We start from the raw sequence: 57,671 nt of genomic DNA, 5'->3' as shown, positions 1-57,671 counted from the left end.
ACTCTAGCTTAACCGCTTTAAATAGGCCTTGTCCGCAGCTTGAGTTGGGGCAGCTATTGAAAGACTATGCCTCTGCAGCGATTGATGTTTCGGACGGTTTATTGGCCGATATGGGCCACATACTTGAAAGATCGTCGGCTAAAAAAGGGAGTCCGGTGGGGGCTGAAATTTTCCTGGATCAGTTGCCAATGTCTGAGGCGGTGCAGGAGTGGATTGCTAAAACCGACGATTGGAGCTTGCCCTTATCGGCGGGCGATGATTACCAGTTATGTTTTACGATCAGTCAACGGAAATGGCTTGAGTTGTCGGAAAAGTGTGCGTCTGAGGGGTTAAATGTTCAGTCGATCGGTAGGGTGACGGAGTATCCGGGGGTGAAGATTAAGGCGTCGAGTTCGGATGAGATGCAGGCGGAACAAGCTGAACGGTTGCTTTCGGCACAAGGTTATCAGCACTTCTAAAGAGAATGGACTGTAGATAAAGGATTTTAGTTCGTTAACACAACCTGTACGGAGTTGATCCGAATGCAGGTTGTGTAACGATAGAGGTTTGAATCAGTTCTGTTTGAACTGGCGGCGAGTTTGAACGCCTTGGGCTAGGATATCCAGAATTCTTTCGCTGTCTTCCCAACCGATACATGCATCGGTAATGCTTTGGCCGTAAGTTAAAGGCTGACCGGGATTAACATCTTGTCGACCTTCGATAATGTGGCTTTCGATCATGGCGCCCATGATGCTGTATGAGCCTTTAGAGAGCTGTTCAGCGATTGATTCGGCGACAACTAGTTGACGTTCGTGTTGTTTGCTACTGTTTGCGTGGCTGCAATCCACCATCAACTTGTCCTCAACTCCGGCTGCTTTCAGCATTTTCACCGCTTCGCTAACATGAGCTTCATCGTAGTTAGGTCCGCTGTTACCGCCACGCAGGATAACGTGACAGTCCGGGTTTCCGGTGGTTTCGAAGATCGCCGAATGGCCGGCTTTGGTTAATGACATAAAGATGTGCGGGTTGTTGGCTGCACGAATTGCATCAACTGCAATTTGGAAACCGCCATCGGTACTGTTCTTGAAACCGACCGGGCAGGATAGACCGGATGCCAATTCACGGTGGCCCTGGCTTTCGGTGGTTCTCGCTCCGATCGCACCCCATGCAATCAAATCGGCAATATATTGCGGAGAGATCAGATCAAGGAATTCAGTTGCAGCAGGCACGCCCATGTCGTTGATATCGACCAGTAAGGAGCGAGCCAATTCTAAGCCGCGGTTGATTTCAAAAGATTCGTTCAGTCCCGGATCGTTAATTAACCCTTTCCAGCCGACCGTAGTGCGAGGCTTTTCGAAGTAGACGCGCATAACGATTAGCAAGTCTTCTTTATGTTTGGCGATTTCAGCTTTCAATTTTTCGGCATATTCTCTGGCTGCATCGGGATCATGGATGGAGCAAGGGCCGATAATGACCAACATACGGTCGTCACGACCGGAAAGGATGTTGTGAATTTGTTGACGCGTATCGTAAACCGTCTGTGCGGCCATTCCGGTGATTGGGAATTGCTCATGCAACTCGCAAGGAGGACGGACTTCTGTAATGTTTTTGATACGTAGATCATCGGTCTGATACTGCGTCATAATCAACCCTGTTTTTATGTAAGACTCAAATGGTGAGTGAGTGATATTTTTAGAGCGAATTATTATGCCATTTTATTAGTCGAAATGCTTCAGGATTTTGTGAATAAGTGCGTTTTGTTCGGGAAAGGTGATGTAAATTGCCGTTTATCGGAAATTGGCAAGTTCGTTTGCGATTAAATTGCCGTAAAAATCGATTAAAACGGCTAAACAAAAGGGCGATGGGGATGGCTATTAATTGGTTTTGTGCTAGAATTATTGGGTTTAAATTTTAATTGCTTTTATTTGATTACCTCTAGGCAGAACGACGTGCATTGTAAATATATAATTCAAGGCTATACAGAAGAAGGCCGCAAATTCAGACCAAGTGATTGGATTGACCGTATCGCCTCTATGATGGCGAGTTATGGTAGCTCCCATCGCCTAGTGTTTTCTGACTTGTTGCATCCGGAATTATATGACGGTGAAAAGTGTCTGATCATCGATACGGAATTGGAAATTAAGAACCCGATCATGTTCCAGTATGTGATGAATTTTGTGAAAAGCAATAAGCTTAAAATGACTCGCGTCTGTGATGCAACCGAAGCGAAGTTAGGTAGTTAGTCGAATTAAAGTCCGGATTGTTTGCTTTTGGCATCGATCCGGTTGATCATCTCTTTTCCGCATATCCAGATATTCATCTCCCTCGTACCGTCTTTCAATCACTTGATTCATCGCCATTAACGGTTTGCGGCGTAATGATTTTAAGTTGACGCTCAGGCCGCTATCTACGTAGCAGCCAGAAAGTAAGGGTTAGATGATGTTGATTCCTGCAATCAATGTTACCCAGCCACCGATTGCCAAGAAAGGGCCGAATGCCAACGGGCTGCTGTAATCACGTAACTTCAATAGTACGCCGCCAACCCCGATGATTAGGCTGGTAACGGAGGCGATCAAAATAATCTGCGGGATTGCCGCTAGTCCGAACCATGCGCCTAAGGCCGCCAACAGCTTAAAGTCGCCGTATCCCATTCCTTCTTTTCCTGTCAAAAACTTGAAGCTGTGGAATAGCACCCATAAAAGCAGGTAGCCTATCGCGGCTCCCCAGATTGCATCACTGGTAGAGGTAAAGAAACCTTGGGTATTAAAGAGTAGGCCGATCCATAGGAGGGGCAGGCTTAAATTGTCTAGAATGAGTTGGTGTTCAATATCGATGACGCTGATAGTGATTAGAATCCAGGTGAATATTAAAGCGGCAAAGCCTAGTGTCGTTGCGCCGAAATGCCACATGACCAAGGTTGTTGCCAGTGCCGTCGAAACTTCAATCAACGGATAGCGTGCCGAAATGTTGGCTTTGCAATTATGGCAACGGCCCTTGGTCCATAACCAACTGAATAGCGGGATTAGTCGGAACCAAGGAAGGCGGACGTCGCAATTCGGGCATTTTGATCCGCCGAGACTGATCGATTTCAGTTGCTCACTTTCGTCCATCATGAGTATGCGCGGCATTCGCCAACTCAGCATGGAGATAAAGCTGCCGATGATCAATCCGAATAGTGCGCTGAAAATGAGAAGTTGAGTGAGACTGAGTTGTTCCATGTCAATCCTGTTGGTGTGTAAATAAACAGATTTTAGCAGGCTTGGATTGAATGGCGTGTGTTTTTTGTGGTTTTGTCCGGCGCTACTCGGTACCTGGCGAAGCGGCCGATGTTTACCGTAGTAGCCTTCGAGGTAGGATTATTCCGAGTAGGTGACGCAGTTACGGTCGTTTTCCCAGACGGTGATGCTATGCATTTTCACTTCCGGCGTTGCGATGCGTTCCTGAATGGCTCGGAATAGATATACGGCAATGTTTTCAGCAGTCGGATTCGTTTCTTGGAAGTGTGGATGATCGTTCAGAAAGGTATGATCCAGTTCTTTGACCACTTCTTTTGCGTGACGTTTGATCTCTTTAAAATCGATGACCATACCGATTTCATTCAGTTTGTTGCCTTCTACCTGAACTTCAATTTTCCAGTTGTGACCGTGTAATTTGGCACAATCGCCCGGATAGCCGCGAAGACTGTGGGCCGAAGCAAAATCTAATAATGTTTTTAAAACAAATGTCTGTGCCATATCCAACCGAAATATCTACTTAAATTCAAAGAGGAGGGAATTATATCTAAAAGGCTAGCTTATTGAAAGCAAACCTTTTTTTGAAATTCAACGATCGTGTTTAATGATTGCGTTGAGCAATGTAGGCGATCAGTTTTTCTAAAAACAGGCTGGTTATGTTCAGCTCGCTAAGAATCGATTGCGCTTGGTGAATCAATTGATCACGATACTGTTTGGATTTTTCAAGTCCGAGTAGGCGGGGATAGGTGGATTTGTTGGCTTCCTGGTCGCTGCCCTGAGGTTTACCCAAGGTTTCCGTATCACTTTCGATGTCCAAAATGTCATCCTGAACTTGGAATGCCAAGCCGATACAGTTTCCTAAGTTTTCCAAATTTGAGCGAATGCTTTCGTAATGAGGACTTTGCACGGCCCCCATTAACAGAGCAGCTCTAATTAAGGCGCCTGTTTTCATGAGGTGCATGGTTTTTAAGCTTTCCAGATCGAGTTCTATGTTTTCTGACTGAATGTCGATCATCTGTCCGCCGATCATTCCTGCAATACCGCTAGCATCGGATAGAAGGCGAATCAATTCCAACTTGTGCGTGTCTTCGACGTGTGGATCCGAACTGAGTGTTTTGAATGCGAGCGTTTGCTGTGCGTCGCCTACCAATATTGCGGTCGCTTCGTCAAATTGAATGTGGCAAGTGGGAACCCCGCGGCGCAAGTCGTCGTCGTCCATTGCCGGTAGATCGTCGTGAACCAAAGAGTAGCTGTGAATGAGTTCAATGGCACAAGCCGCACTATCAAGTTGTGGCAGGGGAATGTCGAGCGATTCGCCGACGGCATAAATTAAAGCCGGGCGTAACCGTTTACCGTTGTTAAGCGTTGCATAGTGCATCGCCTGTTTGATGGTTTCGGGAATGGCCGGGTTGAGCGTTGCTTCCGAAAGTAAATCCGATAACTTCGAGTGAATTCGTTCTTGGTAAAAAGTAAGTTGTATTTGCAAAACGCTGCTCCATAAAAAAAGGCCGTCAATTTGACAGCCTTTTCAGGGTTCCATTGAATGGTGTTATTTTAATCTTAGAAAGTCTTTAAATAAACACCATTTCAAATGTTGTCCGGTTTTTGCTTAAAGCTCATCACCGTGCTTACCTAGGTATTCGGCAACACCTTCAGGTGAATCTTTCATACCTTCATCACCTTTGTTCCAGCCGGCAGGACAAACTTCACCAACTTCTTCATGGAACTGAAGCGCTTCAACCATGCGTACCATTTCGTCAACGTTACGGCCTAGTGGTAGATCGTTAACAACCTGGTGACGAACGACACCTTCTTTGTCGATCAAGAAAGCACCACGTAGAGCAACGTTGCCTGGGTGAACGATTCCGTATGCTTCCATGATTGATCCGCCAAGGTCAGCAACCAACGGGAACTTAACCGGACCAAGACCACCTTGATTGACCGGAGTGTTACGCCATGCGTTGTGTGTGAATTGAGAATCTACAGAGATACCGATAACTTCAGTACCTAGTTCTTTGAACTTATCAACACGGTGGTCGAAAGCCAAGATTTCAGAAGGGCATACGAAAGTGAAGTCTAGCGGGTAGAAGAAAACAACTGCGTATTTACCGTCAATGTGGCTTTTTAGGTTGAAGTCATCAACGATAGAACCATCTGCTAGCACCGCTGCAGCTGTGAAATCTGGCGCTTGTTTAGTGACAAGTACTGACATGTTAAATCCTTTATCTAAGTAAATTAAATGTTCAAATTAAATACCGGAATAGTATAGTAGATTTGTAGGGTATATGCTACATATCGGAGTGTATTCTTAGAGCCGTTTATTGGGTTGGAAAATTTCTGTAAAAGGGTGATGTTAATATTCTTTAACAATATTAAAATGCTTGTTTTTATATATCTTAATGTTTTTTTTACTTATGCCGATAACCAAACAATAGGACTATGTAAGCGAGGGTTTGCAAATGTTTGTAGTCTACAGTCCGGAAGGCCAAAGCTTTATCGGCGCCGCTCAAAATCTGCCCGCTCTAAAGGTGGATCCGGCCAAGCGTGTCACTCAGCCCAAGAAAGCCGGGTTGGAGGATATGAGTTTGGAGCCCGACCACTCGAATCCCTACTTCCAGAAAGAAGAGGCGCTGAGGAAATATCAGAATATCCAGAGTTCCGGAGGCGATCGGCGTCGTTCGGTCAAAGTGTCGGAGCTCATGTCGAGTCCGGTTGTAACCATTCGGAGTGATGTTTTGATTGAGGATGCGTGGAATTTAATAGTGGCTAGGAAAATTCATCATCTTCCGGTCGTTTCTGATGGAAAGTTGGTCGGTATTTGTTCAAAATCGGATGTTTTGCAACGAATCATCTTGGATGAAGCCGGTAATGTCGAAGAGGCTCGTGTTGATGTTGTGGAAAGAATCATGAATCCGCAAGTGATTACAACGAGGCCGGGAACGGAAATCCAGGAAATAGCAATGGCGTTGACCCGGTATCATATCGGAGCTTTACCGGTGATGGATCAGCAGGAGAATTTGGTTGGAATTGTGACCTTGACGGATCTGGCTAAACATCTGTCGCAACGTTCTCCGGTCGGTCTTTATGTGTAGGATTAAGTTGCAAGAAGGTGAGTGGTTCAGAGCAGGCTTGGCAGCTTTAAAGCGCCAGGCCTGTGAGTGAGGATTTATTGTTGTTGCTGTTGTTGGGCTTCAGCTAAGTCTTTATGAACCTGTTCCATGTCTAGATCCAATAGTTGCTGAATACCTTCTTCTAATGCACTACCCGGAATGGCACCCGGATTTGAGAAAACCACGATTTTCTCACGCATGAAAACCAGTGTCGGAATGGAGCGCACTTGGAACATGCCTGCAAGTTCCTGTTCTTCTTCAACGTTCACTTTGGCAAATACGATTTCAGGATGTTTGTCCGAAACTTCTTCAAAAATAGGTCCGAATTGTTTACAGGGACCGCACCATTCAGCCCAAAAGTCGAAAATTACAATTTCATTGTTGTTAATAGTTTCTTCGAATTCCGCCGTGGTTAGGTTGACTACAGCCATGCTGGGCTCCTTTTGATTTTGAATAATTTGTTGTGTGCATCCGATTAGACGCTTGGGTTTCCACCTTGGGTTAACAGTACAGGATTTAGATACTGTTTTAAAGTGCCTTCGTCTAAATCGGTCATCTCCAGAGCAACCTCTAGAACCGGGCGGCCGCTTTTATAAGCTTCTTTGGCAATAGCCGCGCCTTTTTCATAACCAACCACGGTGTTGAGCGCGGTGACAAGAATCGGGTTGACGTCCAGCGCTTTTTGGATGTGATCGGTATTAACGGTAAAACCTTTGATTGCCAAATCAGCCAGTTGAACCGCCGCATTCGATGCGATTTCAATGCTTTGAAGCAGGTTGAAAGCAATCATCGGCAAGGCGACGTTCAATTGGAAATTACCCGATTGGCCGCCGACGGTAATGGCGGTGTGGTTCCCCATGATCTGAGCCGCAACCATACAGACGGCTTCGGGAATGACCGGGTTGACTTTTCCGGGCATAATCGAACTTCCCGGTTGTAGCGCAGGCAGTTGAATCTCCCCAAGTCCGGCTAGCGGGCCCGAGTTCATCCATCTTAAATCGTTGGCGATTTTCATAAAGCTGGTGGCCAATACATTGAGCTGCCCGCTTAATTCAACCGACGTGTCTTGACTGCTGAGACCGACGTAAAGGTTATCCATTTGTTCGAACGGCACGGCGGTAATGGTCGACAGGTTGGCTGCGACAAGACGGCCGAATTCAGGGTCAGCGTTAATGCCGGTGCCTACGGCGGTTCCGCCTTGCGGTAATTTGTGTAATCGTTTTTGAGTATCTTTCAGACGGGCAATATTGTCGGTGATCTGAGCTCGCCAACCGGAAAGTTCCTGACTCATTTTTACAGGCGTAGCGTCCATTAAATGGGTGCGCCCGGTTTTTACCACGTCAGCTAATGATTGCTCTTTGTCTTCGATGGTTTGCGCAAGGTGGCTCAAAGCGGGGAGTAGTTGTTCTTCGATTGCCATCGCCGCGGCAACGTGAATGGTGGTCGGAATGACATCATTCGAACTTTGGCTCATGTTGACGTCATCGTTAGGGTGCACTTCAATCCCGGTCAGGTTTTTTGCAAGCTGGGCGATGACTTCGTTCGCGTTCATGTTGGTGCTTGTGCCGGAACCGGTTTGAAAAACGTCGATCGGAAATTGATCCAGATATTGACCTTTGATGATGCTGTCGGCAGCGGTTTGAATCGCGTGCGCTTTTTCTTGGCTCATTAAACCAAGTTCATGATTGCTGTCTGAGCAGGCAAATTTTACATAGCATAGGGCCTTAATAAAATTTGTCGGCATTGGGGTGCCGCTAATCGGAAAGTTATTGATTGCCCTTTGAGTTTGAGCGCCATAAAGAGCTTCTTGAGGAACTTCTAGGGTTCCCATGCTGTCTTTTTCGATTCTATATTGCTTGTCTGACATGGTTTTTGATTTTGATTTTAAGTTTAAATGATAACCGGGAAAAGATGGTTTCGAATCCGGTTAAGTCGGGTTGAATTGAGAATATTTTAGTCGATTTTCTTATCGGTTTGACAGCTTAATCGATAAAACTTACTTCTAATATGATGCCGGTTTTGAGTTAATATACTTATTTGTCGGTTAATGAACTACTGCATTAATGGCGATGCTTAAAAGCGAAGTATCATTCGCTCAACCTTTGTGTACGCTCTAAAAGAGCGGAATGTTTGGCTATTTATGAGTATTGAAAATCTTTCTGTTAACCATTGGATGTTGAACGAATTCCTTTGGTGGAGCTATGAAGTCAAAGAATCCAGTTCGGAAATAGTATGTTCCGAGGGATTGCAGCGGTTGTTTGATCGTCCCGTTAAAACATTGTCGGACCTGACCGGTAAATATGATACGCCGTTGATGAATCTGAAAGTTCAAGAAATATTGGAAGATTCTGAACGGGATTTGCGATTTGTCTGTAGTTTCGATACTAAAAACGGCAAGCTTTCGTATCAGCATCGTTTGCAGATTTACGAAAGTGAAGGGAAGCGCATTGTATTTGCGGAATGCGTCGATGTCACAGAAATGGTATTGCTCGAGCGTGAGATCGTTGATGCCCAGGGGCGAATGTCTTTAACGCAGGTTTATGAAAAGCAAGCGTTACTGGAAGAGCAGAACCGTCTTATTCAGGAATCCTATTCGAAACAGTCTCGATTTTTGGCCTTGTTGAGTCACGAGTTGCGTTCTCCTTTGTTGGGAATAAACAGCATGGTGACGCAACTTAAAAAGTATTGCGAGAAGGACGAATATCTATCGGAAAGGTTAAGAGTCATCAATCTGACTTCCGAACAGATGATGTTCTTGGTGAACGATATCTTGACGTATTCCCAAACTGAATACGATGCGATAAGTCTTCACCCGAGACGCTTTTCTCTCAAACAGTCGTTTGACTACGTCAAGCAGTTGACCAAATCGATTGCCGCCGACAAGGGGGTGTTTGTTTCGATGGTCTATCTCGGTAAAAGCGATTGGGTTTATGGAGACAGTATTCGTCTGTCTCAGATTTTGATTAATTTAATTGTTAATGCGATCAAATTTACCAAGCTGGGTGGTGTTTCGGTTGAAGTGCGACAGGAGTCCGACGATCACTTTTCATTTATGGTGATGGATTCGGGGGAAGGTATCTCTGCCGATAAGTTGGAATATATATTCGACCCGTTCGTTCAGTTCAAGACGGAAGGGGCGACACGGACTTTAGGTTCAGGGCTGGGGTTGTCGGTCGTTAAGCAGCTAATCGATTTAATGGGGGGCGAGATTTCGGTCACTTCTACGGTCGGTGTCGGTACCACATTTAATTTCAGTTTAACCCTTCCGGTGGCCGAGCCGATGGAAGAGATTGAAATGTCTGTGCCGGAAACAAGAGAACAGCCTGAGGCTCCCAAGCAGTTAGAAGCATTACAAAGCCATGCCTATAAGATACTTGTCGTGGATGATTCTAAAATCAACCGAATGGTTTTGTCCGGATATCTGAAAGAACTGGACTGTTCCGTTGTAGAGGCTAAAGATGGTTTTGATGCTTGGACTCGCTTTCAGGAAGGCGGTTTTGATTTTGTGTTTTTGGATATTCAAATGCCGATTATGGATGGCTTTGAAGTAATGGAAAAAATTCAAGAATTAAAGCGGTCGGGTGGTGCAAAAGAGTTGAAAGGGGTGTTTGCGGTGACGGCCGGCGGCGGTGAGGAGCTTATTCCTCAAGGACACAGTCTGGATTCGTTAGGATTTGAAGAGTGGCTTGTTAAGCCAATAGAGAAGTCTCAAGTTGTAGCGTTGCTTCTGAACAGGCATTCAATGGAGCAAAACTTTCAAGCTGAGCCGGATTCGGAACCGGAGCGGGTTGAGGTGTTAAATGAGTCGGAGCAAACAGAGGAAGTGACGGAGTCTGATCTCTCCTTTGAGCAGCATGAACTTTTAGAAGAGTCAAAATTAGCCGACGAAATTGCAAATATTCCTGAAGGTTTTTATAACTTACTGGGACGATTTGCGGAAGAGTTTCAAGATAATCTGAATCAGTTGCGAGAGGTTGCTGGTAAAGCGGAATGGCCCGGAGTAAAGGCTTTGGCGCATTACATGAAAGGTAATTGCATGGTGTTTCAATTGCTTAGCAGCGTCGAGTTGTTGAGAGAGATTGAAAAGCAGGCAGAGTCTGAATTAAGTGATGCCGAAAGGAAAAAAATGATAGAATCTCGGATTGAAGGACTTGAAAAAGCTTTGAAATACCTTGAGAATTCTCAGGTTTTTAGACATAATACCGAGCAGTAATGTTGATTTGGAATAGAGAGACAGGAGGTTTCTCTATTTTTAAAGAGGTTGAAAATTCCATGACAAAAAAAATTACGATTTTATTAGCTGAAGACCATAGTTTGGTTAGAGCAGGGTTTAAATCGATTCTACAATCTGAAGAAGATTTTACTGTAGTAGGTGAAGCGGAAGACGGTTTGGAGTGTCTGGAGTTAGTCAGATCCAAGTCTCCAATGGTTGTGTTGCTTGATTTGTCTATGCCTAAATTGAGTGGCTTGAATGCGATTTCTCATATTCAGAAACGTTACGCTGATACTAAAATAATCGTTTTGACTGCGGCGGAAACCCCGAGTGTTTGGATCGAAGTGCTTGACTTGGGTGTAGACGGTATCGCAATGAAGTCGGTTTCACAGAAAGAGTTGATTGCCGGCGTTCGTAAGGTTGTTGATGGAGAAACATTCATTCATTCGGAAATTCAGCCGATTTTGGATGCGGAGATAGAGCAGCTTTCGGTCGGTAAGAAACTTTCCGTTCGAGAAAAGCAGGTTGTTAAGTTGGTAGCGGAAGGTTATAAAACGAAAGAAATTGCCGATATGTTGGATATTAGCGATCGTACCGTTTCTAAACACCGTGAAAATTTGATGACCAAAATGGGCGTGACTTCAACGGCAGAAATTACCAATTATGCGAATGAGTCAGGATTGACCAAAGTTCGTTTGGAAGAAATTGAGTAAGCGATTTTAATTCGTCTTACAAAATAAAAAAGGAGCCGGCGGCTCCTTTTTTATTGGGTGAAACAAAGTTTGTTCAACGGTATTGTTACTTCGCTATTAAGCGTTGTTTGGCAGCTCGGAACTTTCTTGTGATTCTGTTTCGGTAGTTTCATTACTCTCGGCTGAATCCGTTTCCGTCGTTTCGTCTTCTGAAATGCCTAGATATTGATTTTTGAATGCGGCAAGTTGATCTTGAACCGCTTGATAGGTTAGGTCAATGGTACTTTCGGTGTCCTCTAAGACATTCATATCGCCTAAAATACCTTTCGCCTGTTCAAAGCCCTGCGTGATTCCACCGCCGATGACATCCAGGAATCGATTGATCAGTTCTTCACCTTCCAATTCGGGATGAGCCGCTTGAAACCCTGCTAAAAATGCCGTGCTGCCGTCCACAATTCGTTTTGCCGTGTTTTCCGGCGTCCAATATTCCATGCCGCCTTGAGCTTGTAGTGTCTGTTCGCTGATCGGAGCAAATTCGGTTTGTCCTAAATCGACGGATAAGATTTCATTGAGTTTATCAATGGCTTCTTGAAAGGTGATTTTTAAGGCATTGTTGGTTGCGTTTTCCGGTGTGCCAAAAAGGTGTTGAACCAAACTTGCTTGGCGTTCTTGGCGAAGAGTCGCTTGTGTTTGATGGGGTTGAGTCGCTTTTTCTGATGCTTGTTCAGGCAGGGCAGGTTGTCCTTGTACCCTTTTTCCTTGGTTGTCGTCATTGACCGATTCCGGCTTTTGATTGGTGATTTTTTGGTAGGCGTTAAGCGTTCCGTTGTTGAGAGTTTGGATAGCCATTTGAATTACCTCTTTCCGGTCATGTTACCCTGGTTTTCGGGTCGTTATTTTATTTTAACCTTTTAAATGTCCAGGTGCTGTTGTTTGCATTTGCACTCAATTAACGGGAGCGCACATTTCTCTATTGGAAATTGTTTAATTTTATTATTAAACCTTTAACGGCCGTCGATGTGTTTTCTTTAATGAAAAAAACGGTTTAAGTGACGGATAAGCCTAAGCAAAATGCTTTAAATTCTGCTATCATTCCCGTTTATTTTTAACCGTATGAGAAAGGTCTCAAAGAGATGGAATTAAACCCAGTTTATAGCCGAATGGACGACTATCAAGCGAGAACGGAATCGCTTAGGGGGTATCTTTGACTACGAAACCAAGTCCGAACGTTTAGTTGAGGTATTGCGAGAGCTTGAAGATCCAGGCGTTTGGAATAAGCCAGAACATGCTCAGGCGTTAGGTAAGGAAAAGTCACAATTAGAAAATGTGGTATCGACGATTGACGAGTTAGATTCGGGGTTGGAGTCTTGTAAGGAGTTGCTGGAACTGGCCGAAATGGAATCGGACGACGAAATGGTTGCCGAAGTGGTGGCCGAGCTGGATAGCTTGGGTGAAAAGCTGGAAAAGCTTGAGTTTCAGCGTATGTTCTCGGGTGAACTCGACGCCAACAATTGTTATGTCGAGATTCAGTCCGGTTCCGGCGGAACGGAAGCGCAGGACTGGGCGAATATGTTGCTTAGAATGTATTTGCGTTGGGCGGAAAGTCACGGCTTTAAAGCCGAGTTACTGGAAGTGACTGACGGCGATGTGGCCGGTATCAAGGGCGCGACCATTCATGTTCAGGGCGAATACGCTTACGGATGGTTAAGAACCGAAACCGGTGTTCATCGTCTGGTGCGAAAGTCACCGTTCGACTCCGGCAACCGCCGCCATACTTCGTTTTCTTCGGTGTTTATTTCACCGGAAATTGATGATAGTTTCGAGATCGACATCAATCCGGCCGATTTGCGTATCGATGTGTACCGAGCGAGTGGTGCGGGTGGACAGCACGTAAACCGAACGGAGTCTGCGGTGCGTATCACTCACCTTCCGACGAATACCGTGACTCAATGTCAGAGCGGGCGTTCTCAGCATCAAAACAAGGCTGAAGCAATGAAACAGTTGCGTGCTAAGTTATATGAGCTTGAAATGATGAGCCGTAATGCTGAGAAACAAGCCTTGGAAGATTCCAAGTCGGATATCGGTTGGGGTAGCCAGATTCGTTCCTACGTATTGGATTCGGGGCGTATTAAAGATTTACGTACCGGCGTTGAAACGGGAAATACATCTGCTGTATTGGACGGCGATCTAGATCAATTTATCGTCGCCAGCCTGAAAGCGGGCATTTAAACCGGAATATTGAAAATTAACCAGGCCTGGTCATTTAGGTGTTTGCATCTGCCAGGTTTAACCAAAAAGTTTGAAGAGAGTTATCTAATGTCAGAAACACAAAACAACGTGCCTGAAGTTGATGAAAACAAAATTATTGCCGAAAGACGCGCTAAGCTGAATGCTTTAAGAGAGATCGGTCACAGCTATCCGAATACTTTCCGTCGTGAAGACAGTTCGGCGGATTTGCAAGCAAAATACGGCGATATGTCCAAAGAAGACTTAGCCGCTGCCGAGCCTGTAAGAGTTAAAGTTGCCGGGCGTATGATGTTGCGTCGTATTATGGGTAAAGCCAGTTTCGCCACTTTGCAGGATCACGAGGGACGAATTCAGGTTTATGTTACCCGTGACGAATTACCGGAAGGCTTCTATAACGAGCAGTTCAAAAAATGGGATTTGGGCGATATCGTTGGTGCGGAAGGGTATTTGTTTAAAACTAATACCGGCGAACTATCGGTGCACGTAGAAAATATCGAGTTGATTACCAAGTCGATCCGTCCGTTGCCGGATAAGTTCCATGGCTTGCAGGACCAAGAAGTTAAGTATCGTCAACGTTACATCGATTTGATTGTGAACGAAGAGAGTCGTGAAACCTTTATGTTGCGTTCTAAAATCGTTCAGCACGTTCGCAACTTCTTGATCAATAAAGGCTTCATGGAAGTTGAAACGCCGATGATGCACGTGATTCCTGGCGGGGCGACTGCCAAGCCGTTTAACACTCACCATAATGCATTGGATATGCCGTTGTATTTGCGTATCGCACCGGAGCTTTATTTAAAACGTTTGGTTGTCGGTGGGTTTGAAAAAGTGTTCGAAATTAACCGTTCTTTCCGTAACGAAGGGCTTTCGACTCGCCACAATCCTGAATTCACTATGGTTGAGTTCTATGCGGCGTATACCGATTACCATCAATTGATGGATTACACTGAAGAGTTGTTGAAAGAATTGGCTGAATTGACCGTCGGTTCGACTCAGGTACCTTATCAAGGTCAGGTATTCGATTTCGGTAAGCCGTTCGAGCGTTTGACGATGAAAGATGCGATTTTGAAATACAACCCATCCGCTAAGGCGGAACAGTTGGATGATTTGGAATCGGCTCGTGAATTGGCTAAATCATTGAATGTGCATGTAGAAGAATCGTATGGTTTAGGTAAAATCATGACTGAAATCTTCGAAGAGACTGCGGAAGAGAAGTTGATGGATCCGACGTTCATTACTGAATATCCTGCCGAAGTTTCTCCATTGGCACGCCGTAACGATGAAAACCCGTTTATTACCGACCGTTTCGAATTATTTATCGGCGGACGCGAATTGGCGAACGGTTTCAACGAGTTGAACGACGCCGAAGATCAGGCCGAGCGTTTTAAAGCTCAGGTTGAAGCTAAGGATGCCGGTGACGATGAAGCGATGCATTACGACGAAGACTACATTACTGCGCTTGAACACGGTATGCCGCCGACAGCCGGTGAAGGGATCGGGATCGATCGTTTGGTGATGTTGTTTACCAACAAACCTTCGATTCGTGACGTATTGTTGTTCCCGCATATGCGACCAAATCAATAATCGGTTTGCATACGTTATAAAAAAACCCGCTTTAAGCGGGTTTTTTTATGGCTGAAGTACGGTTTTGATTTTCGATTTATTCGTCGTCGGTAATGCTGTATGGCAGAGGTTCGATTGTAGCCAGTTGACCGGATTCGCTCATTAAATTGCCTTCGACATTGCCGAGTGATTTCAGGGTTCCGACCGCTAGACAGCGTGTGCCGCCGAGAATGTCCGGATTGGAGTTGATGACTTCCAGATTGTGATTTTTTCCGGAATTGTCATGTAAGGTCAAGGTGTCGCCCGGTGCTAAATCGACGGTCTCTTCTAGACGTATGCGTAACATACGCTTGGTGACTTTGCCGCGGTAATGAATACGGGCGATGATTTCTTGTCCTGGAAAACAGCCTTTTTTGAAGTTGATCGCTTCCAATTTGTCCAGATTAAGGAATTGTGCGGTGAATGTACCGGCGTTGGCCGCCGTGATTTCAGGAATCCCGGCAGCAATATTTAACAAGTTCCAATCTTGGGTATTGGTTAAATCGCTGTTATCGCGTAATTTCAACCAAGCCTGTTTGATTTGCTCAACCGGTCCGAAAAGGTCGTATTTGTGGTATGGTCCCGGCACTTTTACGACAAAGACATCTTCCATGCCTTCAGCTTCTACGTGACCGGATTCATAGACCGCTTTTACTTTGGTTTCCAGGCGGCGTTGGATATCCAAGTCGCCGAATTCGCCACCGAAACCGATATGGATCAATTCTTGGCCGGCATTGGTGATCTGGACATCCGATCTCAATACAAACATGCTTAGTCGTTTCTGAATGGTTTCCTTTAGAGAGCCGTCGAAACTCAGATAAAAATCACCTTGATATTTGAAGATCAGGAATATTGCCAACACATTGCCTTTAGGATCGCAGTAAGACGATAGTTGAGCTTTATTGGCGCTGACATCGTTGATGTCGCTGGTTAATTGTCCTTGAAGAAAGGTGTTGGCGTCACTGCCGCTGACTTTTAATAGAGCTTGGTGGGCAAGACTGGTAACAACAGGACCGTGCTTGATTAAGTAGCGTTCAAGATCGGCGTGACCAAATGTTTTGATGGTTCCTTTCTCGGCGAATTGAGCCCCTTGTTCGACCATAAAGTTTTGCCAAACCGGATCAAGCAGTTCATTAGCAGACGTCATTTTTTATCCTCAATTTCAAATTTGCACAAATGATACCCTAGTCTCGACAAATCGCAAAATGCCGGGGTGGTTTGTAGGGCGGTAAGCATTTCATTGCAGTTTTAGGAAACAATTTGAAATTTTGACGTTGAGTGGGTAGTATTTTCAATTCACTTATAAGGCGTTATAGTCCATAATCCTTATTACTAATGTAAGTAATATGTACTGGTTTGCAGATCGAATTGGAGATCCATTGTGTCTGAATCGAAAAAAGAGTTTTTAACTTTCCGTTTGGGGCAGGAAGAATATGCGGTAGAGATTCTTCGTGTTCAAGAGATAAGAGGGTGGGAGAAACCGACTCCGTTACCGAATGTACCTCCTTTTGTAAAAGGAGTGGTCGATTTACGCGGAAGTGTGGTGCCAATTATCGATTTGAGGGAAAAATTCCGTTTGGATTCCAGTTATAACGCCACAACGGTCGTTGTTGTAGTCCATGTTTTCACCTCGTTGGGAGAGCGCGTCGTCGGTTTAGTAGTGGATGCAGTTTCCGACGTCCAACAGATCGATATGGCAAATTTACAGCCGGCACCGGATGTCGCGACTTCGGTCGAGAATCAGTTTATTTTAGGGCTGGGTACTCTGTTTAGCGATCAAGGGCAGAGCAACATGGCGGGAGAGTCTCAAGAGCGAGAGAAAAAGCCGAAAAGCAGTATGGTGATTCTGATCGATATCGATAAGTTGGCTTCGGAAGGGTTGATTGAACAAGTTATTAATCAGGACGATATGTCGGTCGGTAACGGCTGATAAAAGGCTGGATCGTATTCTAAGCTAACATTAAAAAGCAGGATTAAATCCTGCTTTTTTTATTCTGTTTTCGGGATCGGTAATTGCCGAATTCCCGAACAGTCAACTTAACGTTTTTTGTTTTTATGCTTTAGGATGGTCGGTTTGGATTTCTTTAGAGTGTAGGGATAATCTAAATTGTAGTGAAGTCCGCGGCTTTCTTTACGTTTCTGAGCGCTTTTTACCATTAGTTCCGCGACCAATGCCAAATTTCTGAGTTCCAATAAGTCGCTATGTACGGTGTGCTCGTGATAATACTCGTTGATCTCTTTTTGAAGATTGCGAATTCGTTGGCGGGCGCGTTTTAATCGTTTGTTGGTACGCACGATACCGACGTAATCCCACATGACGCGACGCAATTCGTCCCAGTCGTGAGCGACCAGTATTTTTTCTTTAGGATCGGTCACTTCGCTGCTATCCCAAGGGGTTGGCGCTTCATTGTTGTCGAAGCTATTGCAATAGGCTTGCTCTATACTCTGGGTTGCCATGTCTGCAAAAACCAAGCCCTCAACCAGCGAGTTGCTGGCAAGACGGTTTGCACCGTGCAATCCGGTATAGGCGGTTTCGCCGATGGCGTAAAGGCCGGGGAGGTCTGTTTCGCCGTGCAGGTTGGTTACTACGCCGCCGCACGTATAGTGGGCGGCCGGTACGACCGGGATTTGTTCGCGGCTGATGTCGATTCCCACCTTAAGACAACGTTCGTAGATGGTTGGAAAGTGCTCTTGAATGAAGTCGAGCGACTTATGCGTGATATCTAAATAGACGCAATCCAAACCGTGCTTTTTCATTTCCTGGTCAATGGCGCGGGCAACAATGTCTCTGGGCGCCAAATCCCTACGAGAATCATAGCTTTCCATAAATGCCGTTCCGTCAGGAAGGCGAAGGATGCCGCCTTCACCGCGCACGGCTTCGCTGATTAAAAACGAACGGTCTTGCGGGTGATATAAACAGGTCGGGTGAAACTGGTTAAATTCCATGTTGCCGATTGAACACCCTGCGCGCCAGGCCATCGCAATGCCGTCACCGGTTGAGGTGTCCGGGTTGCTGGTGTACAGGTAAGCTTTACTGGCACCGCCGGTTGCCAAAACGGTAAAGTCGGCCCAAATGTCGTAGACGGTATCGTCGGCTTTATTGAGTACGTAAGCACCGATGCAGCGGGTATTCTGCTTATTCAGAATCAAATCGATGGAGATGTGTTCCGGCAACAGGGTGATATTCGGATGACTTTCGACTTTATTGATTAGGGTTTCGCTGATCGAGTGTCCCGTATGGTCGGCTGCATGGATGACCCGGCGATGGCTATGGCCGCCTTCTTTCGTCAGATGGAACGGGTAAGTACACTGGTCGCCTTCGCATTTACTAAAGGGAACCCCGAGTTCGATGAGTTCTTTGATTGACTTTGCGGCATGAGTAGCGACCAATTCTACGGCTTCCGTGTCGCACAGGCCGGCACCGGCTTCTTTGGTGTCCTCGATGTGGGATTCGATGCTGTCAAACGGGTCGAGTACGGCGGCGATTCCGCCTTGCGCATAATTAGTGCTGCCTTCGGATAAGGAGGCCTTGGCCAATACCGTGACATGGTGTTTGTTAGCTAGTTTCAGGGCGATCGATAATCCGGCGATTCCGCTGCCGATGATTAAAATGTCTGTTTTTAAACTTTTTGAGTTGATCACTCGAATCCCTTTGTGGTGTTGTTGGTGGTTTAAGGGCCGACGTGTTTTTTTGACGTTGTTTGGCGAGAGCCCTTGAATCCATGCATAATGGGTAGCATATTATAGGGAAATACCGGGGTTAAGCGAATCTTTATAGTAGTTTACCATCCTCGAAATGCAAGGTTTTATAGGTTATGAGTGTTAATGAAGACAATTTATTAATCACACAAGGGCGTGTGGTTGCAGTTGAGGAACCGTTTGTGTTGATCGAAACCGCACAGCAAAGCGGTTGCGGAGGTTGCCAATCGGAATCCGGTTGCGGTACGGCGGCGTTGTCCAAGCTGTTTTCTTCGACCAGCAAAAAGCCTTTGAGGGTGTTGAATACGTTACAGGCCGAAGTAGGCGATCAGGTTGAGTTAAGTTTGGATGAGTCCAAGTTGGTCAAGTATTCGTTTATGGCTTATGGATTGCCGTTAGTCGGTTTGTTTCTGTTTGCAATTGTGTTTAAGGCATTGGGGCAGGCATGGTTTGGAATTGACGGGGAACAGGCGGACTTAGTGTCAATTTTAGGCGGCCTGTTCGGTCTGTTTTCAGGCTGGTTGTTTACGCGTCACTTCTATAAGCCGACACTCCCTGTGTTGGCAAAAATCTTAAAATAAGAACAATATCTCTCAAGTGTTTTTTAAGAGTTTTATGAGATTTTTTCTTGTACGATTAAATTTTCTTAGGTTTATGGATAAGGTAGGGAATATGAAAAAAGTTTATTTTTTAGCCTGGGTGATGACAGGTCTTCTGTTTATGGTTCAAGCACCCTATGCGATGTCGAGCAATGAACCGCAAGTTAAAGAGAACACGGTTGATAAGACGGCGCAATATTATGGATTGCCGGATTTCTCTCAATTAGCGGCGGATAATAGTCCGGTTGTCGTTAATATCAGCACCACTAAAAAAGTAAAGCAGGCAAGACCTCCGCAGTTCCAGGGAATGCCTGAAGACTTGTTGCGTTACTTCTTCGGAATTCCGGGTATGGGGCAAGGCGCTCCGGGCGGGGATAGACAGGAAGCGTTGCCGCAACAGATGCCGCAACAGGAAGTGCACTCTTTGGGTTCCGGTTTTATCATCAGTAAAGACGGATATATTTTGACTAACAACCACGTGGTCGACGGTGCGGATGACATTGTCGTACGTATGCGTGACCGTAAGGAGCTTAAAGCGAAGGTTATTGGAACCGATCCGAAAAGCGACGTCGCTTTATTGAAAATCGATGCGGATAATTTGCCGGTTGCAAAAATCGGTGCATCGAAAGATTTGAAGGTTGGGCAGTGGGTGCTTGCGATTGGTGAACCGTTCGGTTTGGATTATACGGTGACTCACGGTATTGTCAGCGCGATCGGACGTTCGTTGCCGGACGATACCTATGTACCGTTTATTCAGACCGATGTGTCCATTAACCCTGGTAACTCTGGCGGTCCGTTGTTTAATCTGAACGGAGAGGTTGTGGGAATCAACTCTCAGATATACAGCAAAAACGGCGGTTCCATGGGCTTGTCTTTCTCGATTCCGATCGATATCGCGATGAACGTAGCCGCGCAGTTGAAAGACAGCGGTAAGGTTGCGCGCGGTTTCTTGGGGGTTCAGGTTCAAGAAGTCACCAGCGATTTATCCAAGTCGTTCGGGATGGAAGTGCCGACGGGCGCGTTGGTTGGCGAGACCTATCCGGATACGCCTGCAGAACGTGCCGGTATTCGTGCGGGAGATATTATTCTGGAATTTAACGGCCAAAAAGTTAAGAAATCTGCAGACTTGCCGCCTTTGGTGGGCGTAGCCAAGATTGATACACCTATTAAAGTGTTGTTGTTGCGTCAAGGTAAAGAGGTAACGGTTACCGTTAAATTGACCGAACTTGATAAGGCCGAGCAAGTGGCTTCTGCGGATGGCGGTGCCTTCCAGGATGACCGTTTGGGTGCCGTGGTCGAAGCGTTGGAAAAAGACGAGCTTGAGGCTTTGAATATTCCATTCGGCGTCAAAGTACTTTCCGTCAGTGACGGTGCGGCCAGCAAGGCGGGAATTCGTCCGGGCGATATTATCGTCACCATCGATTTCCAACCGGTCAAGAATGTCGATTCTTTGCGCCAGATTCTAAAGCAGGCGCCTGCCGGCCGATCTTTACCGGTAAGAGTGGTGCGCAATAAACGCTCACTGTTTTTACCGTTGGTCGTCGGTAAATAAAGTCGGCGTTAAATGGAGATGAAAGGCTTGAAATCTATGTGATTTATCTCTGCGTAAAGGGCGAATTTATCGTAAAATACGCTACCATTAGATTTTGAACCGTATCCTCTCCACTTTTTAATCTGAATAGTACACAAAGTGAAGAGGAGAAAGGGGCTGCCAGCCCCTTTTTTTGTAGCATAAAATTCCTAAATACCGAGAATGGATTTAGAGGATAGCGCACCTTGTTTATTGTTGGAGCTTAAATGTCAGACGCCTTAAAATTGATTCGAAATTTTTCAATTATCGCTCATATCGATCATGGTAAATCGACCATTGCCGATCGCTTTATTCATTTGTGCGGTGGATTGACTGATCGGGAAATGTCCGCTCAGGTCTTGGATTCAATGGATATCGAACGCGAGCGCGGCATTACCATCAAGGCGCAGAGTGTAACGCTCAATTACAAAGCTAAAGACGGCAATACCTATCAGTTGAATTTCATCGATACGCCCGGCCACGTTGACTTCTCTTATGAAGTATCGCGTTCATTGGCCGCTTGTGAAGGGGCTTTGTTAGTCGTAGATGCTTCGCAAGGTGTTGAAGCTCAGACGGTCGCCAACTGTTATACCGCAATCGAACAAGGTCTGGAAGTGTTGGTGGTGCTGAATAAGATCGATTTGCCGGCAGCCGATCCGGAGAGAGTCATCGAAGAGGTTGAAGAGATTATCGGTATTGAAGCCGTCGATGCCGTGCGTGCCAGTGCGAAAGCGGGGATTGGGATCGAAGAGACGTTGGAAGAGATCGTCAGCAAAATTCCGCCACCGGAAGGTGATCCGGATGCCCCTTTAAAAGCGTTGATTATCGATTCTTGGTTCGATAACTATCTGGGGGTCGTCTCATTGGTTCGAGTCATTGACGGTAAGATCGGTAAGAAAACCAAAATGAAAGTAATGTCGACCAAAGAAGAATATTTGGTTGATGATGTTGGGATTTTTACACCTAAACGCACTTCCAAGCCGTTTTTGTCGGCCGGAGAAGTAGGGTATGTCATTTCGGGTATTAAGGATATCGACGGTGCACCGGTCGGTGATACTCTAGCGGATGCGGCAAGACCGGAAGTCGAGCCGTTACCGGGCTTCAAACCTGCACAACCACGCGTTTTTGCAGGATTGTTCCCGATCAGTTCCGAAGACTATGAAGATCTACGCGAAGCTTTACGTAAACTTCGATTGAACGACGCCGCGCTTCACTTTGAACCGGAAACTTCGGAAGCCTTAGGTTTCGGTTTCCGTTGTGGTTTCCTGGGCATGTTGCACATGGAGATCATCCAGGAGCGTTTGGAACGTGAGTATGATCTGGATCTGATCACGACGGCGCCGACGGTAGTTTATGAGTTGCTGACCAAGAAGGGTGAGACGCTTAAAATTGATAATCCGTCCGAACTGCCGGATCCGAGTATCATTGCAGAAATTCGAGAGCCGATTATTCAGGCGAATATCCTTGTACCGCAGGAGTATGTCGGTGCGGTGATGAAACTGTGTATTGAAAAACGCGGTGTGCAAAAGGATATGCAATATTCAGGTGGTCAGGTTTCCATTAACTACGAACTGCCGTTGAACGAAGTTGTCTTGGATTTCTTTGATCGTTTAAAATCCTGTAGCCGCGGTTACGCTTCGATGGATTATGAATTCAAACGCTTCCAGGCGGACGACCTGGTTAGAATGGACTTCTTGATTAACGGTGAGCCAGTGGACGCTTTAGCGGTTATCGTTCACCGTAACTTTGCCGTTCAACGCGGTAAGGTGATTATCGAGAAATTACGAGAAGTCATCCCGCGTCAAATGTTCGATGTGGCGATTCAAGCGGCGATTGGTGCTAAAATCATCGGGCGTACGAATGTTAAGGCATTGCGTAAAAATGTAACGGCGAAGTGTTACGGTGGGGACGTCTCGCGTAAGAAGAAATTATTACAAAAACAGAAAGAAGGTAAGAAGCGCATGAAGTCGATCGGTAGTGTTGAATTACCGCAAGAAGCGTTCTTGGCTATTCTGGATACAGGAGGGGAGTCCTAATGAGTTTTGAGTTGATTTTAGTCATCGTTACTGCGGTGACCGGTGTGATTGTTTATGTGGATCGACTCGTTTGGCGCCCTAAGCGTGAAGGTGCTTTGACGACGGAAAGAGAACCGTTGTTGATCGAGTATTCCCGTTCGTTGTTTCCAGTTTTTCTGGTGGTTTTGATTCTGCGTTCGTTTGTAATCGAGCCGTTTAGAATTCCGTCCGGTTCTATGTATCCGACACTGGAAATCGGTGATTTTATTGCGGTCAGCAAGTTCTCGTACGGGATTAAGTTGCCTGTTACCCAGACTAAAATCATTCCGATTGGCGAACCGCAACGTGGTGATGTGGTTGTTTTCAGTTACCCTAAAGATCCGGATGTCGATTACATCAAACGCATTATCGGTCTGCCGGGCGATAAGATTACTTATATCGAACGCACGGTGTTTGTAAACGGTAAGCCGATTGGTCAACAAACGGACGGTAAGTATCTAGGCAATGATTCCGGTGCAGTGATGAACGGTGCCAATATTGTGATTGAAACCATGGATAACGGTCATCATTATCAGGTATTGCACGATATGGATAAGGTCAGTCATGACATGGATACCATTACGGTTCCCGAAGGGCATTATTTCGTTATGGGCGATAATCGCGATCACAGTAACGACAGTCGTTTCTGGGGCTTTGTACCTGAGAAAAACTTAAAAGGTCGAGCGTTTGGTATTTGGATGAACTGGGACAACGGCATCCACCTGAATCGACTTGGGAAAGGGATTGAGTGATTATGAAAGATCAATCTGCTTCATTGAGTGTAGAGCGTCAGTCAAAACTTCAACAATTGTCAAAAAAACTGGGTTATCAATTCAATAACATCGAGTTTTTGCAAAACGCATTGACTCACCGTAGCGTGGGTGCGAAAAACAATGAACGTTTAGAGTTTTTGGGTGATAGCCTGGTTAACTTTATGATTGCGGATGTGTTATTCCATCAATTCACCAAGCTACCGGAAGGAGATATGAGCCGGGTTCGCGCGCACCTGGTGAAAGGTGATACGTTGGCGGTCATCGGTAAAGAATACGAGCTTAGCGATTATCTGGTATTGGGTCCCGGCGAATTGAAAAGTGGCGGTTTCCGTCGCAATTCGATTATTGCCGACAGTGTCGAAGCGATCATCGCCGCGGTTTATGAAGACGGCGGATTGGATGCTTGTCGCGAGTTGGTGAATCGTTTTTATGAAAAACGTCTTCAGGAGCTGGATCCGAGTAAGATCGGCAAGGACCCGAAAACGCGTTTGCAGGAGTGGTTGCAGTCAAGACAGGAACCGCTTCCCGAATACAGCATTATCAGCGTCAACGGTGCGGCACATGCACAAGATTTCACTGTGTCTTGTTATGTGGCCAAGTTAAATACCAAATTTGAAGCCACGGCATCCAGTCGTCGTAAAGCGGAACAAAAAGCGGCGGAAATCGCTTTGGAAGCGTTGGAAAATCAATAATTTTTACAGTAATCCTATTCAGTTCAAGACGTGAATTGCCTGCTTTTGTGACAGGTTTTTCATGCACATCAAATACATACGTTGTTATAGAAGGCATTTAAAATGGATATTTCGGATTTAAACCAGAGTTCAGATCAATTGACTGAGCCAAGCCAAACCGATTTTCAATCCGGTTTTGCTGCCGTTATCGGACGCCCTAATGTGGGCAAATCCACCATCATGAACGAGCTGCTCGGACAGAAACTGAGCATTACGTCACACAAACCTCAAACTACACGTCATCGTATTCACGGAATTCATACCACGGATACTTATCAGATCGTGTACGTCGATACTCCGGGTATGCACCTGGGCGGACAGAAGAGTATCAACGATTACATGAATCGTACTGCCAACAGTGCGTTTGCCGATGTTGACGTGATTTTGTTTGTGGTTGAGGCGGGACGTTGGTCGCAGGAAGATCAGGCGGTTGCCAATAAACTTAAAAACGTGAATGTTCCGGTGATCGTCGTCGTTAATAAAATCGACAAGATTAAGAAAAAGGAAGAATTATTCCCGTTCTTACAGATGATCGGCGAGAAAGTCGACATGGTCACGTTGATTCCGGTTTCCGCTTATCAAAAGAATGGTCTGGATCGAATTGTGGCCGAGGTTTTGAAGTTCATTCCGCAGCAGCCTGCAATCTTTCCGGAGGACGATATCACCGACCGCTCGACCCGTTTCTTGGCTTCCGAGATAATCCGAGAAAAGTTAATGCGTACTTTGGGTGAAGAAGTGCCTTATGGTGCGACGGTTGAAATCGAAGAATTTAAATATGACGAGCAGGAAGAACGTTGGGTGATTCATGCTCTGATTCTGGTGGAACGTCCGGGGCAAAAGAAAATCGTTATCGGTAACAAGGGCGAAGTGATCAAGAAAATGGGAACCCAGGCCCGTAAAGACTTGATTGCCTTAATGGACAGTCGTGTTCACTTGGAATTGTGGGTTAAGGTAAAAGAGAACTGGTCCGACGATGCACGAGCCTTGGCCAGTTTAGGGTATAACGACGATTACAGTCGTTAATTCAATTCATTCCGCAGATCGGACAGATGGACGTTTGCCAGCCCGCTTATATTTTACATAGCCGTCCTTATCGCGAAACCAGTGTCATAGCGACATTGCTAACGCCGGATCACGGCAAGCTTAATGCCGTCATTAAGGGCGCGCGAAGCAAAACTAAACGTTCGGCCTCTAAAGGGGCGATTTTACAACCTTTTCAAAAACTCTTGGTGGAGTGGCGGGAAAAGCCCAATGCGTCTTCCGACTTGGTTTCTTTAAGGGCTTTTGAGGCTGATACCTTACGGTTTCCTCTGGAAGCCGAAAGCAGTTTTTGCGGTTTGTATTTGAATGAAATCCTTTATCGTCTGCTCTATAACGGCGTGGCGGTGGATACGTTATTCGATCATTACGAACAGGCACTGTTTGCGTTATTGCGCAGTCAAAATAGAATTGAGCAGGCTTGGGTGTTACGCCAGTTCGAGTTTCAATTGCTGGAAGCGATGGGGTTGAATTTGAATTGCGAGTCCGACGCTCAGCATAATCCGATTCAACCTGATTTGAACTATCTTTTCTATCCGGAAATGGGGGCTTACCCTACCAGCGATGAAGAAGTTAGCGGAAACGGTGTCTTGATTTCCGGTGAGTGTTTATTGAAATTGTCGCGTTTGCAGTTTTGCGAACAATGCCTTCCTGTATGGAAGCGTTTATTGCGTCATGTATTAAAATTGTATTTGGGTTCCAAACCGATTCTGGCCCGTCAGTTGTTTCGCTGATTGGCGGTCGGTTTAGTTACCTATTGTTATTATCGTTTTGGAGAAAATTTTATGTCGCCTATTTTTTTAGGATTGAATATTGATCACGTGGCCACCTTAAGACAAGCCAGAGGTACACGCTATCCCGATCCTATCAAGGCTGCACTGGATGCAGAAATGGCCGGAGCCGACAGTATCACTTTGCATCTTCGCGAAGATCGCCGTCATATTCAGGACGAAGACGTAGCGAAGATTTCGGCAATGCGTCAGACCAAAGTGAATTTGGAAATGGCGGCGACCGAAGAGATGGTCAATATCGCCTGCCAATATGAACCGGAAGACGTGTGTTTGGTTCCGGAAAAGCGCGAAGAGTTGACGACCGAGGGCGGTTTGGATGTCGCCGGGCAAAAAGAGTGGTTGACCGAAGTTTGCAGCCGTCTTGCCGAAGCCGGATGCCGAGTGTCATTGTTTATCGATCCGGACGAAAGACAGATCGAAGCGGCCAAAGAAGTCGGAGCGCCGGTCATCGAACTGCATACCGGAACGTATGCAGAATTGGAAAAACCGAACGAAGTCGCCGAAGAGTTGCAACGTATCCGCCATGCTGCGGAATATGCGACCCGTTTGGGCTTGGTGGTTAATGCCGGACACGGTTTGCACTATCATAACGTACAGGCGATTGCCGCTATCAAAGAGATTGAAGAGTTGAATATCGGGCATGCCATCATTGCGCAAGCGGTATTTTCAGGATTGCCGGAAGCCATTCGCGAAATGAAACGTCTGATGGTAGAAGCGCGTCAGCAAGCGTATTTGAACGATTAGGTATTGAGCGTGATTGTTGGAATCGGAACCGATATCGTTGATGTCGATCGTATCGCCAAAGTGTATCAACGCCAAGGCGAAGCGTTTGCTCGGCGCTTACTCTCCGAACAGGAGTGGCAGCGTTTTAGTCAGCATCGTTTTCCGGAGCGTTATCTGGCAAAGCGATGGGCATTAAAGGAAGCGGTTTCGAAGGCGCTGGGTACCGGTATTGCCCAAGGTGTGTCGTTTCATGATATGACCATCAAAAACGCTCCTAGCGGACAACCGTACTTGGAGTTGGATGGCGTCGCCCAACAAACTGCAAAAAGGCTGGGTATCACGCATTGGCAGGTCAGCGTTAGCGACGAGAAAACGCATGCTGTCGCATTTGCCATTGCGGAAAGCCGTTAACCGATACGAACAATCGGCGTTATTCTTGAACCCCGTTAAATTATCGGACGGGGTTATTTCTGTGCGGTTTAATCTCTTTCAAAGTGGTAGATGAATCATTTTTAATGGAACTTTGTAATGAATAAAAGTTTGATTACCAATTTGCTGGCGAGTGTTTTACTTCTGGCCGGTATCTTATTTTCGAATTCACTGATGTTTTGGACAGGCTTGTTCGCTTTGTCGGGCGCGTTGACGAACTGGTTGGCGATTTACATGTTGTTTGAGAAAGTCCCCGGGCTGTATGGTTCCGGTGTTATTCCCAATCGTTTCGAAGCGTTTAAAACGGCGATTAGAGAATTGATGATGCAACAGTTTTTCAACCAGGAAAACATTGACCGTTTTGTCAGCGGACAGCCGCAACTTCATACCCACCTGAAACTTTCTCCAGTTATCGAGAAGGTTGATCTGACGCCGGCTTTCGATAAGTTGGTGCAAGTAATCATGAATTCGTCATTTGGAAGCATGTTGGGAATGTTTGGCGGGGCGGATGCCTTGAATCCGCTTAAAGAACCGTTTGTCAGCAATATGAAAACCGCATTGATCGAAATGACGGAAGACGAAAAATTTCTAAAGTTGTTGCAAGACGAGGTAGATCAGCCGGATGTGATGTCCGACATTCAAGCAAAAATCGAAGAGATTATCGATGCCCGCCTAGCGGAATTGACGCCGCAACTGGTCAAGCAAATGGTACAACAGATGATTAAAGAGCATCTAGGTTGGCTGGTAGTCTGGGGTGGTGTGTTCGGCGGCCTGATCGGTTTGATCTCCGCTTTGGTCTCAAGCTATATCCAATTCTAATCTTCGATAAGCAAGTTAAAACCCAACTAAAACCCAACAGACTTGTTGGGTTTTTTAATTCCGTTTTGAGGACTGGTACTGTGCAACGAATTACAATTCTTTTTCCCTTATGGGCTCTGCTGTTCTCTATCATTGCATTTTATTCTCCGCAAGTGTTCGCGGATCTGAAAGGGTGGATCGTTCCGTTATTAATGGCAGTCATGTTGGGAATGGGGTTTACCTTACGTTGGCAGGATTTTCAATCGGTTTGGCGGCTGAAGCGAGTAGTCGGTATTGGGGTTACAATTCAATTTTTGGTTATGCCCTTGGCTGCCTTTTTGATCTCAAGATTGTTTGACCTATCAACTGAACTGACGGTCGGCATGATGTTGGTCGGCGCTACGGCGGGAGGAACCGCATCGAATGTAATGACCTATTTGGCTAACGGCAACGTTGCTTTGTCGGTAAGTATGACCATGATTTCGACTCTACTGGCGGTGGTGATGTTACCGGCATTGACTTGGTTGTATCTTGGACAGGGCGTTCATGTGCCTGTCGGCGCGATGATGCTCAGTTTATTTAAGTTGATTGTCGTGCCGTTAAGTATCGGAATGCTGGTTAATCATTGGTTAGGTCAACGAATGCAATTTTTGAATCAACTGTTTCCAATGCTGTCGATGTCGGCAATCGTCCTGATTATTGCGATTGTGGTCGGTCTCAATCAAGCCAATTTAGCCGCGATTGCCGTGAGTCTAATGGCTGCGGTCGTTTTACATAATTTGTTCGGATTATTCAGTGGGTATTGGATCAGCCGTAAGCTGGGATACGATTCGCAGATTGCACGGACGGTTGCGATTGAAGTCGGTATGCAAAACTCCGGTTTAAGTGTCGCCTTGGCGCTTAAATATTTTTCCGCCGCCAGTGCTTTGCCGGGTGCATTGTTTAGTATTTGGCATAATCTATCGGGTTCTCTGTTTGCGAGCTATTGGCAAGTTAAAGGTAAAAATCAACGATAATTGAATTTATGTTTCTATTGAACTCTCTGTTCTGTTTCCCTGCCAATTTATAAGTACTTATCCCTGGTTAATAAGTTTCTTTAATGAAAAAGAACATTTTTATACTAAAAAACATTGACCAAAACCCTACTGTTTATGTATATTTCGCCCCTTAAATTTGTTGTGCCAAACTTGTTGTGAAGCAAGGACGGAAAGCCAAGGGTCTTGAGGGTACTGTTTAATCAGGGTTTTTAAGATAGCCGGTTGCCAAATAATAACGTGCTATGGTCAAGCTATTTGATGTAGTTTCCTATGCCTTATTAAAATTCACTTCTCGCACTTTGTGCCTTCAATTTAATTTTTAGCTTCAAAAAGATTTCATAGTGTTTGGATTGCTCTGGCGATTCTGTTTCCGTTTCAACATTAGTTTGAAAATAAATGGGTTTTAAAAGAAGTTTTTCGCGTTTAGTTTTAGGTTTCTTTAAGCAAAGGTACCTTTTATTACATGTTTAGTTATTAGTCTGATATTTACCTCCTTTCAAGACATAGGCCGGACGGATAGACCGTAAACATTTTTTAAAACCGATTAATTTTTTGATGAATTAGTAAAAACTACTGGTTGGATTGTTCGATAAAGAAAAGATTTAGTTAAAAATTATTAAATTAAGGAGCTGTTATGACAGTCAAACTTAGATTGGTTTTGGCATTTTCAATGTTGATATTGATGTCGATTATATTGGGGGTTGTCTCACTAATGCAGATCGACAAAATTAATAACTCAATGGATGTCGTGGTGGATGATCGCGTTCCCAAGGTGGTTGCATTGTTGGGAATCGATCAACGGCGTGCTGGAGTGGAACGTGACCTATCACAATTAATATTGGCAAATTCACAGGAGGTGCGCGATAGCATAATCAATCGCATTAAAAGAAGTCGTAGTGCCAATACCGAATCTTATAAATATTTAGATGAGACTATCAAGTCACCGGAAGGGCGAGCGTTTTTAGAAAAAACGAATCAAGCACGTAAGCCGCAAAGCGCCAGGGTGAATGAGATAGTCGATTTGGTGAGTTCAGGAAAAATAGAAGCTGCAAAAGAGAATTTACTGTCTCGTGAATCGCGTGAAGCTAGCAAAGTTTACCGTGATGCACTGAGAGAGTTTGCTAATTTCCAAAATGAGCTGAGTAAAAAATCTTCAGATGAGGGGAGTGCCGCAGGTCAATTTGCAAAGACGATTACACTGGTTATTCTGGTTGTTTCCTTGATTGTAGGCGGTGGATTCTTTATGTGGATCATGCGTGTAGTGGTACGTCCCGTAGTGGCTATGCAGCAAGCTATGCAGGAAGTAGTGCAAACCGGTCAGTTTGATAAGCAGGTTGAAGTATTGAACCGCGACGAAATCGGTATGTCAGTTGAAGCGCTGAATAGTTTGCTGAAAAGTATGGAAAACGCCATTGCGGATTCTAACAATACCATTGGCGCTTTGGCGCAGGGTGATTTTTCGCAACGCATTACTCGTGAATATGTCGGTGATTTAAATAAGCTTAAAGAAGGTATCAATACCAGTGCCGACAATGTCACGAATATCATGACTGAGTTAGGTCGTGTGATGAAGTCTCTGTATGAAGGTCAGTTTGATGTTGACGTGAATACTCAGGCACAAGGCGAATACAGAACGATGCTTGTTAATACTTCGGAAGCGATGAGTGCAATCAATGAAGTTATTGCCAACATCAATAATGTGATGGGGGCAATGCAGGATGGACGTTTCCAAGAACGTGTAACGGTTGATGCCCGTGGTGAACTGGATTTGATGAAGCAGCGTATTAATAGTTCAATGCAGGATTTAGACAGCGCAATGGCAGAAATCATTCGCGTGGTAGTAGCGCAATCGGAAGGAGATTTGACCAATATTATCAATGTTCAATATCGTGGCGATCTAGAAACCTTGAAGCAGGCTGTCAACACTTCTGCACAGAAGTTGATCGAGGTTGTTTCAAAAGCGGTAGCGGCATCTAATATTGTAAATAGCGCGGCCGAAGAGGTATCCAGAGGTTCTTCTGATTTGAGTCAACGAGTTCAAGAACAGGCGGCAGCGCTGGAAGAAACCTCTTCTACAATGAATGAGATGAACTCGGCGGTAGAATCGAATACTGAAAATTCCCAACGAGCTGCCGATGTTGCAAAAAGTGCTCAAAATCAAGCTAATGAGGGTAGCGGAATCATGCATAAGACGATTGAAGCAATGAATGCGATTCAAGAGTCTAGTCATAAAATTGCGGATATTGTTACGTTGATTGACGGCATTGCTTTCCAGACTAACCTGTTGGCGTTGAATGCGGCAGTTGAGGCCGCACGAGCTGGAGATCATGGTCGTGGTTTTGCTGTGGTTGCCGGCGAAGTCCGGGCTTTGGCACAAAAGTCAGCTGAAGCAGCCAAAGATATTAAAACTTTGATTGATGAAAGTGTGAGTCGTATCGGCCAAGGTACACAGTTGGCGTCGCAGTCAGGTGAAATGCTTAACGCCATTAATGAATCCATCGATGCCGTCACGCAAATGGTTCAGCAAATTGCATCTGCCTCTGCAGAACAGGCAAATGGGGTGGCTCAAGTTCATGTTGCAATTAATCAGATTGACCAAGTTACCCAGCAAAATGCGGCTTTGGTTGAAGAAACAACGGCAGCGGCAGAAAGCATGAGTGAGCAATCGAATGTATTGCGTCAGGATATGGCGTTTTTTAAAACAGGAAGAGATAACGCTTCGCTGAGTCTGAAGGCTCCTGAAAATAGAACTCCTGTTGCTGCTCTGCCTACACATAAATCGCAACCTAAGGCGGTTTTGAATGAAGGTGCAATGTCGACTTCAAACATGGGCAATGACTCGGGTGAGTGGAGTAATTTCTAATGGATGCGATTGAACAAAGAGCTCAGTTCGAGCCGGAATCAGGAAGTCGGAAAGAGGACAATCATTTAGGACAGTATTTGACCTTTTCACTGGCTTCCGAAACGTATGGAATCGATATCCTGCGTGTTCAGGAAATTAGAGGCTGGGAAAAAACCACAAAGTTACCTAGTGTGCCTGATTATGTGAAAGGCGTGATTAATATGCGCGGTTCAGTGGTGCCTATTGTGGATTTGCGTCAACGGTTTCAAATTGGCGAAGCAACCTATGATGATAGTACGGTCGTTATTATTACTAAAATGGAAAGTAACGACGTTGCTGAAAATCGACAAAAAATCGTAGGTCTCGTGGTTGATGGTGTGAGTGATGTTGAAGATATTGATCTTGAAAACTTGCAGGCCGCTCCATCATTCCAGTCCGGTGATCGCATCAGTGACGAGTTTATTCAAGGGTTGGCTAGCATTGGTGAAAATATGATTATTGTGCTTAATGTCGATAATTTATTACACCAAGGTATCTTTCAAGAAATTGTTAAAACTTAACCAGTTTTTTCAACACTGTCTAAATATCCTGTTAATAATTAACAGGATATTTTAAATTAATCAAACAGTCTCACTATTACTTATTGTGTCGCATGATGTCTTAATTAAAGCGGTTGAGCGGATGTTGCGCTTAGCTTAATGATGATTCGGAAAAACTTACTCGGCTTGCCTGGCTCATTATTTTAGTATTTGGCAAGATTCATCGTATGGTTTAGTGGCCGATTTTTAGCGTTTGAACAGTGAAAAGTAGAATGGATTGAGTGGAATGCCATTACATATTTTATGGGATTCATATATAGTATCTATCATACTTTTTTTTTGATTTAGCGGTTTTTAGGTAGAATGGCTGAAACGCAGTTTTGTGAATCTCTTAATCTGGAATATTATTCTGAATGACGAATCCAATACAGTTAGAACATAACACGCAGCAGAGTCATGGGTTCTCCTTGTTGAAACACATCATCGAGGCGTTTCCGGATGGTGTGTTCACGCTGAATCATTTATTAATAATTTCTTATGCCAATCCTGCCTTTTGCACCTTAATGGGATTTAAAAAAGAAGAGTTGATCGGAACTGAAATTACCGAGTATTTAGGTGATTTGAATATTTTGGCGGCCTGTCATGCCGAAGTTTTGGAAAAGGGATCTTGTCGAGATCAAGAAACCACCTTTAAACGTCGAGACGGTTCGCTGGTCAACATATCTAAAAATGTTCAGTTGTTGTTGGATGAAGAGGGTAAGCCCGGTTTTATTGTCAGCATTCGCGATTTGACCCAAGTTCATGAATTGAATAAAGAACTGGCTCGTTCTGCCAAAGAATTGGAACATTATAATCAAAACTTGTCGGCGATGGTGGCGAGCCGCACTCAGAGCTTACACGAACAGATGGCCTTTTTATCCAGTTATAAAAAGGCTCTGGATACCAGTAGCTTGGTAAGCAAATACGATTTGAACGACCGAGTGACCGAAGTGAATAGAGCTTTATGTGAGTTACTCGGGTATAGCGAAGCGGAGTATATCGGAAGAGAAAGTACTTGTTGTTGGAATGACGAATCCCAATTGAAGTTTCCGGATATTAAGCAACATGTTGTAAATGGAAAGACCTGGACGGGACGAATCGTTTTTAACACAAGGGAAGGGAAATCACTTCATTTTGAATCCTGTATCGTTCCTATTTTGGATGAATCGGGAGAAGTCCGAGAACTGGTCAACATCAGTTACGATATCACTCCGTTGGTGCAATCAACCAATACACTGACGTATCGCCTATTCCACGATAGTCTGACCGGCTTTTCAAACCGTAATAAACTTTTGGCGGATATTGAGAAAAGCGTTAATAAAGCGTTGATCGTATTGTTTAACATCGATAGTTTCAATGAAATAAATTCTTTTTACGGCCATGAAATAGCCGATCAATTGCTTAAAGAAGTCGCTTTGCGATTGCAGCAATTAGTGACGGGGATGCCGATCACTCTTTACAAGCTGCCGGTAGACGAGTACGCCCTGGTTATTCAACAAGATTGGGATCAAGATGAGTTCGAAAGATTTGTTTACGGTATATTGTTGCAGATTTCTTCCGAAGGATTCGATGTCGGCAATGCCCACATTAATGTGACGCTTACGGCGGGTATGGCCTCGTCATTGAAGGTTGGTGAACCTGTTAAAGACGTGTTGATCGCTGCGGATATGGCCCTGAAAATGGCTAAGAAGCAGCATAAAGATTATGTTTTTTATAAACCGGATCTGAATATTAAGCAGGGATACGAATCGAATTTGATTTGGATTCAGCGCTTGCGCGATGCAATGGACGAAGACCGTTTGGTACCGTTCTATCAGCCAATCGTAAATACGCATACCTTGGAGATCGAACGTTATGAATGTTTGGTCAGGATTGTTGAAGACGACGGTACGGTGGTTTCGCCTTATTATTTTTTGGATGTCGCCAAAAAACTCAAACTGTATTCGCAGTTAACGAAACGTATGATTGATAAATCATTCGCTAAGTTTGCCGAACAACCTTATGCGTTCTCGATCAATCTGTCCATTGAAGACATCGACGACCCGTCTATCAGTAACTGGGTGCTGGAAAAGGTGCGCAATTGCGACTTTGCAGAGCGCGTGATTTTCGAAATCGTTGAATCGGAAGGGATACAGAACTATGACGTGGTCAATCGATTCATTCAAGAGGTAAAACGTTACGGCGTGCAAATTGCCATTGACGATTTTGGAGCCGGTTATTCCAACTTTGCCTATATTATGCGTTTGGATGTAGATTTCATTAAAATCGACGGTTCTATTATTCGCGATATTCATAAAAACCCTTCGTCACAGGTCATAACCGAAACCATTTTGGATTTCGCCGGCAAGTTGAATATTCAGACGGTGGCCGAGTTTGTCGCTGACGAGGAAGTTTATAATTACGTTAAGAACCTTTCCGTCGATAGTTTGCAAGGTTACCTGTTTGGTGAACCGTTAGCGGATCTTTTGTCGGCTTGATTAATTGAGCTTTTAATGCGATTTAATTGTTGTCGCGATCTTTAGTTTGCATATCCATTAAAAAGGCATTGTTAAATCATTATTTTTATAATAGTCTTGAAACCTTATCCCACTGGATTATCGATGTAGATGACTAAAATCATAGAAGCCTTTCATTTTGATCGACTAAAAATCTCGAGTAGTTTCATACTGCTTTTCCTAATCTTTTCTGTTTTGTATTCTAACCTTTCTAAGGCGGCTGACGAGCCTGTTCAACAAGAGTTGAATCTGTCCGAAGCTGAAAAAAATGGCTGTCGGAACATCCCGTCATTCGTATTGGCGGGGATTTCGGCTGGCCGCCGTTTGAGTTAATCGGAGCAAAAGGACAATATGAAGGCATTGCGGCCGATTTCATGAAATTAGTCGTAGATCGTTTAGGCATCACTTTTAAGCTTATACCGGCATCGCCATGGTCAGCGGTTCTGGCAAAAGCGGAAAAAAAGGAATTAGATGTTCTTTCCATTGCCCAGACGACACCTGCTCGCCGTAACTTTTTGTTATTTACCAAACCTTACCTCTCCCAGGGCATTGTCATTGTGACTCGGGATAATGTGGGTTATGTCGAAGACTTGTCGGCATTAGCGGGCAAGACGGTTTCCTACCAGAAAGATTCTCAAACTATCAATCAGATCATGGTTCGTTATCCGGAAATCAAGCAGTCTCTGTATAAGGAGAATCTGGATGCTTTGAATGCCGTTGCGAATGGTAAGGTTTTCGCTTATGTCGGTAATCTTGCTACGGTCAGTTATTGGATGCGAAAGGAAGGCTTGACCAACATCAAGGTTGCCGTTCAGCTCAAGCAACGCGTCGATCTTTCGGTAGCTGTTCGGGATGACTGGCCACTATTACGCTCGGCAATTCAAAAGGCGTTGGATTCCATTACCCAGGAAGAGAAAAATGCCATTTTCAAAAAATGGATTGGAGTCAAGGTTGACGCAGGTATAAGCTATTGGAAAATTGCCCAGTATCTTGCTGTTTTCGCTATGGTTTTGGTGGTTTTTCTGGTTTGGAATTTGACACTCAAACGCAAAATTCGTGAGGTTTCCGATCAACTTCAACATCAATCGAATTACGATTCCTTGACCGATTTTCCGAATCGTTTTCTGGTGAACGACCGTTTAAACCAGTTGATTAAAGAGGCAAGAAGAGAGAATGAATACGTCGCGGTTTTGACGATCGGTTTGGACAACTTAAACAAGATTAATAGCAGTTTGGGGTTTAGCGTCGGGGATCAGTTCATAATTGAATTTGCCAAGCGTATACAGCAAACATTACGCTTTGGCGATACGGCTGGGCGGTTTGACGGTGATACCTTTGTCGTTCTCATCGGTGGCTTAAAGGATCCGACGGAAGTGGATTGGACGGCTGAAGCTTTAATGATGCAGTTTAGGAGACCATACGAAATTAAAGGTAGAGAGTTGAATGTCACGGCGAGTGTCGGTGTTGCATTTTATCCTGCGGACGGTGAAGCGGCACAGACGGTCTTCCGTTATTCGGGGGCGGCCATGCAGTATGCCAAGAAAAACGGCAAAAATAATCTGTCCTACTATAACCGGACGATGAATGAAAAAATCAATCGCAAGCTGCAATTGGATCAAGCCATGATAGGCGCACTGGAACGCGGTGAGTTTCAGCCCCATTTTCAGCCTAAATTGGATATTAAAAGTGGAGAAATCTCCGGCTTTGAAGTGTTATTGCGTTGGTTTCATCCCAAAATGGAAAGTATACCGCCCGACGAGTTTATTCCCGTCGCAGAAGAAAACGGGATGATCTTGCAGATTGGCGAATTTGTTATCAAAGAAGCCTTGAAAATGGTTGTGAAATGGCAGCAAGAACTGAACAAACCGTTAAGTATCGCGGTCAATATATCGCCGGTACAGTTTAAGGATCCCGACTTGTTACATAAAGTTGAAAGTCTGCTGAGGCTTTATGGTGTACAACCGGGCATGTTGGAATTTGAAATCACTGAGGGCGTGCTAATCCAAGAGTCCGAAGCGATTCAAACGACATTGGAAGCCTTTGAAAAGTTGGGGTTGAAGATTTCGATGGACGACTTCGGTAAAGGCTATTCTTCGTTGAGTTATTTGCGCAAATATCCATTTGATATCATTAAAATAGATCGCGAATTCATTCTGGATCTTGAAGAGGTCGACAGCAGCAAAGAATTGATTATTGCCACCATCGCTATGGCGCATAGTTTAGGATTGCAGGTTGTCGCAGAAGGGGTGGAAACCATCGGACAACTTGAATTTCTTGCAGAGCATGGTTGCGATATCGCTCAAGGATTTTTGTTCAGTCCTCCGGTTGCCCCGGAAGAGGTTCCCGGGTTATTCAAGTAAACGCTGCATGACGAAGCATGGAAGTTTCTCAGATTTATCGATTGAACCCGGCAGTTGCCGGGTTTTTTTATAGAGTCTGAATTAAGGACGTTCAATCGCCAAGCGATAAAACAGTACGGCGCTGAGAAGGGTGAGAGCGGTAAACACTAAGGTTTCAAGTGACGTTTCGGCCAGAAAGTTCCCTAGTGCGATAATAGAGAAAACAATGACCAGAGCCCAAAGAATAACGGTGATGATTCGGCTGTTTTGAAAAGACTTGAGCAAAACGCCAGCTTTAATCAATACGGTTGTCAGAATGATTAAGTTGATGATAATGGCTTGGATCTCATAACGTTGCATCTTATCCAGGTTTTCATGTTTGCCGGCCCAGACAATATCGTAGGGAATGGCTTGCAACAGAATCAGCAGGTGGAAAATCAGCAGTCCGGAGAAAATCAATAGTAGGCCGTTAACGGCTAATTTAAAATTCAGGTTTTGTATCATGTTTGATGTCTTTGAATAGAAGCTTCGTATTAAAAGTTGGAATGGATGTCGGAGTAGTGTAACGGCTTCGTTGCCTATGTCCATCTACGTTCAAGTAATACGTTATACACCAGCCGAATGGGGATTTCAAAGTCGTTGTGATGATTATTTATCTTTCCAGTTCCACCATTTTAGACATTCGGGATCCGGTTTTTCGGTTTCGCAATAGTAGACCGCGCAGCGGAATACATAGAGCAGACAGCGGTCTACCGGATGTCCGACCAAATCTTGATAGCGCTCATAAAGTTCTTGCGGATCCTGACCGCACAACTCTTGAGGTTCCATAATGCCCAGCCAATTCAACTTTGCTGCGACCGCCGGACCGATGCCCGGAACCGTTTGTAGGGGATCGTGAGTGTTTTTCATGAGTGCTCCGTTTCTAGTTATTTAAACCGAATGTTTTTCATTTGCGATTTCAATCAGGTTTTGGTCTGGATCTCGGATGTAGAAGGAGATAATCGCTCCATTTGCGCCGGTTCGGTCAACGGGACCTTCAATGATTTTCACACCGTGACGTTTGATTTCATTCATTGCCTGTTCAAGAGGTTGGTCGGTAAGAAAACATAAATCGGCACTTCCTGTGACTGTGTTGCCGGCTTTGGGCTCGAACTCTTTACCCGCTTGGTGAAGATTGATTTTTTGATTGCCGAATCTCAAAGCTATGCGATTTTGACCGAATATGACTTTTTCCATTCCAAGAACGGATTCGTAAAAATGGATGGTTTTGTCTAAATCTTTGACAGTGAGTACTAAATGATCGAGTTGGCGGATTTGCATGACGGTAACAAATTTTTATTAAGGATTTCTATGTTATATCGATTTGTTTGTTTTAGACAGGCCTGATCATTTTTGATTTGATCAGACCGGTTTGAAAAAGGAACGGTTATACGTCGGTCTTTTGAGTCGTGGCTACAAACAGAACCACCATTAGCACCATACCTATGAACACCAGTATTGAGGAAATGCCCAGGATTGGGCCTAGTACCGGTTCGGGTAACGCTTTGGAAAATAGCAGGAATAGCCCAATCATCAAGAAGAATGTTCCTGTTTGGTGAAAATAGAACTGGGCTTTGGCTAGCGTGGTATTCAGGTTGTTTAGCCAGAGTTTATGGCATAAGCCGTAAATGAAGGAAACGACGAATCCAAGTAACAAGATATGGGCGTGGGTGACCAGTTGGCCGTGATCTTTGGATGCCGCCATATAGATTCCCAGTGCAAGACCGACCAGGGCGTAGGCAAAAGCCGTTAAAACGTATCTTATATCCATTTGAAGCCTCCAGATTATTCAACAGTAGCAAACGCCAACGGCCTTTTGTTAAAGGAGCTTGTTGGAAAGGGGGGATTTACTTTGGTTATCAATTCTGTCAGTCGAATTTGAGAGCCGTGCTGTTAAGTACAGAGGTTAAGTACAGCGGTTCGGCTTTCAAACGGGCTGTTAATAATACTAATTTAAGTATGGTTCTCGGTCAATCAATATTGTTGGATTGTGGTATGTATAACTTTATGTTTTAAAAAGTTTTTTAGGGGGACTTGGCTGTGAGGGCTCAGGAAGGAACCGGCCTGTTCGAAATGAAATTGAGCAGGCCGAGTCGGGAAGTGGATTTGAATCGTTTGTTTTACGATAGACGTTCTTTTAAGGCAATTCCGTCTTCCACTGCATCGCTTGGGTGGTTGATAATTTTTTCGCCTTCTTTCAGTCCGCTTAAAACCTGTGCGGTCAAGCCGTTACGTTCACCTAAAGTGACGGTTTTGAGTTTTGCCCGGTCGTCTTCGATCACAAATACCGCCCAGCCGCCTTTATAACGGAAAAGGGCACTGGAAGGAATCTGAAGTACATCATCTTCGTGCCATAGAATGAATTTGGCTTCCACTCGGTATCCGTCTCCAAGACGGCGCCATTCTTCCTGAGGAGAAGTAAAGTCGGAAATGACCAAAACGCGTTGCTCTTCCACACCCAGAGCTGAAATTTTGGTAAAGCCGACAGGTTCGATATTGCGTACGATGCCTTGTAGTGTCTGTTCACCGCCCCAACGATCGAATAAGACCGTCATGCCGGGTTTGATTTTGACCGCATCGGCGGAAAGGACGTCGACTTCGACTTCCAGTGCCGTCGGATCGCCGACTTCCAACAGGGATTCACCAGTGGTGACCGGCCCTTCGCATTTACGGGCGACCTTAAGAATGCGACCGTTGATCGGGGATTTGACCGGAACCCGCTCAACCGGTTCGTCAGTTGGCTTGGCTGCCGAATATTCCAGGATCGTCAAAGCGGCTTGCAATTCATAGTTGGCCACTTCAACATTGAAGTCGGCCGAACGTTTTGAGGCGTTGGCGGTCAGGGATTCGGTATTGGCCTGATCGTATGTTTCCTGGGAAACCAGGCCTTTTTCAATCAATGGCTTGTAGCGTTTGACTTTGTCGTTGGCTAAATGTGCAGCGGCATCGGCGGCAAGCGCTTGTTCTTTTGCTGCATGCAGGGCCGATCTGGCTGCAGCCACTTGTGCTTCGGCCTGAGCCCGGCTGCGTGAGTCGAGTACTTGGGATTCCAACGGCGTAATGCCCAACAGCGTCTCTCCTTTGGTCACTTCGTCACCGACCTTAAGGTGCATGCGGCAGGTCATGCCGTTGACAGGCGAAGAGATGACGTATCGGTCGATCACTCGGGTACGGCCTTCTTTTTCGACCGTGACGGTTAAAGGTCCGCGTTTAACCTGGGTTGATTCGATCGGCACCGGTTGAGGCCAGAAGCCCCAAACCAATAATGCAATAATCAGCGCACTGACGACTAAAATGCCCGGATGATTACGCAACGGAATCTGCATTTATTTACTCCTTAGCTTTCAATACAGCCACCATATCAAGGTGGGCGAGATTTCGCCAGATCATTATGGCGGAAATAATGGATGAAACAATGACCACCAAGGCCGCAAAGGCATAGGTTTCCGGTTGTAGAACGACCGGAATACGGTATAGGTCGCTATCAAACTTCATTGCGAGGTAGTAGCACAAACCGTTGCCGATGACAAAACCTAAAGGTATGGCGATTAAGGTCAGCAAGCCCAGTTCGCCGAGCAAAATATAAGCGACCTCGCTACGCCTCAGCCCGAGCACTCTTAAACTGGCGAGTTCGCGGTTACGTTCGGATAGGGCAATACGCATACTATTGTAAACGACGCCGAAAGCAATGCTGCCGCCCAGAAGGGTGGTGATGAAGGTGAAAAAGAGAATGGTGTTGTCCATCATCTCGTAAAACCCTTCAATCGACGATTTTTGTTCCAGTGCTCCGATGATTCTCGGCATTCCCTTAAGTTTAGCGTAGACCTGTTTACGGTATTTCTCGTCTACCGTCATATAGGCTCCGGATATCAAGTCGCTTTCTTTGAGCAGTCGGTTAAGCGTGGTGCGCTGCAGATAGACATTCATTCCAAGATATTGTTTTGCCGTGCCGATAACAGGCACTTGAAGTGTCGGACGGTTTCCTTCCAATACTTCGATGGTCAACATATCTCCCGGACGGATATGAAGCGTTTCCGCCAGGTAGTCGGTGATGATGGCGCCATCCGCGGGAAGTTTGATTTCACGGAGATTATTGTCGAGTAACCGAACCAGTTGGCTATTCGAGTCGACTCCGCTGATCGACGTCCGATAGAAACGGTGCTCGAATTTGACTCTGGCGGCGACATTTCGAAAACCTTCGGCAAATTCGACCCCCTGAAGACCTTTTAAAGAGTATAAAGAATTGGCCGAAGTCGGTTCCGAATAGACGACCATGAAATCTTCTCTCTGACTCATGTTGTATTGTACGTCGACCATTTCTTTGATTGAACTTTCCTGAAACCCTCCGACCATCATGATGCCGCAGGCCATGCTGATTCCAAGTGTGGTCAATACGGATTTGAAGGGACGGCGTTCAATGTGGCGCAAAATCATGCGTGACGGTTGTGAGAAGTATTGTTGAATACCGAGACGTTCAAGGAACATCGGTCTGTAAGTAGAGGGTTGTTCCGGACGCATACCTTGAGCAGGCGGTAAAATGGACGCTTTTCTAACGGCAAACAGTGTGCCGGCAACGGCGACTCCGACACTGACGATAATCGAAGTTGCGATGACCTTGGGATGCAAGATATAAAACATGTAAGGCAAACTGTATATATTCATGTACAGAGCGCTTAATCCTTTCCCCATCCAGATTCCGAAACCGGTGCCCATGACGATACCGAGAGCAACGATCATCAGAACCAGTTTGCTGTAGTGCAAGCCGACATCGAAATTGCTGTAACCGAATGCTTTGAGAACCGCAATCTGCTCTCGTTCCAACGAAATCAGGCGGCTGACGACGACATTTAATAAAAAGGCGGCCACACCGAAGAAGATGATTGGAAACATAGTCGCCATATTTTGTAGGCTTTTGAGCTCCTCGGTTAAAAACCGGTTCGAAAGTTGGTCTTTTCTGGAGTAGGCGCCGACGCCTCCGTACGGTTTAAGTATCTGGTCGAGTTGGTCGATCACATCCTGTACGTTTGCCCCTTTGGTCAGCGTCAAGGAGACATCGTTGAACGCTCCGTCCATATCGTAAGCGGTGGCCAAGGGTTTACGCGCCATCCACATGATGCCGTAACTTTTGTAATCCGGGAACATCGCTCCGGGAGCGATTTGGTAGATGTATTCCGGCGAGAGTCCGGTGCCGACAATAGTCAGGGTTTTACTGCGTCCGTTGATGGTTGCTCTGATTTTGTCGCCGGGTTTGAGTTGATGGGCATCTGCGAACTCTTCGCTGACGATAATTTCGTCGTCACGTCTAGGTTCGACCAAACGACCGCTGCGTAAGACGATTTGATTAAGCAAGCCGCGGCTATTGGCGGGTAATGAAACTAAGTGTCCATTGACCGGATCCGTATAACCGGCAATGTCTAAATTAACGTAGGTGACTACTCGGGTTTCCACCTTATCGACACCGGGAATGGCTTGAATTGTTTTCTCTAACGAGATCGGAGCACGTTTCAGGTTTGCGAAGACATCGGCGAAGCGGTGTTCGCTGTAATAATTTTCACGGGTTTCATAGAGTGAATCATAGGTGCTTAGCGACATGATGAAGATAGCCACTCCGCTGACAATAACCAAGGCAATCGCCAGAGCCTGCATGCGCATTTTCCAGAGTTCCCGCCATAGTTTGATGTCGATTGCGTTCATCTTCTACCAACTTAATTCATGTGGGCTAAGGCGGTTTTCATTGACTTCAATGTGAGTGATCCGACCGTCGGCTAAATGAATCACTCGGTTGGCCATTTGGGCGATACCGGCATTGTGGGTAATGATGACGGTGGAGGTGCCAAGTTCCTGGTTAACGCGTTGCAAAACCTCCAGCACCATGATGCCGGTTTTTGAATCAAGTGCACCGGTCGGTTCGTCACACAGCAATACGTCCGGATTTTTGGCGATTGCGCGGGCGATGGCAACGCGCTGTTGTTCACCGCCGGAAAGTTGGGCGGGAAAGTGATCCAGGCGTTCTCCCAGTCCGACCAATTTGAGTGCTTCTTCCGGCGTCATCGGCGATTTAGCGATTTCGGTAACCGCGGCGACGTTTTCTCGAGCCGTCAGACTGGGGATTAGGTTATAGAACTGAAATACGAAACCGACATGATAACGGCGGTAATCGGTCAAGTCGTTCTCGCTGGCTCGGGTAAGATCATGGTCCGCATAAATCACATGACCGTCGGTCGGTGTATCCAAACCGCCGAGTATATTGAGAAGGGTCGATTTTCCGCTTCCGGAAGCACCGAGCAAGACCGTAAGCTCTCCGCGATAGAGGTCCAGGTCAATACCGCGTAAGGCTTTTACCTGTACTTCACCCATCTGGTAGATTTTGGTGACGTCGTGGACGTGGAAGACGACATTCTCGGGCAAAGCTTCGTGTTTGCTTCCATCGACAGTTTGGTTAGGTTGCGGTTCGCTCATGAAATACCTCCGCTACAAAGTATAGCAGTTAGTATTCAGAGTTCCATCTTGAGTTACTCGAAATCGAGTGTTTTAAAGTGTTGAAGGTGTAAGCGGGAAGGCCTGTTGAGGACAGGCCTGATAGACGTATAAAAAGGAGTGGCGGGTTTAATTAAACCGCCAGATCGATCTGTTGGACACTGCCGGCACCACGGCCGTCTTCATACAGGAACACACCGCTGCTGACCGCTTGACCCTGCAGTTGATTGTTCTGATCCTTATAGCTGAAAGGCGTGTCGATATTTTGCAGTGAGATTGCGCCGATATTGAGTTCCAATAATCCTTGCATTTGATCCAATCCGTTGGCGTCTTTATGCCAGATTTGCAATTTCGAAAATACGCTGTCGTTCTCGTCGATCCAGCCGTTGCCGTCTTCGTCGTAGGCGCTTAGATCGGCAAAGCCATTACCGCTCTGAGTTCCGAATAGTTCGGTACCGTCATTTACGACACCGTCTTGGTTTTTATCGAGCGCTAAAAAACCGGAACCGGGTTGTACGAATGAAATATCATCCAATTGGCCGTCGGCATCAATGTCGAACTGGACTTTTTCCATGCTCAAAGTAGCAGGAGTACCGCCGAAATTCACCGTCAACGGATCTTTGAGGACAAAGCCTTTTTCGCGTTCGGCACTGACTTGGGACGAAAAGCTTCGGCTCATTTGCATGTTAAGGTCAAAAACGATTTGTTCACCGTTAGCGGTCGTGACGTTACCTTGAGCACGGAAATCGGTCTGTTCCAGTTCAAAGTAGGAACTCTGCAATTGCCAACGTTCTCCCTGCATAGAGGCTTGGTTATTAGGACGTTGAAACCCGCCGATATCCGGAAAATTTAAAGTGGGAAAGTGCATCAAGCGATCGGATGTCTCTGGAGAACCTTCTGAGCCTTCTGATTGGGTAGAGGACGTCGTGGCCTCTCTGGATTCATAACCGAATATTTTAAGATGATAGGATTTACCGGTCATTTTTTCCATCAGTGACTCGATTGCTTCAATCATCCTGATTAAATTTTGAGGTAATTCCGGCAGGTTATCTACTTTCTGACTGCCTCTAGCCGCAGCTTGTCCGGTGAACGGCTCGGTTAATGGCCGAGGTTGCGGCATTGCTCTGAACTGTTCGGTTTTAAGGCTGTGTCTATTGTCGATCAGTTCGTGTGTATTGTTTGTTTGCCGGTGTAGATTCGATTCTGATTTTGGAGCGTGTCCATCCGTTTCCGTCGATTGTCTATTACGGAGTTCGATAATGGATAGGCTCTCGCTTTTTGACGAGGACGTTTCGGTGGTACGGGTATTGAGCATGCCGTCTACATAGGTATCGTGCACACGCTGTTCTCGGCTTTCGTTACGGGCGTAATGCTGCGCGGAAAGCTGAAGTTTCTGGTCTAAAATTTTCATACTGCAGTCCCATTTTGTTATGTTGTTTTCCGATGTTTATGACAACGGAATTTCGGGTTTTCCCTTGGGCTGAGTTTTTTATTGTATTTTTGTAATGTATATTTGTTTCATACGGTTAACGGCCGAATTTAAATAACTTGAGGATAAAAGCGTGGCTCGACAAGCTGTTCGACATATGGTCAGAAGGATTGGCTTTAGCTGGATTATATTGCTGGCGTTGACGTTGTCGGCCTGCAGCGATTACAAATTGCCGCCACTTGCCGAAGAGGCCAAGATTTTAGCTTTCGGTGATAGTTTGACCGTCGGTGTCGGTGTCTCGCCTGCGCAAAGCTATCCGGCCGTATTGGAAAAATTGAGTGGGCGCGTTGTGATCAATTCCGGTGTTTCCGGCGAGACGAGCGAGCAAGGTTTATCGCGCTTGAAGGAAGAATTGCAGCGTCATCAACCGGCCTTGTTGATTTTATTGGAAGGCGGGAACGACGTACTTAAAAATGTGTCTCCGGAAACCGTGGAAGCAAATTTGGGAAAGATGATTCGTGTAGCAAAAGATCAGGGCGTTTCTGTGTTGTTGGTCGGGGTACCGGAAAAAGGGGTATTTCCGGACACGGCCGATTGGTATGAAAGCTTGTCGGATGAATACGAAGTGCCGTTGGAGAACGACATCGTGGCCGATCTGATGGGGCGTTTAACCATGAAGTCCGATTACGTGCATTTTAATCGAGCGGGTTATCAAGCACTGGCCGAAGCGATCTATAAGAAATTGAAAGAGGCGGGTGCTTTGGAATGATAAAGCGATCTGTTTTAAGATCGCTTTATACATTTGTCGTTGGCGTTACTGGAATAAGGCGCGGAATTAAACTTGTTTAAGGGTGTAATGTAAATTAGATATCTTCACTAAAAGGTTGATATTGAATGGCATTCACGTACCAGAGCTTTTTGCCTTCCGGTGTTTGTACCGTTACTTCATCGTCAACCACTTTACCGATCAAGGCTCGCGCCATCGGTGAATTGACGCTAATGGCATTTTTTTGCGGATCGAATTCGTCAGCACCGACAATTCGGTAACGGGCGATCAGACCGTCGTCATTTTCCAGTTCTACCCAGGCTCCGAAAAATACTTTGCCGTCCTGAACCGGTGAATATTCGATCACTTGAACCACATCAAGGCGTTTGCGCAGAAAACGGATTCTACGGTCGATTTCACGCAGACGGCGTTTTCCTTCTTTGTATTCCGCGTTTTCCGATCGGTCGCCGTGTGCGGCCGCTTCGGTAACGGCTTGGGTTACTTGACGACGTTCCACTCGCCACAAATGGTCCAATTCTTTTTCTAAGGCGATTCTGCCTTCACGGGTGATAAGGTTGACTCTGGATGGGGTGTTTGTACTCATTTTTCAGGGGGATACCAAATTAAAAATAACGAAGCTGTATTGCAAATCAGAGATCGGAAGGGAACCAGGGCGATGTTTCCGCTTTGTCGTAAAGCGTTTGCAAGTTCTGTTGAAACTCTTTTAATAACCCTTTGTCTTTAGCCGGTTCGCAGCCGCCCATTTGCGAAAGACGTTGATAAAGTGCCTGCTTGAGTTTCTCTTTGTAACCGCGGGTATCTCGATCAATGTATTGTTTGATGAAGTTGTTGGTCGTTAATCCATACTTTTGAAGTAATAGGCGTTCAACCCGGTAGGATTCTCCGGAGACGGAGACGCCACGGCATCGTTTATTGTAAAAGTCGTACTGGATTGCGGTTTCCACCAGTTTGACGTGTAACGCTTCACCGCTTAATGCTTCCAGTGTTGCCGAGGCCTTATCGATGCTGAGAACCGATTGGCTGTATGCCGCCAGCAGGGCGCTGAAAACAAGAATCAGAAGGCGTTTTGATTTGGACATCATATTCTCTGTTTTGATTGTTCGGAAGTTAGAGTATAGCTTTTATGTACTAGAGGACAAAATAGAAAGGCGTATTTTTTGGTTGATGGGCGCTTTAAAATTAAAAAACCCTCATTGTGTGAGGGTTTGATAATCGAATAGAGGAATTTCTTTGGCTTAGTTCAGCAAAGATTTTACCCATTCTTGCATGGTTTCTTGTGCTACCGGATTTGGCGCTTCCATGAAATTGACGACGAAGTCTTCACCCATGTCGGTCACACCGATAGAGCGAGGGCGAACCGCAACCGGATCGGCGCCCGGAATTTGGAAACCGAAACAAAAGATAATGTTTTGAGCGTCCTGAATCGCCGGGTTGATTTCACCGTCGATATTTTGAGTATGGGAGTAATGGTCAAAACGAGCGATATTCACCGCTTTAGGATGCGCTTCAATCTTCGCCTGAAGTTCGTCTAAGATGGCAGGAACTGAATCGAATTTGCTATCTTTTTTTGCGAACTTAAGTTCAAAAATCGGATATTTATCCTGAAACATTTTCTTTTGCATGGGTTATGGTTTCCTGTGGTTGAGTTTGTTTCGTTATCTATATTGTCGAAGGTACAGCCATTCGAATACGCGTTTTCCGATATGCAGTAATCGACATGGCGGGAGCAGGGTGGTGCCTTTTTCGGTACGTTTGATCAATATGCCGTGCTTCAAGGTGTCAACGATACAAATCAATTCATGTTTAAAATCTTCGAAATCGGTTTGTCCCTTGAGAGCCTTCACTAAATTGCGAGCCGCGGTTTTGGCTTGTATGTCGGCGGCATGCGCTTGCTTGGCTTGCCAGTCCGGGCCAGGGAAGCTTCCTGCGTCGCCCGCGACGAAAACACGGTCGTAACCTTCGACTTTGGTCTGCATATCGGCGCGAATCATGCCGCCTTCGGATTGCGGTAGTTCGCTGTTCGGTAACCAAGCCGGCCCCGTCATGCCGGGCATGAACAGAATCAAGTCGGCATGGAATTCACCGCCTTCGGTTTTGACTAGGTTTTGTTCGAAACCGACCATTTTGTGGCCCAGATGGGTTTCGATTCCTTGTTTCTCCATCATCTTGACTAGATTGCCCGGTACTTTCGGCCCTAAACGCTTTCCGGGTTCGGGTGCAGGGTTGAAGAACACCAGTTTGAAATTATGGCGACGCCCCTGTTGGCGCAGAAGATTATCGATACCGAATAGAAATTCAAACATCGGACCGCCGCGCATGGCTGATGGTTCTTTTGGGTTGCCGCCGAAACCGATTGCAATCGTACCGCCGGTCATGCCGTCCAGGCGTTGTTTGATTTTTTCGGCAGCCGGAATGCCCTCACATGGCGTGATAGCGTGTTCGATACCCGGAAGCTTTTTAATGAAACGTCCGCCTGTTGCGATGATCAGTCCGTCGTTGTGAATTTCGCCTTGATCGGTGACCACCGTGCGACCGCCGCTGATCACGTTTTCAACACGGGCTTCAACAAAGACGACTTTTTGACGATTGAAAAAGTTATGCAGATTGATGCGCAAATCGTCGCCTTTTCGAATGCCGGACGGAATCCAGATTAGGCTCGGTAGATAGATAAATTCTTCGCTGGGAGCGATGACGGTGATGGTTGCGTCAGGTGCTTCTTTGCGGGTCTGTTTGATCGCTGTTAAAGCGGCAAATCCGCTACCTAAAATGGTAATGTTCATAATCGACGACTCTCAACTGTTAAAAACGGTTAATGAAGGGTATCCATCAAATAATTAAATCCATTATAGAAAAAATTAATGCGGGAGCGATTTCAAATCTTTTATGCATCATACCAAAATAAATTGATGAGGTTGAAAGCGGAGTTTAATGCGGTCGATTTAATTATTTTCGTCTTTAAGGATTGCCTTGTAATCCGCCCGTATGCAACAGAATGACGTTGGAACCTGCAGGGATTTCTCCATGCTGTAATTGCCGATAAAAGGCGTTAAGCATCTTGATGGTATAGACCGGGTCGAGAGGCACTTGGAAATCGGTTTCGAATCGGTGTTTGAATTGACGCAAATTATCCGAAAGTTTACCGTAGCCGCCGTCGTGATATTGGGTCAGAAGCTCCCAGTCGACGACATTTGAGTCATCGATCCATGCTTGTATTTGCGCTAATAAATAGTCGGCTTGTTTTAGCGCCGCCACTCCGAGTATCTTTCGGTTGGCGGCCGGCGGTGCGTATTTGACCAATCCGGCCAGTGTGCCGCCGGTTCCGACTGCAGTATAGAGATGCGTCCACTGCGGACATTGTTGTTGCAGGTCGTTCATTAAAGATTCGAAACCCGCTACGGCTAACGCATTGCTCCCGCCTTCAGGGAGAATATAAGCGTGAGGGTATTGTGTTTGTAGTGTGTTTAGAAAAGCTTCGTCGCTTCTTTGTCGATATTCTTTACGACTTAAAAAAACCAACTCCATACCGTTTTCGTGGGCGGTTTTAAGGGTGTGGCTCCAGTTTTGCCGGTTGTTTTCGAGTTCGTCGCCGCGAATAAATCCGATGCTTTGCAAACCGGTTTCGTTAGCGGCATAAGCGGTGGCGGCGATGTGATTGGAGTAAGCGCCTCCGAACGTCAGCAGGGCGGTTTTGTTTTGGCTTTGAGCTTCAAGCAGGTTGAGTTTGAGTTTGTGCCACTTGTTTCCCTGTACCTTTGGGTGGTTCTGATCCTCTCGTTTAATCCACACCTTTATGCGGTTATTTGCGAATAAGGGATCGCTTATAGCCTGCAATTGAGTGGGATTTTTAGAGAAACGCGTACACATATTTTGGTAAAATCCTGCCTGAAAAAATAATTATAAGTTTTTTGGAGAACACCGTGGAACAGTTGACGACAAGCATCGATGTTTTGTTCATCTTATTAGGCGCAATTTTAGTCTTATTTATGCATGCCGGTTTTGCATTTTTAGAAGTCGGAACCGTACAGCATAAAAATCAGGTAAATGCTTTGGTCAAGATTATGAGTGATCTTGGGATCTCGACAGTGGCTTACTTCTTTGTCGGTTACGGTGTGGCTTACGGCGTTTTCTTGGGCTTCAATATGGATGGTGCCTTGACTCAGGCAATGACCGAGCGTTCCGGTTATGAGTTGGTGAAGTTTTTCTTCTTGATGACGTTTGCCGCAGCGATTCCGGCCATCGTTTCGGGCGGGATTGCCGAGCGTGCTAAATTTTATCCGCAATTGGCCGCGACTTTCTTTATCGTAGCGTTGGTTTATCCGTTTTTTGAAGGGATTGCTTGGAACGGCAACTTCGGTATTCAGGAATTTTTGGAAAAAAATTACGGTGCCGGTTTTCATGATTTCGCCGGTTCGATCGTGGTTCACGGTGTCGGCGGTTGGATCGCATTGATTGCCGTATTGTTGCTGGGAGCCCGTCAAGGACGTTACAACAAGGAAGGCAAAATCAAGATGGCGCATCCACCATCCAGCATTCCGTTTTTGGCGTTAGGGGCGTGGATTCTTTCCGTCGGCTGGTTCGGATTCAACGTCATGTCCGCTCAAGCGATCGAAGGCATTCAAGGTCTGGTGGCGATGAACTCGTTGATGGCGATGGTCGGCGGTATCTTAGCGGCTACGTTTATCGGCGATAAAGACCCTGGATTCGTTCATAACGGACCTTTGGCCGGTTTGGTTGCCATCTGCGCCGGCTCGGACGTAGTTAGCCCATTGGGTGCTTTGGCGATCGGTTTGATTGCCGGCGCTTTGTTCGTTAAGGCCTTTACGTGGACTCAGCAAAACCTGAAAATCGATGACGTTTTAGGTGTATGGGCATTGCATGGTTTATGCGGCCTGTGGGGCGCCATTGCCGTCGGTATTTTCGGTACGGCTGCGCTGGGCGGCTTAGGCGGCGTTGCGATTGAATCCCAGATTATCGGTAGTCTGATTGGGATTTCTGTAGCGGTCATTGGTGCCACCGTTGTTTACGGAATCATTAAAAAAGTTTCCGGATTACGTTTGACGGAAGAGCAGGAATACAACGGTGCGGATTTGAGCATTCACCGTATCCATGCAAATCCGCCGCGCGAAGACTATTAAGTCTTAGTTAGCTGAATGCCACTGCTTCTGCAAGTCGGCATTGTCGGGTATGATAGAGGGAGTTGTTTCGTTACGGGCAACTCCCTTTTTTATTCCGTTTTATGATTAAGATACTGAAATTAAATATAAAAACTTGGCTAAATTGATGCAAAAACTCACTTCTGAACAACTATACCGCTATACCTCAATCAATGCTGAGGACTTCGATCCCAGTAAAATCAAAGTCGAAGATCGCGATGTCATCGAATTTATGAAGCGTTTTCATCCAAGGGCATACCAGTCGTTGAATTTCGGTTTGCATTTAAAACGCAATCAGAACCATATTTTCATTATGGGAGAGCCTGGGGTCGGACGTATTGGCATGACCAAAGCCATGTTGAATCAGGCGGCCAGTCTTAAGCCGGAACCGAAAGATGTGGTGCTGGTATCCGATTTCAGTGAGAGCAACAAAACCCAGTATTTGTATTTTACCGCCGGGCACGGTCACGAGTTCAAACAGGCGATGGAAGCCTTGATTAGCCAATTGAAGTCGCAGTTGCCGATTGTATTTGACGGTCACGCTTATCAATTGAGAAGTCAGCAATTGGAAAACGAACTGGCCGACAAGCAGCAGGCAGTATTGGAACCGGCTTTTGAGTTGGCGGAAAGTTTGAGTATCGAAATTATCCAGACGGAGAATAATTTCGTGTTGTCTGCCGTCGTTGACGACAAGCGTTATAAGTTGAGTGAGCTTAAGACCTTTGACGAAAAAGTTCAGGATCATTTCGCCAACGCGATGGATCAGGTTGAAACGGCACTTAACCAGGCGTTAACGCATTTTCCGTTTTTACAGCACGAATATCTGGATGCCGGTAAGAAATTAAATACCGAAGTGGCTAACGAACACATTCGTCCTTTAATCGATTCTTTGAAAATGGAATTCGGTGAAAGCGATGAAATTAAGCAGTATCTGGACGACCTTCAAAACAGTGTGGTGGCCAAACTGCATCTTTTCTGGGATCAGAGTGCCGACCAGGTTACTTCGGGAGGCGCTCAAATCAGCATGGACGAACTGCTGTCGGAACAGCAGGGGCTTTCCATTTTCGAGGTGAATTTACTGGTCGATCATCGTGGCTTGGATCAGGCGCCGGTGATCTACGAACAGAATGCGAGTATGCCGAAGCTATTCGGTTATGCCATCAATTCAGCCGCAGCGTCGGCAGTGGATACTTTAAGTCTGGCAATGAGCCATCAGGCAGGTTTGTTGCAACAGGCGGACGGCGGCTTCCTGATCTTGGGAATTCAATCCGTGTTGAAAGATCCGGATATCTGGTCGCATTTAAAGGCGGCGTTGATGTCTAAAAAAATCAGTTTTGAAATCCCGTCGTCGCGTAATGTGGCTCCGTACCATCTACCGGATTTTCCACTGAATTTGACGCTAGTATTGGTCGGACAGGCGGCGCATTTTTATGCCTTGCAGGAGATTGATCCGGAATTCAGTCGACTGTTTAAAGTCCAAGTTGAATTCGAAGTGGAATTGCAGCGTACAACGGAACATGAAATTACCTTGGCTCGCCAATTGGCTTACGAAGTCGGTTTGTGGGAAGATCTGCCGATCGACGTCAGCGCTTACGAATGTTTAATTGAGTATGCTTCGCGTATGGCTGAGGATGCCAACCGTCTTTATACCAATAAAGCGATTCTTCGAGACGTGCTGGCGGAAGCCAACGCTTATGCACGAGCCAACGGCGAGATGCAGGTGACCCGTAAAACCATCGAAGAGACTATTCTTCAAAGGGATTTCCATACTGGTTTGATGGAGGATTACTACCATCGTGCGATCATCGAACAACAGGTCTTGATCTCTTTAAAAGGATCGCATATCGGGCAGGTTAACGGTCTGACGGTATTAACGGTCGGTAAACTCTCGTTCGGACAGCCGGTTCGTATTACCGCCCAAGCTTCCGCCGGTGACGAAGGGGTGGTCGATATCGAGCGCGAAGTTGAAATGGCCGGGCCGATTCACTCCAAAGGTATGTTGATTTTGAGTGGTTACTTGCGCGGACGTTATATGAAACAGCGTTCGCTCGGCTTTAGTGCATCGATCGTTATGGAGCAATCTTATAACGGTGTTGAAGGAGATTCGGCTTCGTCGGCGGAATTGTTGGCGTTGATCTCGTCGATTGCCCATGTGCCGATGCGTCAGGATTTGGCGGTCACCGGTTCGATTAACCAGTTCGGCGAAATCCAGCCAATCGGCGGGGTCAACGAAAAGATCGAAGGTTTCTTTAAAGTCTGCGAGGCGCGCGGTTTGACCGGTACCCAAGGGGTTATCGTTCCGGAAGCGAATGTCGCCCATTTGATGTTAAGTTCTAAGGTTCGTAATGCGGTTGAAGAGGGGCAGTTCCACGTTTATACCATGAGTCACATCGACGACGCCCTTGGTTTATTGACCGATATGGCGGTTGGTTCCGAGAATGAAAACGGCGATTTCCCGGAAGGCAGCGTTAATGCACGAGTGGTTGCCGCACTTGAAAAGATGAATGAAAAACACGATGACGACTAAGACGTTACCAGTTCGTTTCCGTTTTCGGAAAACAATCGTTTAATGGATAGAGGCCAACTTTAATGATTTTTAAAGTTGGCCTTTTTTATTTGTGGAATTAGAACGAGGTTATTTAAGACCTTCGTTACGGAATTTTTTACGCCATTTTTTGCTGCGGCGCTCCTTCCAACTTTTAATAACATGTTGGCGCCATAAGAAATTGACCGTGAAATAACCGATAACCCCTAAAACCAGTCCTACCACCGCACTGCCTAGGAACAACGGCATCCATAGGTCGCCAAGCGTATGAACCATCCAGTGCCAACTGAGTTCGAAATGCCAATCTTCGGAAGCGTCTTGACCTAGAATGTAAGCGCCAACCAGATAATTGAAATAGAAAATCGGCGGCATGGTCAGCGGGTTGCTGATCCAGACGAGAGCGACGCTTAACGGCAGATTGGCGCGGAATAAAATTGCGGTGAAAGCCGAGGCGATCATTTGCGAAGGCATCGGAATCGCCATCCAGAACAAGCCGATTAAGAAGGCTTTGGAAACCGAGTGGCGGTGCAGATGCCAGATACTAGGGTTATGCAACCATTTCCCTAAGATACCCAGCCCCTTCATGTTTTTGATTTTTTCAGGGGTTGGCAGATAACGTTTAATGAGCTTTTTGGGTATGTTTATTAGTTTTGTTATTGCGTTTGTATTAGCGGTATTTAGTTTTTACCAAACTTCGCAGGTACCGAGTTTATGGCCTGCTATTGTCGCTTTGGTGCTTCTTGCCGTCAATGAAGTCTTTCGCAGGAGAGATTTTCGCCTGTCTAAATACGTACTAATAAAACATTCAATTTGGGTTAATAGCCAACACTTAACTTGGTTGAGCAATGTTTTACTTGGCTTCATTATAGGCTTCTGTTGGGTATTTTGGCAGACTTTTTTCGCAGTAAACGTCAATGAATCCTGGTTCGGTAGAGAGGTCGAAATTCAGGGATGTGTGGTGGGTTTGCCGGTTGTGAGAGAGGATAGCGGTAGAGCTCATATCAAATTTTCACTTGAGTTGCAGAGGATTGCCGACGTTGAAAGCAATTCTGAAAGTCTTCTACGACAAGCCGATGAGAAACACGCGCAGGATTGGCGGTTATTAAAGCCGAAGATTCAATTAAGTTGGTATTTAACTCAGGTGCAATTCGATTCGTTAAATACCATTCCCAAGCCTGGCGAACAGTGGCGTTTTATAGTCAAACTCAGAGCGAATCACGCTTCCATGAATCTGGGTGCTTTGGATTACGAGGCTTGGCTGTATCAAAATCGTATTGCCGCCAAAGGTTACGTCGTTCAGAAAAAGTACACTGAAACATCCAATCTAAAATTGGCCGATTCCGATGGTTTTGATTTGCGCTATCGTCTGGCGCAACGCTTAGAGTCCGTTTTTTCTAAAAGCGAGTTAGGCGGCATTTACGAAGCGTTGAGTTACGGGGATAAACACAGTATCGGCGACGGACAGTGGCAGATCCTACAGAATACCGGTACGGTGCATCTAATGGCGATTTCAGGGTTGCATATGGGAATTGTCGCCGCATTGGGATATTGGATTTTCAAGGCCCTTTGGTGGTTGGGGTTGCATAGGATACGACGTTTTAATTTACTGGCGGTTGCCGCTAGCGGCGCTTTGCTGTTTGCAACCGTTTATTTGGTGTTAGCGGGTTACGCCATTCCGACTCAGCGTGCCTATCTAATGGTCGTGGCCGTGTTGTTGTTTCTGTTTATCAAGCGTGAATTTCAACCTTGGTCGGCGCTGTTTTTAGCCGCCTTGCTGGTCGTGGCATGGGATCCGCGTTCCGTGCTAAGTTTAGGTTTTTGGCTTTCCTTTTTGGCCGTGGCGCTGATCTTTTCCGTTCTGCAAAGCCCCTACATGAAGCGCTCTCCGCGATGGTTGCAGTTAGTGTGGATTCAATTGGCACTTACCTTCGGACTCGCACCTTATTTACTCTGGACGTTCCATTTTTTACCTAGTTTCAGTCTGTTGGCTAATTTAGTTGCGGTGCCGTTTGTCAGTTTGATCGGTTTGCCCGCCGTTTTTTTAGTGGCCGTGATCAGTCTGTTTTCGCCGGAATTGGCCGCCGACTTGGTTCCTTGGCTTGATCGGATCTGGAACCCAGTATGGCACTATTTGAAGATGCTCGGTAATCAAGAAAATGCCGTTTGGAGTGTGGGAGGGGTCGACTTATGGCAGGTGATTGTTTTATATGCACTGTTGTTTTCCGTCTTATTGTTTAAGTCGATTCGTGTACGGGGTTATCTTGGCGTTACGTTGCTTGTATTTGCGTTTGGGTTAGTGTCTAACGTGTCTATGAATCGGCCTGAAAACGGCCAGGCTTGGGTGCATGTATTGGATGTCGGCCAGGGGCAGGCTATTGTGATCGAGACCCGTCGGCATGTCATGGTTTACGATACGGGAGCAAAGTGGGGCGACAAAATGGACGGTGCGAAATTGGCGATCTTGCCGTTTTTGCATTTACATCATTGGCCGGAAGTGGATTTGGTGATGGTCAGCCATAGCGACATTGACCATGCAGGCGGGCTGAACCGTTTATTAAAGCGAATTCCCGTTAAACGGGTTGTCAGCGGACAAACTCAAAAAGTGGAGGCAATGCTGTCGGATACCGACTTTCCGATTAGGGAATGTGAAGCGGGGCAAAACTGGATTTGGGATGATGTCGTTTTTCAAATATTGTCCCCCGGAAACAATCAAGTCGATCCATTTTTGACAACGGATAACGATCGTTCTTGTGTGCTTAAGATCAGTGTTAAAAACGGATCGAAACCGACTTCGGTCTTGATTAGCGGCGACTTGAGTTCCGGGGCGGAGAAGCGCTTAGTCGAATATTACGGAAAAGCGCTGCAAGCCGATATTCTGGTGGCGGGGCATCACGGTAGCCGATACTCAAGCTCAAGTCTCTGGCTGCAGCAGGTTAAACCGGAGGTTGTTCTGTTTTCGTCCGGTTATCGAAACCGTTATCAGTTTCCGGCGCAGACGACGTTGCAAAGACTTGCCTCCGGCACAACTTGGTACAATACCGCCTGTTCCGGCGGTATCGGTTATCTGATGGGACAAAGTGCTGAAAAATTTAATCCCATACCAGCATATCAAGTCAGAAAAGAGTCGAGTAAATGGTATCATCACAGCTGTTTAGCGAATGAGAAAGGAATTTTGTTTCAATGAGCTGGCCTACGTTTTGGAGCCAAACCAACTGGAAAACAACTTTGCTGAGCCCTCTAAGCCGATTGGTGTGTTGGGAGGCGCGTCGGCGTTTAAACCGTTTTATTCAATCTCCGCCACCCAAAAAAGGGAAAGCGGTCGTGATTGTGGTCGGAAATATCGTGGTCGGCGGCAGCGGCAAAACCCCTTTTATCATTTGGCTGGTGAACAAATTGCAACAGCAGGGATTGCGAGTGGGCATCGTCAGTAGGGGCTACGGCGGTAAATCCGAACGTTGGCCGCAGGAAGTGGGTGCCAATAGCGATCCTCAGCAAGTCGGCGACGAACCGGTGATGCTGGCAAAACAGCTTGGTTGTCCGGTTGCGGTATCGCCTAAACGCAAAGAGGCGATTGCTTTGTTAGAGCATAAGTATGCGCCGGATGTGATTATCAGCGACGACGGTTTGCAGCATTACGGAATGGCGCGGGATATCGAGATTGTCATGGTC

52 protein-coding genes and 1 riboswitch (2 of these 53 cut by a window edge) are annotated in these 57,671 nt (G+C 45.9%); of the genes, 28 read left to right on the top strand and 24 right to left on the bottom strand.

Going from position 1 to position 57,671, the window contains the following annotated elements; all coding sequences use genetic code 11:
• On the top strand, window positions 1-458 hold the end of the coding sequence (gene thiL, locus ABY044_RS05155) for a thiamine-phosphate kinase (RefSeq protein ID WP_373018853.1). 562 nt of this gene lie to the left of the window's left edge; the window shows 458 of its 1,020 coding nt (coding positions 563-1,020); its start codon lies beyond the left edge, outside the window; it ends in the stop codon at window positions 456-458.
• A gap of 93 nt (window positions 459-551) precedes the next feature.
• Here the strand turns inward: thiL and aroG are convergent, their stop codons facing one another.
• Window positions 552-1,622 (bottom strand): 3-deoxy-7-phosphoheptulonate synthase AroG, encoded by a 1,071-nt coding sequence (gene aroG / locus ABY044_RS05150; protein ID WP_373018851.1) that lies wholly within the window; start codon window positions 1,620-1,622, stop codon window positions 552-554.
• Window positions 1,623-1,928: 306 nt separating this feature from the next.
• On the opposite strand from aroG, the gene ABY044_RS05145 reads away from it, so the two are divergent.
• Window positions 1,929-2,222, top strand: coding sequence for a DUF3579 domain-containing protein (locus ABY044_RS05145; RefSeq protein ID WP_373018849.1), 294 nt, complete (start codon window positions 1,929-1,931; stop codon window positions 2,220-2,222).
• 189 nt (window positions 2,223-2,411) lie between these two features.
• Here ABY044_RS05145 and ABY044_RS05140 read toward each other — a convergent pair whose 3' ends face one another.
• From ABY044_RS05140 to ABY044_RS05125, 4 genes are all read right to left on the bottom strand, one after another.
• On the bottom strand, window positions 2,412-3,197 hold the full coding sequence (locus ABY044_RS05140; protein WP_373018847.1) for an A24 family peptidase: 786 nt from the start codon (window positions 3,195-3,197) through the stop codon (window positions 2,412-2,414).
• A gap of 138 nt (window positions 3,198-3,335) precedes the next feature.
• Window positions 3,336-3,713 (bottom strand): 6-carboxytetrahydropterin synthase QueD, encoded by a 378-nt coding sequence (gene queD, locus ABY044_RS05135; RefSeq protein ID WP_279418977.1) that lies wholly within the window; start codon window positions 3,711-3,713, stop codon window positions 3,336-3,338.
• Between the two features lie 100 nt (window positions 3,714-3,813).
• Window positions 3,814-4,698: a polyprenyl synthetase family protein gene (locus ABY044_RS05130; protein ID WP_373018845.1), complete on the bottom strand. Its 885-nt coding sequence runs from the start codon at window positions 4,696-4,698 to the stop codon at window positions 3,814-3,816.
• 123 nt (window positions 4,699-4,821) lie between these two features.
• On the bottom strand, window positions 4,822-5,424 hold the full coding sequence (locus tag ABY044_RS05125; protein WP_279418975.1) for a peroxiredoxin C: 603 nt from the start codon (window positions 5,422-5,424) through the stop codon (window positions 4,822-4,824).
• Window positions 5,425-5,671: 247 nt separating this feature from the next.
• Between ABY044_RS05125 and ABY044_RS05120 the strand changes: the two genes are divergently transcribed.
• Complete coding sequence (locus tag ABY044_RS05120) at window positions 5,672-6,304, top strand: HPP family protein (RefSeq protein ID WP_373018843.1); 633 nt, start codon at window positions 5,672-5,674, stop codon at window positions 6,302-6,304.
• Window positions 6,305-6,378: 74 nt separating this feature from the next.
• On the opposite strand, the gene trxA is transcribed toward ABY044_RS05120, so the two are convergent.
• Window positions 6,379-6,753 carry a thioredoxin gene (trxA, locus tag ABY044_RS05115; RefSeq protein ID WP_373018841.1) on the bottom strand — a complete coding sequence of 125 codons (375 nt, stop codon included), beginning with the start codon at window positions 6,751-6,753 and terminating at the stop codon, window positions 6,379-6,381.
• Window positions 6,754-6,797: 44 nt separating this feature from the next.
• On the bottom strand, window positions 6,798-8,189 hold the full coding sequence (locus tag ABY044_RS05110) for a class II fumarate hydratase (protein WP_373018839.1): 1,392 nt from the start codon (window positions 8,187-8,189) through the stop codon (window positions 6,798-6,800).
• A gap of 273 nt (window positions 8,190-8,462) precedes the next feature.
• On the opposite strand from ABY044_RS05110, the gene ABY044_RS05105 reads away from it, so the two are divergent.
• Window positions 8,463-10,535: a hybrid sensor histidine kinase/response regulator gene (locus ABY044_RS05105; RefSeq protein ID WP_373018837.1), complete on the top strand. Its 2,073-nt coding sequence runs from the start codon at window positions 8,463-8,465 to the stop codon at window positions 10,533-10,535.
• A 59-nt stretch (window positions 10,536-10,594) separates the two neighbouring features.
• Window positions 10,595-11,248 (top strand): response regulator, encoded by a 654-nt coding sequence (locus tag ABY044_RS05100; protein WP_373018835.1) that lies wholly within the window; start codon window positions 10,595-10,597, stop codon window positions 11,246-11,248.
• Between the two features lie 96 nt (window positions 11,249-11,344).
• Here the strand turns inward: ABY044_RS05100 and ABY044_RS05095 are convergent, their stop codons facing one another.
• Window positions 11,345-12,076: a DUF5610 domain-containing protein gene (locus ABY044_RS05095; protein WP_373018833.1), complete on the bottom strand. Its 732-nt coding sequence runs from the start codon at window positions 12,074-12,076 to the stop codon at window positions 11,345-11,347.
• A gap of 284 nt (window positions 12,077-12,360) precedes the next feature.
• Between ABY044_RS05095 and prfB the strand changes: the two genes are divergently transcribed.
• Window positions 12,361-13,456 (top strand): peptide chain release factor 2 gene (gene prfB, locus ABY044_RS05090; protein WP_373018831.1). Its coding sequence is split into 2 segments (ribosomal slippage): window positions 12,361-12,432 and window positions 12,434-13,456, totalling 1,095 coding nucleotides; the frame shifts between segments, so codons are not numbered across the junction.
• A gap of 87 nt (window positions 13,457-13,543) precedes the next feature.
• The gene (gene lysS, locus ABY044_RS05085; RefSeq protein WP_373018829.1) at window positions 13,544-15,058 is read left to right on the top strand and encodes a lysine--tRNA ligase; all 1,515 of its coding nucleotides are present in this window, start codon (window positions 13,544-13,546) and stop codon (window positions 15,056-15,058) included.
• A gap of 76 nt (window positions 15,059-15,134) precedes the next feature.
• Here the strand turns inward: lysS and ABY044_RS05080 are convergent, their stop codons facing one another.
• Window positions 15,135-16,223 carry a folate-binding protein YgfZ gene (locus ABY044_RS05080; protein WP_373018827.1) on the bottom strand — a complete coding sequence of 363 codons (1,089 nt, stop codon included), beginning with the start codon at window positions 16,221-16,223 and terminating at the stop codon, window positions 15,135-15,137.
• Between the two features lie 234 nt (window positions 16,224-16,457).
• Here ABY044_RS05080 and ABY044_RS05075 point away from each other — a divergent pair, with 234 nt between their 5' ends.
• Entirely contained in the window at window positions 16,458-17,006 is a 549-nt protein-coding gene (locus ABY044_RS05075; RefSeq protein WP_373018825.1) for a chemotaxis protein CheW, read from the top strand.
• Between the two features lie 107 nt (window positions 17,007-17,113).
• On the opposite strand, the gene nadB is transcribed toward ABY044_RS05075, so the two are convergent.
• Window positions 17,114-18,718: an L-aspartate oxidase gene (nadB, locus tag ABY044_RS05070; protein ID WP_373018823.1), complete on the bottom strand. Its 1,605-nt coding sequence runs from the start codon at window positions 18,716-18,718 to the stop codon at window positions 17,114-17,116.
• Window positions 18,719-18,891: 173 nt separating this feature from the next.
• Between nadB and ABY044_RS05065 the strand changes: the two genes are divergently transcribed.
• The 15 genes from ABY044_RS05065 to ABY044_RS04995 all read left to right on the top strand — a co-directional run bounded on the left by ABY044_RS05065 (window position 18,892) and on the right by ABY044_RS04995 (window position 37,593).
• Entirely contained in the window at window positions 18,892-19,356 is a 465-nt protein-coding gene (locus tag ABY044_RS05065) for a SoxR reducing system RseC family protein (RefSeq protein WP_373018821.1), read from the top strand.
• 91 nt (window positions 19,357-19,447) lie between these two features.
• Window positions 19,448-20,926 (top strand): DegQ family serine endoprotease, encoded by a 1,479-nt coding sequence (locus ABY044_RS05060; protein ID WP_373018819.1) that lies wholly within the window; start codon window positions 19,448-19,450, stop codon window positions 20,924-20,926.
• Window positions 20,927-21,171: 245 nt separating this feature from the next.
• Complete coding sequence (lepA, locus tag ABY044_RS05055; RefSeq protein WP_373018817.1) at window positions 21,172-22,980, top strand: translation elongation factor 4; 1,809 nt, start codon at window positions 21,172-21,174, stop codon at window positions 22,978-22,980.
• Entirely contained in the window at window positions 22,980-23,750 is a 771-nt protein-coding gene (gene lepB, locus ABY044_RS05050; RefSeq protein WP_373018815.1) for a signal peptidase I, read from the top strand. Before lepA ends, lepB begins: the two co-directional genes overlap by 1 nt.
• A gap of 2 nt (window positions 23,751-23,752) precedes the next feature.
• Entirely contained in the window at window positions 23,753-24,463 is a 711-nt protein-coding gene (gene rnc / locus ABY044_RS05045; RefSeq protein WP_373018813.1) for a ribonuclease III, read from the top strand.
• Between the two features lie 102 nt (window positions 24,464-24,565).
• Window positions 24,566-25,525, top strand: coding sequence for a GTPase Era (gene era, locus ABY044_RS05040; RefSeq protein WP_373018811.1), 960 nt, complete (start codon window positions 24,566-24,568; stop codon window positions 25,523-25,525).
• Window positions 25,526-25,551: 26 nt separating this feature from the next.
• Window positions 25,552-26,274 (top strand): DNA repair protein RecO, encoded by a 723-nt coding sequence (gene recO / locus ABY044_RS05035; protein WP_373018809.1) that lies wholly within the window; start codon window positions 25,552-25,554, stop codon window positions 26,272-26,274.
• 51 nt (window positions 26,275-26,325) lie between these two features.
• Entirely contained in the window at window positions 26,326-27,075 is a 750-nt protein-coding gene (gene pdxJ / locus ABY044_RS05030; protein ID WP_373018807.1) for a pyridoxine 5'-phosphate synthase, read from the top strand.
• A 9-nt stretch (window positions 27,076-27,084) separates the two neighbouring features.
• Window positions 27,085-27,465, top strand: coding sequence for a holo-ACP synthase (acpS, locus tag ABY044_RS05025; protein WP_373018805.1), 381 nt, complete (start codon window positions 27,085-27,087; stop codon window positions 27,463-27,465).
• A gap of 117 nt (window positions 27,466-27,582) precedes the next feature.
• On the top strand, window positions 27,583-28,302 hold the full coding sequence (locus ABY044_RS05020) for a DUF445 domain-containing protein (protein WP_373018803.1): 720 nt from the start codon (window positions 27,583-27,585) through the stop codon (window positions 28,300-28,302).
• 80 nt (window positions 28,303-28,382) lie between these two features.
• Entirely contained in the window at window positions 28,383-29,297 is a 915-nt protein-coding gene (locus ABY044_RS05015) for a bile acid:sodium symporter family protein (RefSeq protein WP_373018801.1), read from the top strand.
• 154 nt (window positions 29,298-29,451) lie between these two features.
• A riboswitch (cyclic di-GMP riboswitch) is annotated at window positions 29,452-29,548 on the top strand.
• 404 nt (window positions 29,549-29,952) lie between these two features.
• Window positions 29,953-32,181 carry a methyl-accepting chemotaxis protein gene (locus ABY044_RS05010; protein ID WP_373018799.1) on the top strand — a complete coding sequence of 743 codons (2,229 nt, stop codon included), beginning with the start codon at window positions 29,953-29,955 and terminating at the stop codon, window positions 32,179-32,181.
• Window positions 32,181-32,720: a chemotaxis protein CheW gene (locus ABY044_RS05005; RefSeq protein ID WP_373018797.1), complete on the top strand. Its 540-nt coding sequence runs from the start codon at window positions 32,181-32,183 to the stop codon at window positions 32,718-32,720. The genes ABY044_RS05010 and ABY044_RS05005 overlap by 1 nt, the downstream gene beginning before the upstream one ends.
• A 392-nt stretch (window positions 32,721-33,112) precedes the next feature.
• Window positions 33,113-35,215, top strand: coding sequence for an EAL domain-containing protein (locus ABY044_RS05000; RefSeq protein ID WP_373018795.1), 2,103 nt, complete (start codon window positions 33,113-33,115; stop codon window positions 35,213-35,215).
• Between the two features lie 290 nt (window positions 35,216-35,505).
• Window positions 35,506-37,593 (top strand): EAL domain-containing protein, encoded by a 2,088-nt coding sequence (locus tag ABY044_RS04995; RefSeq protein ID WP_373018919.1) that lies wholly within the window; start codon window positions 35,506-35,508, stop codon window positions 37,591-37,593.
• A gap of 81 nt (window positions 37,594-37,674) precedes the next feature.
• On the opposite strand, the gene ABY044_RS04990 is transcribed toward ABY044_RS04995, so the two are convergent.
• The 8 genes from ABY044_RS04990 to ABY044_RS04955 form a co-directional block, all read right to left on the bottom strand.
• Window positions 37,675-38,076 carry a hypothetical protein gene (locus ABY044_RS04990; protein ID WP_373018793.1) on the bottom strand — a complete coding sequence of 134 codons (402 nt, stop codon included), beginning with the start codon at window positions 38,074-38,076 and terminating at the stop codon, window positions 37,675-37,677.
• Window positions 38,077-38,220: 144 nt separating this feature from the next.
• Entirely contained in the window at window positions 38,221-38,481 is a 261-nt protein-coding gene (locus ABY044_RS04985; RefSeq protein WP_373018791.1) for a helix-hairpin-helix domain-containing protein, read from the bottom strand.
• A 21-nt stretch (window positions 38,482-38,502) separates the two neighbouring features.
• Complete coding sequence (locus tag ABY044_RS04980; protein WP_373018789.1) at window positions 38,503-38,892, bottom strand: VOC family protein; 390 nt, start codon at window positions 38,890-38,892, stop codon at window positions 38,503-38,505.
• A gap of 106 nt (window positions 38,893-38,998) precedes the next feature.
• A complete protein-coding gene (locus ABY044_RS04975; RefSeq protein WP_373018787.1) occupies window positions 38,999-39,382 on the bottom strand; it encodes a hypothetical protein in 384 nt (127 codons plus the stop codon).
• A 349-nt stretch (window positions 39,383-39,731) separates the two neighbouring features.
• Window positions 39,732-40,937 (bottom strand): efflux RND transporter periplasmic adaptor subunit, encoded by a 1,206-nt coding sequence (locus ABY044_RS04970; RefSeq protein WP_373018785.1) that lies wholly within the window; start codon window positions 40,935-40,937, stop codon window positions 39,732-39,734.
• Window positions 40,938-40,941: 4 nt separating this feature from the next.
• Window positions 40,942-43,305, bottom strand: a complete 2,364-nt coding sequence (locus ABY044_RS04965) for an ABC transporter permease (RefSeq protein ID WP_373018783.1) — start codon at window positions 43,303-43,305, stop codon at window positions 40,942-40,944.
• A gap of 3 nt (window positions 43,306-43,308) precedes the next feature.
• Entirely contained in the window at window positions 43,309-44,070 is a 762-nt protein-coding gene (locus ABY044_RS04960; RefSeq protein WP_373018781.1) for an ABC transporter ATP-binding protein, read from the bottom strand.
• Between the two features lie 151 nt (window positions 44,071-44,221).
• Entirely contained in the window at window positions 44,222-45,499 is a 1,278-nt protein-coding gene (locus tag ABY044_RS04955; protein ID WP_373018779.1) for a hypothetical protein, read from the bottom strand.
• A gap of 151 nt (window positions 45,500-45,650) precedes the next feature.
• Here ABY044_RS04955 and ABY044_RS04950 point away from each other — a divergent pair, with 151 nt between their 5' ends.
• On the top strand, window positions 45,651-46,286 hold the full coding sequence (locus tag ABY044_RS04950; protein WP_373018777.1) for a GDSL-type esterase/lipase family protein: 636 nt from the start codon (window positions 45,651-45,653) through the stop codon (window positions 46,284-46,286).
• A gap of 94 nt (window positions 46,287-46,380) precedes the next feature.
• On the opposite strand, the gene greB is transcribed toward ABY044_RS04950, so the two are convergent.
• From greB to ABY044_RS04925, 5 genes are all read right to left on the bottom strand, one after another.
• Complete coding sequence (gene greB, locus ABY044_RS04945) at window positions 46,381-46,887, bottom strand: transcription elongation factor GreB (RefSeq protein ID WP_373018775.1); 507 nt, start codon at window positions 46,885-46,887, stop codon at window positions 46,381-46,383.
• 46 nt (window positions 46,888-46,933) lie between these two features.
• The gene (locus ABY044_RS04940; protein WP_373018773.1) at window positions 46,934-47,383 is read right to left on the bottom strand and encodes a hypothetical protein; all 450 of its coding nucleotides are present in this window, start codon (window positions 47,381-47,383) and stop codon (window positions 46,934-46,936) included.
• Window positions 47,384-47,539: 156 nt separating this feature from the next.
• Window positions 47,540-47,926 (bottom strand): DUF6858 family protein, encoded by a 387-nt coding sequence (locus tag ABY044_RS04935; protein ID WP_373018771.1) that lies wholly within the window; start codon window positions 47,924-47,926, stop codon window positions 47,540-47,542.
• Window positions 47,927-47,959: 33 nt separating this feature from the next.
• Window positions 47,960-49,084, bottom strand: a complete 1,125-nt coding sequence (locus tag ABY044_RS04930) for an NAD(P)/FAD-dependent oxidoreductase (RefSeq protein WP_373018769.1) — start codon at window positions 49,082-49,084, stop codon at window positions 47,960-47,962.
• A gap of 175 nt (window positions 49,085-49,259) precedes the next feature.
• A complete protein-coding gene (locus tag ABY044_RS04925) occupies window positions 49,260-50,168 on the bottom strand; it encodes a 1-aminocyclopropane-1-carboxylate deaminase/D-cysteine desulfhydrase (RefSeq protein WP_373018767.1) in 909 nt (302 codons plus the stop codon).
• Between the two features lie 53 nt (window positions 50,169-50,221).
• On the opposite strand from ABY044_RS04925, the gene ABY044_RS04920 reads away from it, so the two are divergent.
• Together ABY044_RS04920 and ABY044_RS04915 are read left to right on the top strand one after the other, a co-directional pair.
• Window positions 50,222-51,439, top strand: coding sequence for an ammonium transporter (locus ABY044_RS04920; RefSeq protein WP_373018765.1), 1,218 nt, complete (start codon window positions 50,222-50,224; stop codon window positions 51,437-51,439).
• A gap of 145 nt (window positions 51,440-51,584) precedes the next feature.
• Window positions 51,585-53,984 carry a Lon protease family protein gene (locus ABY044_RS04915; RefSeq protein WP_373018763.1) on the top strand — a complete coding sequence of 800 codons (2,400 nt, stop codon included), beginning with the start codon at window positions 51,585-51,587 and terminating at the stop codon, window positions 53,982-53,984.
• A 108-nt stretch (window positions 53,985-54,092) separates the two neighbouring features.
• On the opposite strand, the gene ABY044_RS04910 is transcribed toward ABY044_RS04915, so the two are convergent.
• Window positions 54,093-54,587: a DUF2062 domain-containing protein gene (locus tag ABY044_RS04910; protein WP_373018761.1), complete on the bottom strand. Its 495-nt coding sequence runs from the start codon at window positions 54,585-54,587 to the stop codon at window positions 54,093-54,095.
• 52 nt (window positions 54,588-54,639) lie between these two features.
• Between ABY044_RS04910 and ABY044_RS04905 the strand changes: the two genes are divergently transcribed.
• Together ABY044_RS04905 and lpxK are read left to right on the top strand one after the other, a co-directional pair.
• Window positions 54,640-57,186: a DNA internalization-related competence protein ComEC/Rec2 gene (locus tag ABY044_RS04905; protein WP_373018759.1), complete on the top strand. Its 2,547-nt coding sequence runs from the start codon at window positions 54,640-54,642 to the stop codon at window positions 57,184-57,186.
• Window positions 57,183-57,671, top strand: partial view of a tetraacyldisaccharide 4'-kinase gene (gene lpxK / locus ABY044_RS04900; protein ID WP_373018757.1) — the 5' portion only. The gene runs 525 nt beyond the window's last position; 489 of the gene's 1,014 nt are visible here — the first part of the coding sequence; its start codon is at window positions 57,183-57,185; its stop codon lies beyond the right edge, outside the window. Before ABY044_RS04905 ends, lpxK begins: the two co-directional genes overlap by 4 nt.

Origin of the sequence: Thiomicrorhabdus sp. (assembly GCF_041583835.1) — a bacterium.
Classification (GTDB): domain Bacteria; phylum Pseudomonadota; class Gammaproteobacteria; order Thiomicrospirales; family Thiomicrospiraceae; genus Thiomicrorhabdus.
Note: the sequence above shows the minus strand (reverse complement) of the source record. Positions and strands in the feature narration are given on the sequence as shown.

Bases quoted from the DNA above. Each gene is read 5' to 3' on its own strand.
- ABY044_RS04955 (WP_373018779.1), bottom strand. From the start codon at position 45,499: ATGAAAATTTTAGACCAGAAACTTCAGCTTTCCGCGCAGCATTACGCC.
- lepA (WP_373018817.1), top strand. From the start codon at position 21,172: ATGTCAGACGCCTTAAAATTGATTCGAAATTTTTCAATTATCGCTCAT.
- ABY044_RS04915 (WP_373018763.1), top strand. From the start codon at position 51,585: ATGCAAAAACTCACTTCTGAACAACTATACCGCTATACCTCAATCAAT.
- lysS (WP_373018829.1), top strand. From the start codon at position 13,544: ATGTCAGAAACACAAAACAACGTGCCTGAAGTTGATGAAAACAAAATT.
- ABY044_RS05140 (WP_373018847.1), bottom strand. From the start codon at position 3,197: ATGGAACAACTCAGTCTCACTCAACTTCTCATTTTCAGCGCACTATTC.
- ABY044_RS05005 (WP_373018797.1), top strand. From the start codon at position 32,181: ATGGATGCGATTGAACAAAGAGCTCAGTTCGAGCCGGAATCAGGAAGT.
- greB (WP_373018775.1), bottom strand. From the start codon at position 46,887: ATGAGTACAAACACCCCATCCAGAGTCAACCTTATCACCCGTGAAGGC.
- rnc (WP_373018813.1), top strand. From the start codon at position 23,753: ATGAAAGATCAATCTGCTTCATTGAGTGTAGAGCGTCAGTCAAAACTT.
- ABY044_RS04905 (WP_373018759.1), top strand. From the start codon at position 54,640: ATGTTTATTAGTTTTGTTATTGCGTTTGTATTAGCGGTATTTAGTTTT.
- ABY044_RS05060 (WP_373018819.1), top strand. From the start codon at position 19,448: ATGAAAAAAGTTTATTTTTTAGCCTGGGTGATGACAGGTCTTCTGTTT.
- ABY044_RS04965 (WP_373018783.1), bottom strand. From the start codon at position 43,305: ATGAACGCAATCGACATCAAACTATGGCGGGAACTCTGGAAAATGCGC.
- ABY044_RS04980 (WP_373018789.1), bottom strand. From the start codon at position 38,892: ATGCAAATCCGCCAACTCGATCATTTAGTACTCACTGTCAAAGATTTA.
- ABY044_RS05020 (WP_373018803.1), top strand. From the start codon at position 27,583: ATGAATAAAAGTTTGATTACCAATTTGCTGGCGAGTGTTTTACTTCTG.
- ABY044_RS05120 (WP_373018843.1), top strand. From the start codon at position 5,672: ATGTTTGTAGTCTACAGTCCGGAAGGCCAAAGCTTTATCGGCGCCGCT.
- ABY044_RS04910 (WP_373018761.1), bottom strand. From the start codon at position 54,587: ATGAAGGGGCTGGGTATCTTAGGGAAATGGTTGCATAACCCTAGTATC.
- ABY044_RS05010 (WP_373018799.1), top strand. From the start codon at position 29,953: ATGACAGTCAAACTTAGATTGGTTTTGGCATTTTCAATGTTGATATTG.
- ABY044_RS04960 (WP_373018781.1), bottom strand. From the start codon at position 44,070: ATGAGCGAACCGCAACCTAACCAAACTGTCGATGGAAGCAAACACGAA.
- ABY044_RS04930 (WP_373018769.1), bottom strand. From the start codon at position 49,084: ATGAACATTACCATTTTAGGTAGCGGATTTGCCGCTTTAACAGCGATC.
- ABY044_RS05100 (WP_373018835.1), top strand. From the start codon at position 10,595: ATGACAAAAAAAATTACGATTTTATTAGCTGAAGACCATAGTTTGGTT.
- ABY044_RS05000 (WP_373018795.1), top strand. From the start codon at position 33,113: ATGACGAATCCAATACAGTTAGAACATAACACGCAGCAGAGTCATGGG.
- ABY044_RS04935 (WP_373018771.1), bottom strand. From the start codon at position 47,926: ATGCAAAAGAAAATGTTTCAGGATAAATATCCGATTTTTGAACTTAAG.
- queD (WP_279418977.1), bottom strand. From the start codon at position 3,713: ATGGCACAGACATTTGTTTTAAAAACATTATTAGATTTTGCTTCGGCC.
- ABY044_RS04940 (WP_373018773.1), bottom strand. From the start codon at position 47,383: ATGTCCAAATCAAAACGCCTTCTGATTCTTGTTTTCAGCGCCCTGCTG.
- era (WP_373018811.1), top strand. From the start codon at position 24,566: ATGGATATTTCGGATTTAAACCAGAGTTCAGATCAATTGACTGAGCCA.
- lepB (WP_373018815.1), top strand. From the start codon at position 22,980: ATGAGTTTTGAGTTGATTTTAGTCATCGTTACTGCGGTGACCGGTGTG.
- recO (WP_373018809.1), top strand. From the start codon at position 25,552: ATGGACGTTTGCCAGCCCGCTTATATTTTACATAGCCGTCCTTATCGC.
- ABY044_RS04975 (WP_373018787.1), bottom strand. From the start codon at position 39,382: ATGGATATAAGATACGTTTTAACGGCTTTTGCCTACGCCCTGGTCGGT.
- ABY044_RS05110 (WP_373018839.1), bottom strand. From the start codon at position 8,189: ATGTCAGACAAGCAATATAGAATCGAAAAAGACAGCATGGGAACCCTA.
- ABY044_RS05095 (WP_373018833.1), bottom strand. From the start codon at position 12,076: ATGGCTATCCAAACTCTCAACAACGGAACGCTTAACGCCTACCAAAAA.
- ABY044_RS04925 (WP_373018767.1), bottom strand. From the start codon at position 50,168: ATGTGTACGCGTTTCTCTAAAAATCCCACTCAATTGCAGGCTATAAGC.
- pdxJ (WP_373018807.1), top strand. From the start codon at position 26,326: ATGTCGCCTATTTTTTTAGGATTGAATATTGATCACGTGGCCACCTTA.
- ABY044_RS05125 (WP_279418975.1), bottom strand. From the start codon at position 5,424: ATGTCAGTACTTGTCACTAAACAAGCGCCAGATTTCACAGCTGCAGCG.
- ABY044_RS04985 (WP_373018791.1), bottom strand. From the start codon at position 38,481: ATGAAAAACACTCACGATCCCCTACAAACGGTTCCGGGCATCGGTCCG.
- trxA (WP_373018841.1), bottom strand. From the start codon at position 6,753: ATGGCTGTAGTCAACCTAACCACGGCGGAATTCGAAGAAACTATTAAC.
- ABY044_RS05105 (WP_373018837.1), top strand. From the start codon at position 8,463: ATGAGTATTGAAAATCTTTCTGTTAACCATTGGATGTTGAACGAATTC.
- aroG (WP_373018851.1), bottom strand. From the start codon at position 1,622: ATGACGCAGTATCAGACCGATGATCTACGTATCAAAAACATTACAGAA.
- ABY044_RS04990 (WP_373018793.1), bottom strand. From the start codon at position 38,076: ATGATACAAAACCTGAATTTTAAATTAGCCGTTAACGGCCTACTATTG.
- ABY044_RS04970 (WP_373018785.1), bottom strand. From the start codon at position 40,937: ATGCAGATTCCGTTGCGTAATCATCCGGGCATTTTAGTCGTCAGTGCG.
- ABY044_RS05065 (WP_373018821.1), top strand. From the start codon at position 18,892: ATGAGTGTTAATGAAGACAATTTATTAATCACACAAGGGCGTGTGGTT.
- ABY044_RS05080 (WP_373018827.1), bottom strand. From the start codon at position 16,223: ATGACGTCTGCTAATGAACTGCTTGATCCGGTTTGGCAAAACTTTATG.